General features: G+C 68.9%; 49 protein-coding genes (1 of these 49 running past the window's edge). 9 read left to right on the top strand and 40 right to left on the bottom strand.

The window, feature by feature from the left end:
* The 6 genes from ribD to Q9R39_RS17540 form a co-directional block, all read right to left on the bottom strand.
* On the bottom strand, nt 1–822 hold the 5' portion of the coding sequence (gene ribD / locus Q9R39_RS17565; protein WP_211539969.1) for a bifunctional diaminohydroxyphosphoribosylaminopyrimidine deaminase/5-amino-6-(5-phosphoribosylamino)uracil reductase RibD. 204 nt of this gene lie to the left of the window's left edge; only the first 822 of its 1,026 coding nucleotides appear in the window; the start codon lies at nt 820–822; the stop codon falls past the left edge of the window.
* A gap of 4 nt (nt 823–826) precedes the next feature.
* Nucleotides 827–1,531: a ribulose-phosphate 3-epimerase gene (rpe, locus tag Q9R39_RS17560; protein ID WP_058250359.1), complete on the bottom strand. Its 705-nt coding sequence runs from the start codon at nt 1,529–1,531 to the stop codon at nt 827–829.
* Nucleotides 1,532–1,584: 53 nt separating this feature from the next.
* On the bottom strand, nt 1,585–2,319 hold the full coding sequence (locus Q9R39_RS17555; RefSeq protein WP_249145886.1) for a hypothetical protein: 735 nt from the start codon (nt 2,317–2,319) through the stop codon (nt 1,585–1,587).
* Between the two features lie 52 nt (nt 2,320–2,371).
* Nucleotides 2,372–4,873, bottom strand: coding sequence for a hypothetical protein (locus Q9R39_RS17550; RefSeq protein ID WP_211539967.1), 2,502 nt, complete (start codon nt 4,871–4,873; stop codon nt 2,372–2,374).
* Nucleotides 4,873–5,181, bottom strand: coding sequence for a hypothetical protein (locus Q9R39_RS17545; RefSeq protein WP_211539965.1), 309 nt, complete (start codon nt 5,179–5,181; stop codon nt 4,873–4,875). The genes Q9R39_RS17550 and Q9R39_RS17545 overlap by 1 nt, the downstream gene beginning before the upstream one ends.
* A gap of 95 nt (nt 5,182–5,276) precedes the next feature.
* On the bottom strand, nt 5,277–6,536 hold the full coding sequence (locus tag Q9R39_RS17540; protein WP_249145919.1) for a DUF222 domain-containing protein: 1,260 nt from the start codon (nt 6,534–6,536) through the stop codon (nt 5,277–5,279).
* 190 nt (nt 6,537–6,726) lie between these two features.
* Here Q9R39_RS17540 and Q9R39_RS17535 point away from each other — a divergent pair, with 190 nt between their 5' ends.
* Entirely contained in the window at nt 6,727–7,062 is a 336-nt protein-coding gene (locus tag Q9R39_RS17535; RefSeq protein WP_211539963.1) for a helix-turn-helix transcriptional regulator, read from the top strand.
* Nucleotides 7,059–7,535, top strand: a complete 477-nt coding sequence (locus Q9R39_RS17530; protein WP_211539962.1) for an SRPBCC domain-containing protein — start codon at nt 7,059–7,061, stop codon at nt 7,533–7,535. Before Q9R39_RS17535 ends, Q9R39_RS17530 begins: the two co-directional genes overlap by 4 nt.
* A 7-nt stretch (nt 7,536–7,542) precedes the next feature.
* On the opposite strand, the gene Q9R39_RS17525 is transcribed toward Q9R39_RS17530, so the two are convergent.
* The 8 genes from Q9R39_RS17525 to mihF all read right to left on the bottom strand — a co-directional run bounded on the left by Q9R39_RS17525 (nt 7,543) and on the right by mihF (nt 15,806).
* The gene (locus tag Q9R39_RS17525) at nt 7,543–8,916 is read right to left on the bottom strand and encodes an RsmB/NOP family class I SAM-dependent RNA methyltransferase (protein WP_211539961.1); all 1,374 of its coding nucleotides are present in this window, start codon (nt 8,914–8,916) and stop codon (nt 7,543–7,545) included.
* On the bottom strand, nt 8,913–9,872 hold the full coding sequence (gene fmt / locus Q9R39_RS17520) for a methionyl-tRNA formyltransferase (RefSeq protein WP_211539960.1): 960 nt from the start codon (nt 9,870–9,872) through the stop codon (nt 8,913–8,915). The genes Q9R39_RS17525 and fmt overlap by 4 nt, the downstream gene beginning before the upstream one ends.
* On the bottom strand, nt 9,873–11,837 hold the full coding sequence (locus Q9R39_RS17515) for a primosomal protein N' (RefSeq protein WP_280361474.1): 1,965 nt from the start codon (nt 11,835–11,837) through the stop codon (nt 9,873–9,875).
* A 64-nt stretch (nt 11,838–11,901) separates the two neighbouring features.
* On the bottom strand, nt 11,902–13,110 hold the full coding sequence (gene metK / locus Q9R39_RS17510; protein ID WP_159370733.1) for a methionine adenosyltransferase: 1,209 nt from the start codon (nt 13,108–13,110) through the stop codon (nt 11,902–11,904).
* Nucleotides 13,111–13,196: 86 nt separating this feature from the next.
* On the bottom strand, nt 13,197–14,468 hold the full coding sequence (gene coaBC / locus Q9R39_RS17505) for a bifunctional phosphopantothenoylcysteine decarboxylase/phosphopantothenate--cysteine ligase CoaBC (protein WP_211539985.1): 1,272 nt from the start codon (nt 14,466–14,468) through the stop codon (nt 13,197–13,199).
* A 12-nt stretch (nt 14,469–14,480) separates the two neighbouring features.
* Nucleotides 14,481–14,780 carry a DNA-directed RNA polymerase subunit omega gene (gene rpoZ / locus Q9R39_RS17500; protein WP_004021987.1) on the bottom strand — a complete coding sequence of 100 codons (300 nt, stop codon included), beginning with the start codon at nt 14,778–14,780 and terminating at the stop codon, nt 14,481–14,483.
* A 41-nt stretch (nt 14,781–14,821) separates the two neighbouring features.
* Nucleotides 14,822–15,439, bottom strand: a complete 618-nt coding sequence (gene gmk, locus Q9R39_RS17495) for a guanylate kinase (RefSeq protein WP_396275679.1) — start codon at nt 15,437–15,439, stop codon at nt 14,822–14,824.
* A 52-nt stretch (nt 15,440–15,491) separates the two neighbouring features.
* On the bottom strand, nt 15,492–15,806 hold the full coding sequence (gene mihF, locus Q9R39_RS17490) for an integration host factor, actinobacterial type (protein ID WP_004021989.1): 315 nt from the start codon (nt 15,804–15,806) through the stop codon (nt 15,492–15,494).
* A 552-nt stretch (nt 15,807–16,358) separates the two neighbouring features.
* Here mihF and Q9R39_RS17485 point away from each other — a divergent pair.
* From Q9R39_RS17485 to Q9R39_RS17475, 3 genes are all read left to right on the top strand, one after another.
* A complete protein-coding gene (locus tag Q9R39_RS17485; protein WP_311277890.1) occupies nt 16,359–16,667 on the top strand; it encodes a type VII secretion target in 309 nt (102 codons plus the stop codon).
* Nucleotides 16,668–16,670: 3 nt separating this feature from the next.
* Nucleotides 16,671–17,888 carry a DUF6973 domain-containing protein gene (locus tag Q9R39_RS17480; protein ID WP_311277889.1) on the top strand — a complete coding sequence of 406 codons (1,218 nt, stop codon included), beginning with the start codon at nt 16,671–16,673 and terminating at the stop codon, nt 17,886–17,888.
* Nucleotides 17,889–17,959: 71 nt separating this feature from the next.
* The gene (locus tag Q9R39_RS17475; protein ID WP_311277888.1) at nt 17,960–18,457 is read left to right on the top strand and encodes a hypothetical protein; all 498 of its coding nucleotides are present in this window, start codon (nt 17,960–17,962) and stop codon (nt 18,455–18,457) included.
* Between the two features lie 63 nt (nt 18,458–18,520).
* On the opposite strand, the gene pyrF is transcribed toward Q9R39_RS17475, so the two are convergent.
* The 10 genes from pyrF to Q9R39_RS17425 form a co-directional block, all read right to left on the bottom strand.
* On the bottom strand, nt 18,521–19,351 hold the full coding sequence (gene pyrF, locus Q9R39_RS17470) for an orotidine-5'-phosphate decarboxylase (RefSeq protein ID WP_311277887.1): 831 nt from the start codon (nt 19,349–19,351) through the stop codon (nt 18,521–18,523).
* Complete coding sequence (gene carB / locus Q9R39_RS17465) at nt 19,348–22,683, bottom strand: carbamoyl-phosphate synthase large subunit (protein ID WP_311277886.1); 3,336 nt, start codon at nt 22,681–22,683, stop codon at nt 19,348–19,350. The genes pyrF and carB overlap by 4 nt, the downstream gene beginning before the upstream one ends.
* A complete protein-coding gene (carA, locus tag Q9R39_RS17460) occupies nt 22,683–23,852 on the bottom strand; it encodes a glutamine-hydrolyzing carbamoyl-phosphate synthase small subunit (RefSeq protein WP_311277885.1) in 1,170 nt (389 codons plus the stop codon). The genes carB and carA overlap by 1 nt, the downstream gene beginning before the upstream one ends.
* Nucleotides 23,849–24,484: a hypothetical protein gene (locus Q9R39_RS17455; protein ID WP_311277884.1), complete on the bottom strand. Its 636-nt coding sequence runs from the start codon at nt 24,482–24,484 to the stop codon at nt 23,849–23,851. Before Q9R39_RS17455 ends, carA begins: the two co-directional genes overlap by 4 nt.
* A complete protein-coding gene (locus Q9R39_RS17450) occupies nt 24,481–25,806 on the bottom strand; it encodes a dihydroorotase (RefSeq protein WP_311277883.1) in 1,326 nt (441 codons plus the stop codon). Before Q9R39_RS17450 ends, Q9R39_RS17455 begins: the two co-directional genes overlap by 4 nt.
* A gap of 31 nt (nt 25,807–25,837) precedes the next feature.
* Nucleotides 25,838–26,788 carry an aspartate carbamoyltransferase catalytic subunit gene (locus Q9R39_RS17445; protein WP_311277902.1) on the bottom strand — a complete coding sequence of 317 codons (951 nt, stop codon included), beginning with the start codon at nt 26,786–26,788 and terminating at the stop codon, nt 25,838–25,840.
* A complete protein-coding gene (gene pyrR / locus Q9R39_RS17440; protein WP_311277882.1) occupies nt 26,788–27,372 on the bottom strand; it encodes a bifunctional pyr operon transcriptional regulator/uracil phosphoribosyltransferase PyrR in 585 nt (194 codons plus the stop codon). Before pyrR ends, Q9R39_RS17445 begins: the two co-directional genes overlap by 1 nt.
* Nucleotides 27,373–27,490: 118 nt before the next feature.
* On the bottom strand, nt 27,491–27,976 hold the full coding sequence (nusB, locus tag Q9R39_RS17435) for a transcription antitermination factor NusB (protein ID WP_058250343.1): 486 nt from the start codon (nt 27,974–27,976) through the stop codon (nt 27,491–27,493).
* Between the two features lie 3 nt (nt 27,977–27,979).
* Nucleotides 27,980–28,543 (bottom strand): elongation factor P, encoded by a 564-nt coding sequence (gene efp / locus Q9R39_RS17430; protein WP_058250342.1) that lies wholly within the window; start codon nt 28,541–28,543, stop codon nt 27,980–27,982.
* Nucleotides 28,544–28,564: 21 nt separating this feature from the next.
* On the bottom strand, nt 28,565–29,674 hold the full coding sequence (locus Q9R39_RS17425; RefSeq protein ID WP_311277881.1) for an aminopeptidase P family protein: 1,110 nt from the start codon (nt 29,672–29,674) through the stop codon (nt 28,565–28,567).
* A 96-nt stretch (nt 29,675–29,770) separates the two neighbouring features.
* Here Q9R39_RS17425 and Q9R39_RS17420 point away from each other — a divergent pair, with 96 nt between their 5' ends.
* On the top strand, nt 29,771–30,277 hold the full coding sequence (locus Q9R39_RS17420; protein WP_058250561.1) for a B-4DMT family transporter: 507 nt from the start codon (nt 29,771–29,773) through the stop codon (nt 30,275–30,277).
* 108 nt (nt 30,278–30,385) lie between these two features.
* On the opposite strand, the gene aroB is transcribed toward Q9R39_RS17420, so the two are convergent.
* From aroB to aspS, 14 genes are all read right to left on the bottom strand, one after another.
* Complete coding sequence (aroB, locus tag Q9R39_RS17415) at nt 30,386–31,510, bottom strand: 3-dehydroquinate synthase (RefSeq protein WP_311277880.1); 1,125 nt, start codon at nt 31,508–31,510, stop codon at nt 30,386–30,388.
* A gap of 17 nt (nt 31,511–31,527) precedes the next feature.
* A complete protein-coding gene (locus Q9R39_RS17410) occupies nt 31,528–32,085 on the bottom strand; it encodes a shikimate kinase (protein ID WP_311277879.1) in 558 nt (185 codons plus the stop codon).
* A complete protein-coding gene (gene aroC / locus Q9R39_RS17405) occupies nt 32,082–33,290 on the bottom strand; it encodes a chorismate synthase (protein WP_311277878.1) in 1,209 nt (402 codons plus the stop codon). Before aroC ends, Q9R39_RS17410 begins: the two co-directional genes overlap by 4 nt.
* A gap of 51 nt (nt 33,291–33,341) precedes the next feature.
* On the bottom strand, nt 33,342–33,746 hold the full coding sequence (locus Q9R39_RS17400; RefSeq protein ID WP_058250338.1) for an A24 family peptidase: 405 nt from the start codon (nt 33,744–33,746) through the stop codon (nt 33,342–33,344).
* An 88-nt stretch (nt 33,747–33,834) separates the two neighbouring features.
* Entirely contained in the window at nt 33,835–34,704 is an 870-nt protein-coding gene (locus Q9R39_RS17395; protein ID WP_058250337.1) for a shikimate dehydrogenase, read from the bottom strand.
* Between the two features lie 14 nt (nt 34,705–34,718).
* The gene (mltG, locus tag Q9R39_RS17390) at nt 34,719–36,656 is read right to left on the bottom strand and encodes an endolytic transglycosylase MltG (protein ID WP_247452000.1); all 1,938 of its coding nucleotides are present in this window, start codon (nt 36,654–36,656) and stop codon (nt 34,719–34,721) included.
* The gene (ruvX, locus tag Q9R39_RS17385; protein ID WP_165630135.1) at nt 36,643–37,104 is read right to left on the bottom strand and encodes a Holliday junction resolvase RuvX; all 462 of its coding nucleotides are present in this window, start codon (nt 37,102–37,104) and stop codon (nt 36,643–36,645) included. The genes mltG and ruvX overlap by 14 nt, the downstream gene beginning before the upstream one ends.
* The gene (gene alaS, locus Q9R39_RS17380) at nt 37,104–39,779 is read right to left on the bottom strand and encodes an alanine--tRNA ligase (protein WP_165630136.1); all 2,676 of its coding nucleotides are present in this window, start codon (nt 39,777–39,779) and stop codon (nt 37,104–37,106) included. The genes ruvX and alaS overlap by 1 nt, the downstream gene beginning before the upstream one ends.
* A gap of 137 nt (nt 39,780–39,916) precedes the next feature.
* Nucleotides 39,917–41,302, bottom strand: coding sequence for a replication-associated recombination protein A (locus tag Q9R39_RS17375; protein ID WP_058250333.1), 1,386 nt, complete (start codon nt 41,300–41,302; stop codon nt 39,917–39,919).
* A 7-nt stretch (nt 41,303–41,309) separates the two neighbouring features.
* Entirely contained in the window at nt 41,310–42,503 is a 1,194-nt protein-coding gene (locus tag Q9R39_RS17370) for a hypothetical protein (protein ID WP_078112347.1), read from the bottom strand.
* A gap of 147 nt (nt 42,504–42,650) precedes the next feature.
* The gene (locus Q9R39_RS17365) at nt 42,651–43,556 is read right to left on the bottom strand and encodes a transglutaminase family protein (RefSeq protein WP_078112346.1); all 906 of its coding nucleotides are present in this window, start codon (nt 43,554–43,556) and stop codon (nt 42,651–42,653) included.
* Nucleotides 43,553–46,279 carry a circularly permuted type 2 ATP-grasp protein gene (locus Q9R39_RS17360; RefSeq protein ID WP_311277877.1) on the bottom strand — a complete coding sequence of 909 codons (2,727 nt, stop codon included), beginning with the start codon at nt 46,277–46,279 and terminating at the stop codon, nt 43,553–43,555. Before Q9R39_RS17360 ends, Q9R39_RS17365 begins: the two co-directional genes overlap by 4 nt.
* Nucleotides 46,276–49,776, bottom strand: a complete 3,501-nt coding sequence (locus Q9R39_RS17355; RefSeq protein ID WP_311277876.1) for a transglutaminase family protein — start codon at nt 49,774–49,776, stop codon at nt 46,276–46,278. The genes Q9R39_RS17360 and Q9R39_RS17355 overlap by 4 nt, the downstream gene beginning before the upstream one ends.
* Before the next feature lie 169 nt (nt 49,777–49,945).
* On the bottom strand, nt 49,946–51,778 hold the full coding sequence (gene aspS / locus Q9R39_RS17350; protein WP_311277875.1) for an aspartate--tRNA ligase: 1,833 nt from the start codon (nt 51,776–51,778) through the stop codon (nt 49,946–49,948).
* Between the two features lie 142 nt (nt 51,779–51,920).
* Between aspS and Q9R39_RS17345 the strand changes: the two genes are divergently transcribed.
* Both Q9R39_RS17345 and Q9R39_RS17340 read left to right on the top strand, forming a co-directional pair.
* Entirely contained in the window at nt 51,921–52,778 is an 858-nt protein-coding gene (locus tag Q9R39_RS17345; RefSeq protein ID WP_058250327.1) for a neutral zinc metallopeptidase, read from the top strand.
* Nucleotides 52,775–54,454 (top strand): DUF885 domain-containing protein, encoded by a 1,680-nt coding sequence (locus tag Q9R39_RS17340; RefSeq protein WP_311277874.1) that lies wholly within the window; start codon nt 52,775–52,777, stop codon nt 54,452–54,454. Before Q9R39_RS17345 ends, Q9R39_RS17340 begins: the two co-directional genes overlap by 4 nt.
* Before the next feature lie 111 nt (nt 54,455–54,565).
* On the opposite strand, the gene hisS is transcribed toward Q9R39_RS17340, so the two are convergent.
* Both hisS and Q9R39_RS17330 read right to left on the bottom strand, forming a co-directional pair.
* Nucleotides 54,566–55,831 carry a histidine--tRNA ligase gene (gene hisS / locus Q9R39_RS17335; protein ID WP_058250325.1) on the bottom strand — a complete coding sequence of 422 codons (1,266 nt, stop codon included), beginning with the start codon at nt 55,829–55,831 and terminating at the stop codon, nt 54,566–54,568.
* Entirely contained in the window at nt 55,828–56,568 is a 741-nt protein-coding gene (locus Q9R39_RS17330; protein WP_078112340.1) for an MBL fold metallo-hydrolase, read from the bottom strand. The genes hisS and Q9R39_RS17330 overlap by 4 nt, the downstream gene beginning before the upstream one ends.
* A gap of 186 nt (nt 56,569–56,754) precedes the next feature.
* On the opposite strand from Q9R39_RS17330, the gene Q9R39_RS17325 reads away from it, so the two are divergent.
* A partial coding sequence (locus Q9R39_RS17325; protein ID WP_311277873.1) for a peptidylprolyl isomerase occupies nt 56,755–57,671 on the top strand: 917 nt, incomplete at its 3' end.

Raw genomic sequence — 57,671 nt, 5'->3', positions numbered from 1 at the left:
CCCCAGGATGTGTGGCCCGCCTTCGACCAGCACCCACAGCGCGTCGGGCAGCGCGGCGAGGACGTCGGCGGGGTCGTGGGATTCGACGCGGACCAGCGGCCCGCCGGCCGGATCCCGGAGCCGGGCGTCGGCCGGGATGCCGCGATGACCGAGGACGACGCGAGCGGGTTGGTGCGGATGGAGCGCGCCGTCGGCGGTGCGCGCGGTGAGAGTGGGGTTGTCGGCCAGCGCGGTGCCGGTGCCGATCACCATGGCGTCGATCCGGGCACGCTGTGAGTGCGCGTGTTCGCGGGCCTGGGCACCGGTGATCCACTGACTGGTGCCGTCGGGCGCCGCGATCCGGCCGTCGATTCCCGACGCGATCTTCGCGGTGACATGCGGACGACCGAGACGCTGGCGGGTGAGCCATGGCCGCAGCGGCCCGTCCTCGACGGCGCCGGCGGATACTCCCCCGGTCACCCGGACCCCCGCGGCCCGAAGCGTCTCGGCACCGCCGGCGGCGACGGGATTCGGGTCGCTCACCGCGAACTGGACTTCGGCGATCCCGGCCTCGATGAGTGCCTGCGCGCACGGGCCGGTGCGGCCGGTGTGGTTGCACGGTTCGAGGGTGACGATCGCGGTGCCGCCTCGCGCGGCCTCGCCCGCGGCTCGGAGCGCCATGACCTCGGCGTGCGGCCCGCCGGGGGGTTGGGTCGCGCCGATGCCGGCGACGGTGCCGTCGGCGGCGAGGATGATCGCGCCGACGGGCGGGTTCGGTGAGCTGATCCCCATCGCCTCCCGGGACGCGCTGATGGCGCGTTCCATGGCGGCGGCGATGTCCACCGGGTCAGGCCTGGGTCTGTGCCCGTGCGGCGGCGGCCGACTCGCGGAGTGCGGCGACGGCCTGTCCGGGATCGTCCGCGCCGTAGACAGCAGATCCGGCGACGAAGCAGTCGATGCCGGCCTCGGCGGCCTCCTCGATGGTGTCGGCGTTGATGCCGCCGTCGATCTCGACGAGGAGCCGCAGGTCTTCGGCGTCGATGAACTTCCGGATGGCGCGGGCCTTGTCGAGGACCTCGGGGATGAACTTCTGACCGCCGAAGCCCGGTTCGACGCTCATGATCAGCAAGGTGTCGAAGTCGCGCAGGATCTCCAGGTACGGCTCGAGCGCCGTACCTGGTTTGATCGACAGCCCGGCCTTGGCCCCGGCGGCGCGGATGTCACGGGCGACGCCGATCGGGTTCTCGGTGGCCTCGGCATGGAAGGTGACGTTGTGTGCTCCGGCCTCGGCGTATGGCGGTGCCCACCGCTCCGGGTTCTCGATCATCAGATGGCAGTCGAGCGGGATGTCGGTGGCCTTCAACAGGCTCTCGACGATCGGGAGCCCCAGGGTCAGGTTCGGCACGAAGTGCGCGTCCATCACGTCGACGTGCAACCAGTCGGCGCGGGTCTCCCCCGGCTGCGCCACCGCAGCGGCCTCGGCCGCGAGGTTCGCGAAGTCCGCGGAGAGGATGGACGGGGCGATCATGGGCGCGGTACCGGCGGTGCACATGGTCGACAAGTGTAGGGCGCGGCTTCCGCTACGGACGAAAGCGTGCCGGAGTCTCAGAGACCGTTTGCCGGCCAGCCCGGAGACGGCGGCAATACCGGCCACGGCTCGGGTCCTGTCTCGACCCCGACTCTCGGAAGCTCGGGGTTCGGGGGTAATGCGTTGCACGCGACGATATCGGCGCGGTTCTCTGAACCGACCCCCAAGCGGTCAAAGTATGACACTTTCCAGCTGCCGAACATTGTGGTGGATGGTGTGACCTGAGCGCCGTGCTGATCTACGGGTGGCATCTGCCGTCCAGAGCGCACAAAATCGATCGTGATCGGGAATGACCAACGTTTTCCGATGTTGCGCCACTCAACGCCAGCATCCGATCGTTGTTCGATCGACAGTAGCTCGCTACGGCATATCGTCAACCGAGTTCGGTTAGCTGTGTCCTCGCGCCTAAGGGGAGATAGAAAGAGCGTATTGACTACTCTACTTGTCTGACTGTTGCTCGCCACCAGACGAATTCGCTCATCGGTGTCTGGTGGCGATGCCGCCGCAAAACCGGGATATCCCCATTCCATCGACTGCCCTTCAAAGGCAAGTTCGAATGACTCGGTGTACGCGCGAACAAATGTCCCGTCGGCACTGGCGAGGTTCAGCACATTCGTCGGAATCCAGCGGAACGACATATCCAAGTCAGGCGGTAGACCTTTTCCATGGCGGGCCGACGAACTGCTCGTTGGTTGCTCGGAAGGCGACGGTGTCACACCACAACCAGCAACAAGCAGTGCCGCAACAAGCATCGCCGCGACGGTGACAGCCGGGAGCCACTCCGGCGATCGTCCGACGCCGCCTCTAACGCTTGTAAGCATCTTCCAAGTTTTCGTTGTGGCGATCAGCGAAAAGACTGATGTCGACTTTCATCTTTTGTTGGATGAACGAAGCAGCTTCGCTCTCGTCAGTGACGTTCGCCATCACACCGGTGCGCTTCATCTCGGCGAAATCAGCGTCTTTGTTCCCCATGAACAGATCCCGAAAGCCAGGGTCATCGGCGAGTTCCGGGTGGGTCTCGAAGTATCCCGTGAGGATCTGCACGTACTTCGCGTTGGGATTGATCCCGTCGTCGAACATGTCGTTGCGTAGCTGCTGGATCTCTGGGTCGGTCTTGATCGTGTCCGGATCGGTCGGTAACCCGGACAGATCCAGCTTCACCTGTGGCGCCGCGGTGTCGATGAGCACTTTGACAGCTGGATCTAGACCCGGGACGGCCGTGAGAAGCGCTTTGGCGCTGTCGAACATGGCGCCGGCGACCGCCGCGTCGTGGGCGGCCAGGTGCCTGCCGTCGATTTTTGTTTCCTCGATGTGCGCGTCCAATCCGCCGATCATTGCTCCTTCGAGGCGTCCGGTGACTTCACCGAGCCCGTAGTCGTGCGGGTTCTTTCCGAACTCCTGTTGCATCACATCGACCTGCAAGGCGGTCAAGGAGTTGACGATTCTCCCAGCGGCGGCATCCGAATTCAGTACTTCGAAGGTCGACTTCAAGTCGCTTTCGTCAATTTTCGATACACCGTGCGTATGAAACAGCTCTGGATCTGCGCCTGCCAGGACAGCAGTATGTGAGCCGATCGCCGAGGCCAGCGAGCGAGTGAGCTCAGGGTTGAGTTCACCCAAGGCCATCTTCCGATCTCCGATGTCGATCAGCGCATCTTTGTTGTCGCCGAAGTACTGCGCGAGCGCCGTCGAGATGTTGCCGGCTCGTTCGCTTTCGAGCACTGCCTCCGGGGAGCTGCCTTCAGGGGCGTAGGCAGCACCCGGCATCCAGTCGAACAGCTTGTTGATCCCGTCAGCATGCTTACCCGCGCCGTCTGTCCAGTCGAAGGTCAGGAGGTGTTTGAGCGCTTCCGTGTCCTTGAATGATCGGTCGTTGCCGTCGAGGTCGAACGTCTTCGGCATCGAGTTGTCAGACGGATTGCCGGTTGCCGACATTACCGCGTCGTGGACAGCGATATGGTCCGACCCTGCAACTCCGAGCATTCGGTTCAACAGGGATTCCACGGACGAGTCGGCTATGGTGCCGTCCTGCTTCGAGACGAGACGCTCATTCTCGTCGCCCGCCGCGATTTCACCGGCGCGCGCGATGAGAGCCCTGTCGACATCGCTGCCCAGCTGAACAGATTGCAACCCGTACGAGGCGAGACCCGAGTCCTCTGACCGGTGTTCCAAGACGTCCATGAGGTCGTTGAAGTCGTCAACAGAGCCGAGCCGGGTGACCTCGATCATCCGGCTACCGTCTACGCCAGACGGATCGTTGGAGATGCTCGCCTTCGACGCTGCCGGACCGCTCAGAAGGTCCCGTATCGGCGCCGGGAGTTGGTTCAATCCTCCTGCCACGACTGGCGAATTTGTTCCCAAGACCTCGGCGATCGAATTCGAATCGGTCTGTCTGGTCCGCAAGTTCGGGTTCCCCAACAGATAGACGCCGTCGCCGAGACCTCGTTTCAGGTTCTCTCGCTCTGCGCCGATGTATCTGTCGCCGAACGACTTCAGGGCATCAAGAGATAGCGGCTGTCCTTCGGGTCCACCACCCCAACTCGGTGTGTAGATCGCTTTCAGGTAATCGAACTGCTCCTTCGAAATCTCCGCGAAGTCCCCTCGGGCCAACGCGGCCCGCTGTTCCGCGGTCAGGCTGGTGGCTCGGAAGAACCGATCCCGCTGCTCCTTCGTGGCACTACCACTCATGATGGCCTGGACATCGATGCTCGCCTGGCCCGGCGAGTAGCTCGACGCGAGTGGCGCATTACCTTCGGCATCGCCAAAGGCTGCCGCGAGAACTCTCGCCCCGTTGCGATCGTCCTCGCCCATCTGATCGGCCAGGGATTGCAACAAGAGGGTCGCCGTCTTGGCCTCCTCCGCCCGGGCGGCCTGAGCGTCGAGAATCGAGCGCTCGGTCGCACTTCCCGCCTCCACGCCCGTGAGCTCGGCCGCATAGTCTCGGGTGTCTCGTACCGTCCAATCGTCGCCGACGCTGAACTCGTCCCGTTCCAGTCCGAGCGCTCGGATCAGCGCGGTGGTGCGATTCGGACTGATTGCAGATGACGTATCCCGCAGGACAGTGGCGGCGCGGGTGAGGTCGGACCCCAGTTTGTTGATCTCGGTCCGATCGGAGTCGGTGCGAGTCTCGCAACCGCGTTGGGAGTCCCCCACCCACCCTTTGGAGTCACCCGCTTTCATCGGCGCTTCGGCCATCCTCTGGGTGAGATCCCTCAGGTCATCCACGGCCGCGTCGAGCGCAGTCGCGACCGCATCCAAAGACATCAGGTCCCAGCCGTTGACGACGGAACGCGACGGACGCGACATCAAAACTCGCTGATGGCACGGAAGCCGCTGGCCAGGGACTCCTCGGTATAAGCGACGTCGCCGGCGGCCTGGTAGCAGGTCTGCGACACCTGGTCCATCCTCGCCGCCGCGCGGCCCAGCAGTGAGCGGACGGTGTCGTCTTTCCCGGCGCACGCCGCACCGATGGCCGATGCCGGCATCGCCCCCGACGCATCGTCGAAGGCGGACTTTCCGGTCCACAGAGCCCGTGTCTCCGACGAGCATCGAGCGAGCGCATCGCCCACGCCGGTGATGACACCCAGCTCCTCGACACCGAACCGCTCAGCCATACAAACCCCCGAGTTTGCACCGACAACGACGTGGCGGACCGCCACGACGAACAACCTAGTACAGCATCACCGGACTGCGCGTTCGCCATCCACAATCACGACGCCGCGAGTATCTGGATCAGGCTGGTTTCGACGCCGCTGCGTCCTGGCGGTTGATGCCCGATAGCGGGTGGAGCGACACTGCGGTGTCGTCGCGCGGTCGGGGTGATCACGTCGATGACACGGACGCCGTCCACCATCTTCACGTCGTAGAACCAACCGCGGGCCTCCTTGGCGCGGTTGTGCAGGACGCAGGTTCCATCAGCGTTGACCGCGCTCGTCGGGCCGTGGCGCCGATGCGGTGTGGCGTGGTCGATCTCGACGATCGGTGCACCGCAGTAGGGAGTCCGGCACCGTTGGTCACGCATCCGGATGAACTGGGCGAGAGCGGTTGGGAAAGCTCGTGCCCGTGACTCCATCGCCACCAGCGCGCCATCGGACGGTCTCGCGTACAACTTCCGCATCGTCGAGGCGGTCTCCCCCTCGGGCGACACCGAATCGGCCACCAGCAGCCGCGCGACCGTCGCCGGGATCGGTCCGTATCCGTGGACGTCGGCGGCCGAATCGTCTAGGCCGAACAAGGACCGGTCGGACAGAACGACATTGAGCGCGATCGGTGTCGGCTCTGCGACAGCGCGTCCGGTGACACGTTCGACCAGGGTGTCGGTCATGACCTGTGCATGATTTCGGTCGTCCTGTCCGACCACTGAGTCGGCGTGCTTCTTCAACGCGGCGTACACCGCGATCCCGTCCGCCATCGGCAGCAGCACCGACAGTTGCGTCATCAGATCCGGCGCGGGTCGCACGCTGACGCGGCGGTCCTTCTCGGCCTTCGATTTACGTGCCACCACCGCTTCGGAATTCAGCTCGTACGCGTGGCGCTTGGCCGATGCCTCGATCTCGCGGTCGGACACCCCCACCAGCGCTGCGGGATCGGCGCAGATCCGGCGGTCGATCTCCTCACGCGCTTCACGTGTCAGATAAGCGGTTTCGCGTACCAGGATCGTGGCCCGCCACTCGGTGAGCACACCGGAAGTCAGTGCCGCCATCGTATGGGGCATCTCGTGCGCCAGGGCGCGGGCGAATCCGAGGCACTGGCTTCCCTTTCGGGGCGAGACCTTGCGCGCCAGACCGATCTCGGCGGCGAGTCCGCGACCGCGCCGGCGCTCCGGTACGTTCCGTGCGGCTTCGTCGGCTGCGCGCAACGCGTCGAGATTCGCGGTCTCACGCACCTGGGCCGCCGTGCATGCCGACTTGATCTCCTCGAGAAGAGTGAGCCGATCCACCGACTCCGCCTCCTCGAGACCCACCGGCATTGCCGACAGCCCACCCACGATGGACCGTAGATGCTCGGTAGCCAAGAGGCCAGTTGCGCCCGAAGAGTCCTCGTACATACATTCGATAGTATCTCAAAAGCAGCACTTGGCGATGTACTTTCCACAAGGCCGACGCCAGATTTTCACTTAGCCGTTGAGTTAAGCGATGGGACCTGCAACACTTAGCCTTATGGCACACAGTTCGGTCGCACTCGACGAGATCTTCGGCGCTCTGTCGGATCCGACGCGCCGCGCCGTCGTCGAACGCCTGGGGCGTGGGCCGGCCAGCGTCGGCGAACTCGCCGACCCCTTCCCCATCACCCTGCCGTCGTTCATGAAGCATCTCCGCGTGCTCGAGGACAGCGGGCTCGTCTTGACCAAGAAGGTCGGACGCACGCGGATGTGCACCCTCGACAGGCGCCGTATGCGCCGTCTGTCGACGTGGCTCGAACATCAGCGCACCGTGTGGACCGAACGCACCGACCGTCTCGAAGACTTCGTGACCGACACCGAGGAGACACCATGATCGACCCAGAACTCGACCTGACCCTGCACCGGGTGATCGGTGCTCCGCGACAGCGCATCTGGGAGGCGTGGACCCAGCCGGAGAAATTCGCCAAGTGGTGGACGCCGGCTCCGACCGTCACCCGCGTCGACCGCCTCGAACCCGAACCGGGCGGTGGGCTCGTGACCCGGATGAGCGACGACGGAACCACTTTCGTCCCACACATGGATGCCGTCTTCCTCGTCGTCGATCTCCACGAGCGCCTGGTGTTCACGAATGCCGTCGACAGTTCGTGGCGCCCTGCCGAGCCGGCTCCGGTCCCCATGACCGCCGAGATCTCTCTGGCCGAGCACGCAGACGGAACCGAGTACAGCGTCGTCGTGCGCCATCGGAGTCCGTCCGATCGTGACCGCCATGAGGAGCTCGGGTTCTACGACGGCTGGGGTTCGGTCACCGCTGCGCTCGCCACCCTCGTGCAAAGCAGAACGTCCTGACCCGGAACTAGTCCCGCGTCAACGCCGCCAGGAACATGGCGTCGGTGCCGTGGACATGCGGCCAGAGTTGAACGTGGGGTCCGTCGCCCAACAGGTCCGGGCCGAGCTTGCCCACCGTCACCAACGGGCGGGCGTCGAGTTGGCGCACACCGTCCGTCGACGCCAGGACGTCGGCCACCACCGCCGTCGTCTCGGCCGGGTGCGGCGAACATGTCGAATAGACCACGATGCCACCGGGTTTCACGAGACGCAGCGCTTCGGCGAGGAGCTCCTTCTGCAGGACGACGAGTTCGTCGACGTCGGCATTGGTCCGGCGCCAGCGGGATTCGGGTCGTCGGCGAAGCGAGCCCAGGCCCGAGCACGGAGCGTCGAGCAGGATGCGGTCGCAACCGGGGTCGAGCCCACTCGACCGGGCGTCGGCGACATGGATGCTGACCGGGAGGTCGGAGACGACCTTGCGGATCAGGCCGGCGCGATGCTCGGACACCTCGACCGCATCGAGTCGGGCACCGTCGATCTCGGCGAGCGAACCGATCAATGCGGCCTTCCCGCCGGGGCCGGCGCACATGTCGAGCCACCGCCCACCGTCGTCGGCGACCTCGGCCACGGTCACCGCACGGGCGATCAGCTGACTGCCCTCGTCCTGGACACCCGCGTACCCCTCACGGATCGCGGCGACGTCGCCGGGATCGCCGCCCGGGAGGTACACGCAGTACGGGGAGTAGTCGCCGACCTCGCCCTCGCTGGTGAGAGCGAGTTCTTCGGCGGTGATGAGCCCGGGACGCGCCACGAGGTGGACCGGCGGTCGCTCGTCATCGGCGGCCAGCGCCGCCTGCAGTTGTCCCGCCGAGCCTCCGAGCGCATCTCGGAACACCTCCGCGATCCACCGCGGATGCGCGTACTGGAAGGCGAGGTAGCCGACGAGATCGGCCGCGGGCGAGGGGGCGAGCTCCTCCACCCACATGTCCTCGTCCTTCTGCGACACTTTGCGCAGCACCGCATTCACGAAACCGGATGGTCCCATCCCGTTTTCGGCGCGCACCAGGTCGACCGACGTGGACACCGCCGCGTGCGCACCGACCCTGGTCCGCAACAACTGATAGGTGCCCAGGCGCAGGACGTCGAGAACCGTGCCGTCGATGTCGGCGACCGGCCGTTTCGCGGCGGAGGAGATCACCGCGTCGAGTAGACCCTGGGCCCGCGCGGCCCCGTAGGCCAGCTCGGTGGCGAAGGCAGCGTCTCGTCCCTCGATCTTCCTGTCGCGCAGCATCTTCGGCAGGACGAGGTTGGCATACGCGTCGCGTTCGCGCACCGCGCGGAGCGTGTCGCGGGCGGCCACGCGCGCGGGATCGAGGTCCTTCTGCCGGAACTTGCCGCTCATCCCAGGACCGTCCCGTCGGTCAGGCGCGCGCCACGAGCCCAGTCGGCGGCGGGCATGGGCTTCTTCCCCGGCGGCTGTACGGTGCCGAGTTTCACCGGCTGCGAACCGGTTCCAACGAACACCGCCTTCTTCGTGACGGCGAGTGCACCGGGCGCCAGGCCGCCGTCCCGCACCGCATCGGGCAGACCGGGAGCGTCGGTCGACGCGACCGACACCGGCCCGACCTTGATCCGCGCGTCGTCGAGGCTCGTCCACGGTCCGGGTGCGGGCGTGTAGGCGCGAATCAGGCGATCGATGATGTGTGCCGGCAGTTCCCAGCGGATCCGCGCGTCTTCGACCTCGACCTTAGGCGCGTGGCTCACCCCCGTGGTGGGCTGCGGTTCGGGGGCGAGTTCGCCGGCCTCGAGGCCGTCGAGCGTGGACAGCAACAGTCCCGACCCGGCATCGGCGAGACGCCCGAGTAGATCACCGCTGGTGTCGGTGGGTCGGATGGTCTCGGTCAGCACCCCGAAGACCGGACCGGTGTCAAGACCCTTCTCGAGCCGGAACGTGCTGGCCCCGGTCACCTCGTCGCCGGCGGCGATCGCGGCCTGGACCGGAGCGGCACCGCGCCAGGCGGGCAGCACCGAGAAGTGCAGATTGATCCAACCGTGGCGCGGCAGGTCCAGCAGTCCGGGCGGTACGAGCCCGCCGTAGGCCACGACGGCACCGCAGTCGGGAGCCCAGCGCCGGAGCACGTCGTCGACCTCCGGCTCCGACAACCGGCGCGGGGTGATCACCTCGAGCGCATGCTCGTCGGCGAGTTGCCCGACGGGTGACCGCATCACCTTGCGGCCGCGGCCTGACACGGCGTCGGGCCGGGTGATGACCCCGACCACCTCATGCGAGGGCGAGTCGATGAGGGCCTGCAACGACGGCACGGCGACCTCGGGGGTACCGGCGAAAACGATGCGCATTCATCCGATCGTAGGCGGGTCGATCTGCACCCGGATCGGCCCGGTCTGTCGATGTGTGTTGCGGCGCACCTGTCCCGCGACGAGCGCCTCGGCGAGGAGCCGTCCGTGCTTGCGCGGCAACCGCACCAGGATGCGATCCATCTCGTCGTCCGCGGCGGCCTCCCACTCGGCACTGCCGGCCGGGGGGCGGACGCCGGGCGGCAACGGCACCGGGCCGAGAACATCGGCATCGGAGGGTAACTCGAGGTGCTCGACGAAGTCGGTGATCACCCCGGTCGGCCCGTCGACCGACGCCATCGTCACCGCCGGGGGGAATCCGAGTTCCACGCGTTCCTGCAACTGGATCGACGCGAAACCCACCGGGTCCCAACGGATCAGGGCCTGCACGGGTGCGAGCGCCGAGTCGGCGACGATGACCACTCGCCCACCGTCACCGTGCGGGGTCACCATCGCGGCGAGCGCCATCCACCGCCGGACCGCATGCTCCTCGGCACGCAGGTCGGCCCGGTCGAGCTGGGCCCAGGTGTCGACGACGATCGCGGCGCCGTACCCGCCCGGGGCCACCGGCTCCGCGCCAGGCGTCGCGACGACGAGCCGTGCGCCGGGTTCGATCTCGTCGAGGATCGTGTTGCCGCCGCTGGTCAGCACCGGCACGCCGGCGAAAGCACGCCCCAGCTCCTCGGCGGTCCGGCGCGCACCGGTCACCGTCGCGCGCACCGAGGTGTTGCCGCACTCCGGGCAACGGAAGGACCGTTCGGGCCGTCCGCACCATCGGCAGCTCAACCGTTGGTCGGCATCGAGCTGCAGCGGTCCGTGACAGGCCCGGCACCGCGCGTGTTCGCGGCAGCGGGTGCATGCGAGCGACGGCACGTAACCCCGGCGCGGGACGCTGAAGATCACCGGACGATCGGCGGCGAACGCCGACCGCGCCGCGTCGAACGCGACTTCGGGGATGCGCGCCGACCGGGCCATGGGGTCGCGTGCGATCTGCCGGTCGTCGTCGGAGATCGCCTGGACACGGGGGCTGCGGGTGCGGACCGTCGTGCGGTCGGCGACGAGGTCGTGCGCCCAGCCCGAGACCACCAGCGCCTGCGCCTCGGCGGTCCGGGCGAACCCGCCGAGCAGCAGGCCGCACCGCTCGTGGTGCGACCGCAGCACCGCCACCTCGCGGGGATGCGGGTAGGGCGCCCGTGGGTCGGCCATGCTGTCGTCGCCGTCATCCCACACGACGACCAGGCCCAGGTCCTTGACCGGCGCGAACACCGCGCTTCGGGTACCGATCACCAGCTGCGCGGCACCGCGGCGCACGGCCAGCCATCGGCGGTAGCGCGCGGTGGGTCCGAGTCCGGCGGACAGCGCGACCCCACGGTCGCCGATCAACGGCTCACACTCGGCCCACACCCGATCGAGATCACGCTGATCGGGAACGACGAGGATGCACCCGCGTCCCCCTGCGAGGGTCGCCGCGGCGAGTTCGGCGAGACGGCGCGGCCAGTCCTCCCCCGGTAGGGCCTGCCAGACGGCCCGCGGATGACTGTCGGCCAGGTTCTCCACGTAGGAGTCGGCCAGGGCATACCGATGCCAGTCGGCGAGGTCGGGCGATTCGACGACAGCGGCCGGGTCGGGCGTCGTCTCCTTCTCGGTGCGCGCATGCCGCGGCGGTATGGCCAGGCGCACGACGTCGCCCATCGTGCCCGCGTACCGATCGGCCACCGCACGGCACAGCGTCGCCAGCTGCGGGGTCAGTACCGGCTCGGCGGACACGACCCGGTCGAGCCAGCCCAGCTTGCCGGGATGATCGCTCTTCTCGATGCGCTCGAGGAGGTAGCCGTCGACGAGCCGACCCGAGAATCGCACGCGGACACGAACACCGGGCTGCGCGTCCTCGTCCTGGTCGACGTCGATCAGGTAATCGAAGGGACGGTCGAGGTGAGCGAGCCCCAGAACAGGAAGAACACGGGCCACCGGCAGCTCGGCGGCCGGGACCCGTGCTCCTTTGGGTGTCAGTGAGAGTACTTCCGCAGAGGGTCTACAGACCCGCGGCGGCCCGCAGCTTCTCCGCGCGGTCGGTCCGCTCCCACGGCAGGTCGACGTCGGTGCGACCGAAGTGGCCGTACGCGGCGGTCGGTGCGTAGATCGGGCGCAGCAGGTCGAGGTCGCGGATGATCGCGAGCGGACGCAGGTCGAAGTTCTCGGTGATGACCCGCTCGATGACAGTCGGATCGACGTTCTCGGTGCCGAACGTCTCGACGAACAGGCCGACCGGTGCGGCCTTGCCGATCGCGTAGGCGACCTGGACCTCGATGCGGTTCGCCAGTCCCGCGGCCACGGCGTTCTTGGCCACCCAGCGCATCGCGTAGGCCGCGCTGCGGTCGACCTTCGACGGGTCCTTGCCGGAGAACGCGCCGCCGCCGTGACGGGCCATGCCGCCGTAGGTGTCGACGATGATCTTGCGGCCGGTCAGGCCGGCGTCACCCATCGGGCCGCCGAGGACGAACTTGCCGGTCGGGTTGACCAGCAGACGGTAGTCGGTGGTGTCGAGGGTCGGCAGATCGATCTCGGCGAGCACCGCGTCGACGACCTGCTTCTTGATGTCCGGCGCGAGGAGATTGTCGAGGTCGATGTCGGCGGCATGCTGCGTCGACAGGACCACGGTGTCGAGGCGGACCGGGGTGTCACCGTCGTATTCGATGGTGACCTGCGTCTTGCCGTCGGGGCGCAGGTACGGGAGCGTGCCGTTCTTGCGCACCTCGGTGAGGCGCCGCGACAGGCGGTGGGCCAGCGCGATGGGAACCGGCATGAGTTCCGGGGTCTCGTTTGTGGCGTAGCCGAACATGAGGCCCTGATCGCCGGCACCCTGGCTGTCGATCTCGTCCTCCGAGATGCCGCTGCGGCTCTCGTGCGAGTTGAAGACGCCACCCGCGATGTCCGGGGACTGCGCACCGATGGCGACGTTCACGCCGCACGATGCGCCGTCGAAGCCCTTCGTCGACGAGTCGTACCCGATCTCCAGGACCTTGTCGCGAACGATCTTGGGGATGTCGGCGTAGGCGGTGGTCGTGACCTCGCCAGCGACGTGCACCTGTCCGGTGGTCACGAGGGTCTCGACCGCGACACGCGCCTTCGGATCGTCGGTGAGGATGGCGTCGAGAATCGAGTCGCTGATCGCGTCACAGATCTTGTCGGGGTGTCCCTCGGTGACGGATTCGCTCGTGAACAGGCGTGACGAGGTGGTCATCAGATCCTCTCGAGATCTACGCGCGTCGATGGTCGCCGCGCCGCTGGCGGTGTCGGCCAGTCCGACTGGCCGGGGATGTTTCCAACCTAATCGGTCGGTCGAGCTCCTCGACCATCAGGCACCAGTTGCCGCACTTCGTCAAGTATCCGACTCGACATGAGTGTTTTCGACCCGAAGGGCAAGGCGGTCTCGTCGCCGTTGGCGGCGAGCAACCAGCCGGTGTTGTCCTCGGTCCCGAAGGCCTTGCCGTCGCCGACGGCGTTGACGACGAGGAGGTCGCAGCCCTTGCGGGCGAGCTTGGCGCGGCCGTGGTCGAGGACACCGCCGGTCTCGTCGCCGGTCTCGGCGGCGAACCCGACGATCACGGTGTCAGCGGGAATACGGCCCTCGTCGCGTGCGGTGACGAGTCCGCGCAGGATGTCGGGATTGGTGGTGAGCTGGATCGGCGCCGGCCCCTCGTCGCCCTTCTTGATCTTCGACTCGGCGACCGCGACCGGTCGGAAGTCGGCGACCGCGGCCGCCATGATCACGACGTCGGCGTCGGCGGCGCGCTTGGTCATCTCGTCGGCGAGTTGCTCGGCGGTCGAGATCCGCACGATGGTGACCCCGGCCGGGTCTCCCGGGTCGGCAGTGGACCCGGCGACGACGGTGACGCTCGCCCCGCGTTGGGCTGCGGCTCGGGCCAGTGCGAAGCCCTGCTTGCCGGAGCTGTGGTTGCCGAGATAACGGACCGGGTCGAGCGGCTCCCGGGTACCGCCGGCGCTGATCAGCACGCGGACACCGGTGAGGTCGTACGGCAGCGCGTCGGGCCGGTCGAGGAGCAGTTCGCCGACAAGGGCGATCTCCTGCGGGTCGGGTAGGCGGCCGCGGCCGGAGTCGGTACCCGTCAGACGGCCCGACGCCGGGGTCATGACGACCGAGCCATGGGACCGTAGCGTCGCCACATTGGCCTGGGTGGCGGGGTGCTCCCACATCTCGGTGTGCATCGCCGGGACGAAGAGCACGGGACATCGAACGGTCAGCAGCGACGCGGTCAGCAGATCATCGGCGCGTCCCTGGGCGGCACGGGCCATGAGATCGGCGGTGGCCGGGGCGATGACCACGAGGTCGGCACCCTGCCCGAGCCGAACATGCGCGACCTCGTCGACGTCGTCGAACACGGTCGTGGAGACGGGGTTACCGCTCAGCGCCTCGAAGGTCGCCTTGCCGACGAACTCCAGCGCCGCCAGGGTCGGCACGACGCGGACGTCGTGGCCGGACTCGGTGAAATGCCGGATCACCGAGCAGACCTTGTAGGCCGCGATCCCTCCGCCGACGCCGATCAGGACGCGGCGCCGTGTTCCGGTCGGGTTGGTCATCACCGACGACGACTATTCGCCCTCGGTGTGCTCGAGCAGGTCGGAGTGGATCTCGCGCATCGCGATCGACAGCGGCTTCTCCTGGAGGCCGGGCTCGACCAGCGGGCCGACGTACTCGAGGATGCCGTCGCCGAGCTGGTTGTAGTAGTCGTTGATCTGGCGCGCGCGCTTCGCTGCGTAGATGACGAGTGCGTACTTCGACGACGCGCGGTCGAGGAGATCATCGATCGGCGGATTGGTGATCCCCAGCGGCGTGTCGTAGGCCGGTGCGTCGGCGATCTCGGTGATGTCGAAATTGGTCGGGGTGCTCACACGAACTCCTGCGTCGAGGTCTGGGTGTCGGAAAGGGCCGGTCAGGTCGCGGATGCGGCCGGCTGTTCAGGTCCGACCAGCAAGGATACCAACTCATCGACGGCGCGGTCGACTTCGCTGTTCACGATGACGTGGTCGAACTCGTCCTGCGCGGCCATCTCGGTGCGCGCGGTGGCCAGTCGGCGCTCGATCGCCTCGGGCGTCTCGGTGGCCCGCCCGGTCAGGCGGGAGACAAGTTCGTCCCAGCTGGGCGGCGCGAGAAAGACGGTGATCGCCTCGGGGAGCCGGGCCACCACGTTGCGCGCACCGACCAGGTCGACCTCGACCAGAACCGGTTTACCGGCTTCCAGCGCGGCGAGCACGGGGGCGATGGGGGTGCCCGAACGCTGCAGCCCGCCGTGGATCTCGGCCCATTCCAGGAGTTCGTCGGCGGCGATCATCTTGTCGAAGTCGCCCGCGGACACGAAGTGGTAATCGCGGCCGTCGACCTCGCCGGGCCGTGGGTCCCGGGTCGTCGCCGAGACGCTGAAGTAGACATCGGGCACCGCGGCGCAGACCTTCGCGACCACGGTGGACTTGCCGACGGCCGAGGGGCCGACCAAAACGATCAGTCGACCCCTCGTGCGTCCGGTTCCCTCGTGGTCCGGGCGGTGGTTCACCGCCACGTCCACGGGTTCGTTCCGCTGCCGTATCCGGTTCGGTTGCTCACGCTCAGGAGCTGAACTTCTCGAGCAGAGCCTTGCGCTGACGGTCGCCGAGACCGCGCAGGCGGCGGGTCGGGGCGATCTCGAGCTCGGTCATGATCTCCTGCGCCTTGACCTTGCCGACCTTGGGCAGGGCCTCGAGCAGGGCCGAGACCTTCATCTTGCCCAGGATCTCGTCGTTCTCGGCATCCTTGAGCACCTGCTGGAGATCGGTGCCACCGCGCTTGAGGCGCTCCTTGAGCTCCGCGCGGACGCGACGAGCGGCAGCTGCCTTCTCCAACGCAGCGGCGCGCTGCTCATCGGTCAACTGGGGAAGGGCCACGGGGTTCCTCCGTCTTTCGTTCTCGAGTGGGACTGCATCGTTCGCCCGGGGGCGTCCGAGGCTCTGTTGCCGTGCGACCGCGGCTGGATCGCCATCGCCGGCCTGTCAGCCGGGTCTGCACCCGGCCGACGCCATCAAAATGTTGGCGGCGAATGCGACCGTACCCACGTGAGCAGGCATTTGCGAGTGCGACCCCCCGTTTTGGGGGCGTTTTCTCATGTTGTAGGGCCTCGTGTGCGTTCACGGGAGCACAGCACCGATTCAGTGCCTCCCCCATCACGCTGACTACGTATTTCTCGGAATTTTCGCAGGTCAGCGCTACATCAGGCGACAACCTGGTCGATAGCAAAGCGAACGACCTCCCGCCCGGACGTCCCTCGACTGAGACGCGTGTGACACCAGTGATGTGACCGGAAATTCTGGGATTGGACCGAGGCACCGCGCGTGTCGCGGGCGGCCTACCGACGTCCCTGGGGACAGCTGCCCGCCGTCGTCGGTGCACGCGGCTAGCATGATCTGACTTTCGGGGAAGTAGCTGATCGGGGGCGGTTGATGAAGGTGGTTCCGGCGCGGGTGCGCGAACTGGGCGAGAAGATGCGTGCGGCTGACGGGACGGTACGCAGACTCGCGCCGCTCGACGGCGGGGTCGACGCGTCCAGTGGTGCTGGGGGCAACAAGCTCGCCGCGAACCTGAGGGATGCGGCGAAAGCTCTGAACAAGGTGGTGGACCACCATGCCGACAGGTACCGGGGTTATGCCGACCTGTGCATGCGCGCCGCGGAGTCCTACGAGAACTCCGACCGCCATGGAGCAGCCGGGATCGAGTCCACTGCCGCCGTACCGGCGACGCCGGGAGGCTGAGCGGTGTCGGATGAATTCGCGTACACCGTCGAGAAGGTGCTGGCGTGGGACTTCGGCAGCGCGAAGACGGTCAGTGGCCGGTTGACGTCGAAGTCCGCCGACTTGAGGGGTACGGCCAGAGCAGCCGCCACGACCTTCGACGGCTCACTGGAGTACTGGCGCAGTGACGGCGGACGGGACGCCCGAGAGTCGTCGAACGCGCACGCGGACGCGGCCGATCGCAGTGCCACCGTGATCGAGTCGCTGGCAAGCAAGTTCGATTCCCTTCTGGCCTCGATGGAAGGCGAGATCGCGAACGTGAGGTCGAAGAAGGCCGAGGCACTCGGCTCGGAATTCGAACTCGCCGTCGCCGGTGACGGGGAGGTCTACTCGACGAAGTCGAACCTCGAATGGCTGAAGACCTGGAAGTTGGCCTACCAGGTCAAGATCGTGCAGAAGGAGTCGCTGGAGAGCTACCTCACCAAAGAGATCCGCGGTTCTCTGCGGCGCATCGAAGAGCTCGACAAGGTCGGGTCCGAAGGGCTGCGACGGATGCTCGAGAAACTCCCCGACTCCGTGAAAGCAGGAGCGGCGGGTCACCACGCCGATCCCCGGCTCGCCGAGATCCTCCGCGAGTATCAGGTCGACGCGTCCACGGGCGGAGCACGCCTATGGCCCTCGGGCGACCTGCTCGACACGATCCGCAAATTCGATCCCACGTTCAAGCCCACCCTCATGACGCCCGAGGAAGTCACCATGCTCGCCGAGATGGGGGCGGTACCGGTGACCGGCTGGCGAGCGGTCTACGACTTCTTCCAGATCCAGTCGAAGGCGGATGCCGTTGCCACCGCACGGCATCCGAACGCCAAGGGTGAGAAGAACTCGCTGGCGGATGGTCACGGCGACGCGTTCCGCCATGCGTACTGGAACGCGCTCATGACAGAGCGATTCGGCGAGGAATGGACCGAGAGATTCGCCACGGCTCACGAGGGTTTGGGCGGCAACCCTGCCCATCGAGAGGCGATGGATCTCTTCAACAACGAGGTCGGACGGAGGGTCGCCACCGAGCATGAGGGCGCCACTCCTGACGAACTCGCAGCCCTGGTGGACCAGGCCGTCACCGAGGGCCGCACCCTTGTCCTCGACAAAGACGGAGAAATCGAGTGGAGCGACGAAATCGCGAAGCACGGCACCGGAATCGCGATGAAGACCGACATCCCACTCCAGGCCCCCGGCCGATGAACGCGCCGGGCCCGCGCTCCTGCCGCCGCGTTCGTCAGGTCGCTGCGTGGACTGTCATCGGATTCTTGGCGATGTCGGTAGCCGGCTGCTTGCCGTTGCCGAGGCCTGACGACGAACCGGGCCAGGAGTGCACCCGCCAGTTCCATCTGTGGAGTGACGAACAACCACTCGGCCCGACTGCCGACTTCCTGGCAGTGGCCGAGAAATTGGCCGCAACCCCAGGCGCCACGACGAGTCTCGACGAGATCGCGCGGCAGGCGGGGTGGTCGGGGGGACCTTGGGACCGCGTTGTCGTTGTTGCCGGTGGTACCAGCAGTGCCGACCTGAACGAGCTGGCAGGTACGACCGGGGTTTGTTTTGACGGCTTCGGCAGCAGTGATCCGGATTCCGGTTTCGACGGTCACTACGTGTTCTTCGACGGACCACACCCAAGGCAGGCTGCCGGAGCAGGCTCGTGCCCTGTAATCGACACCGACGGGCACCCGTTGGTTCGGCGCGACGACCCGCTCGTCTCTGACACGACCCTGGAAATGCCTGTGCTCAGACCAGTTCCGGCCGAGACACCGTGAGTCCGGCTACCGGATCCGAGTTCGACCAGCGAAAGACTGGGCGCCGAGACGCTTCAGGACACCTCAGCCCAGCGCGGCCTCGACCTCGTCCCGGGTGCGGACGAAAGCGTCGCGCAGGGCGGTGGCATCGGGCCCGGCTCGGAGCACGCCGCGGGAACTGGCGGGCAGCACCCAGGCCGGGTCGGCCCCGTCGAACACGATCGGCAGGTCGGCGGCCGTCGCACCCTGGGCACCCAACCCGGGGGCCAGGATCGGGCCGCGGAGGCCGGCGAGATCGAGCCCGTGCTCACGTGTCGCCCCGACGACCAGACCGACGGTCGCGGTCCCGTCCGTGTTCTCGGCGGCCGCGGCGTCGACGATCGATTGCGCGACCGTCCGCTCCCCCACCTGTGCCCGCTGGAGCTCGCCACCCTCCGGGTTCGACGTCCGCGCCAGCACGAAGACACCGCGCTCCCCGGGCCGCGCGAGATCCACTGCGGGGCGCAGGGATTCGTACCCCAGGTAGGGAGACGCGGTGACCGAGTCGGCGCACAGCGGCGACGACTCGGACAACCAGGCCTGCGCGTAGGCGGCCATCGTCGAACCGATGTCACCGCGCTTGGCGTCGGCGATGACGAGGGCGCCCGCCTCGCGGCAGCCCGCGATGACGCGTTCCAGTACCGCGAACCCCGCGGACCCGAACGGCTCGAAGAAGGCGACCTGAGGCTTGATGACGGCTGCCACCGGACCCAGTGCCTCGACGCAGATGTCGGCGAACGCCGACAGCCCGTCGATGTCCACCGACAGGCCCCACTCCTCGAGCAATGCGGCGTGGGGATCGATCCCGGCGCACAGACGCCCGCGCTCGGCGACCGCCCGCGTGTAGCGGCCGCCGAACCCGGACGCGTCCGTCACGAGCGGCCGGCCAGGTCGGCGTGCCGGTTCTGTAGTGACCGCACCCCGATGTCGCCGGTCAACGCGGCCTCGATGCCCTGCACGGCGGCCGAGGCACCCTGCACCGTGGTGATACACGGGATGTTCACCGACACCGCGGCGCTCCGGATCTCGTAGCCGTCGACACGGGGCCCCGAGTTGCCGTACGGGGTGTTGATCACCATCGTCACCTCGCCGGCTCGGATGATGTCAACGATCGTGCGCTGCCCCTCGGCGGCCTCGAAGTGCTTGCGCACTGTCTCGCACCTGATCCCGTTACGGCGCAACACATCCGCGGTTCCCTCGGTGGCCAGGATGTCGAACCCCAGGTCGGCGAGGTGCTTCACCGGGAAGATCAGCGCCCGCTTGTCCTTGTTGGCCACCGACACGAAGATCTTGCCGCTGGTCGGGAGCGAGCCGTAGGCGGCGGTCTGCGACTTGGCGAATGCGCGACCGAAGTCGGCGTCGATGCCCATGACCTCACCGGTCGACTTCATTTCCGGGCTCAACAGGTTGTCGACCCCGCTGCCGTCATGGCGACGGAACCGGTTGAACGGCAGCACAGCTTCCTTCACCGAGATCGGCGCCGTCGCCGGAGCCTCGCCGCCGTCGCCGGTGGCGGGCAGGATGCCCTGCTCCCGCAGATCGGCGATCGACGCACCGAGCATGACGCGCGCACACGCCTTGGCGAGTGGCACCGCGGTGGCCTTGGAGACGAACGGGACCGTCCGGCTCGCACGCGGGTTGGCCTCGAGCACGTAGAGGATGTCGTCTTTGAGTGCGTACTGGACGTTGAGCAGACCCTTGACGCCGATGCCCTTGGCGAGCGCCTCGGTCGAGGTCCGCACCATCTCGAGGTCGGCTCGGCCGAGAGTGACCGGCGGCAACGCGCACGCCGAGTCACCGGAGTGGATTCCGGCCTCTTCGATGTGCTCCATCACGCCGCCGATGTAGACCTCGTCGCCGTCGCAGAGGGCGTCGACGTCGATCTCGACCGCGTCTTCGAGGAACCGGTCGACCAGTACCGGATGATCCGGGGTCAGCTCGGTCGCGCGAGAGATGTAGTCCTCCAGGGACTTCTCGTCGTAGACGATCTCCATGCCGCGTCCACCGAGGACATACGACGGCCGGACGAGCACCGGGTACCCGATCCGGGCGGCGGTGTCGCGGGCCTCGTCGAAGCTCGTCGCGGTACCGAACGCGGGGGCCGGGAGCCCCGCCTCGGTCAGCACCTTGCCGAACTCGCCGCGATCCTCCGCGAGGTCGATGGCCGCCGGGCTGGTGCCGACGATCGGCACCCCGGCCTCCTCCAGACGGTGCGCGAGACCGAGCGGCGTCTGGCCACCGAGCTGGACGATCACACCCTCGACGGTGCCCGACTGCGATTCGGCGTGGTAGACCTCGAGCACGTCCTCGAAGGTCAGCGGCTCGAAGTACAGGCGGTCGGCGGTGTCGTAGTCGGTGGACACCGTCTCCGGGTTGCAGTTGACCATGACGGTCTCGTACCCGGCGTCCGACAGGGTCAGCGCGGCGTGCACACACGAGTAGTCGAACTCGATGCCCTGACCGATGCGGTTGGGGCCCGAACCGAGGATCAGGACCTTCGGGCGCTCCGTCTGGGGCGCGATCTCACTGGTCGCCCCGGGGTCGAGTTCGTAGCTCGAGTAGTGGTACGGCGTCTTCGCCTCGAACTCGGCCGCGCAGGTGTCGACGGTCTTGTAGACCGGCCGTACGCCGAGCCCGATCCGGTGGGCGCGAACGGCTGCCTCGTCGGCGAAATCTGAACGCAGAGCGGCGATCTGACGGTCGGAGAAGCCGGTGGACTTGGCCTCGCGCAGCAACGGCTCGTCCAGTGTGTCGGCGTCGCGGATCTCCGCTCCGAGCGCGGCGATGCCGGCGATCTCGGCGAGGAACCAGGGATCGATCGCGGTGGCCTCGTAGAGGTCCTCGATCGTCGCGCCGGCCTCGAAGGCGAGCATCAGCTTGTACAACCGGCCGTCGCGCGGGGTCTTGATGTCCTCGAGCAGTGCGGGCAGGTCGACGGTCGCCGGGTCGGGACGGTTGGGCTCGGCCCAGAAGCCGCCGGCCTTCGTCTCCAGCGACCGCATGACCTTGCCGAGTGCTTCGGCGAAGCTGCGACCGAGGCTCATGGCCTCGCCCACCGACTTCATCGTGGTGGTGAGGGTGTCGTCAGCGCCCGGGAACTTCTCGAACGCGAACCGCGGAGCCTTCACCACGACGTAGTCGAGCGTCGGCTCGAAGCAGGCCGGCGTCTCCTTGGTGATGTCGTTGACGATCTCGTCGAGGCTGTACCCGATGGCGAGCTTCGCGGCGATCTTGGCGATCGGGAAGCCGGTGGCCTTCGACGCGAGCGCCGACGACCGCGACACCCGCGGGTTCATCTCGATGACGACGAGGCGGCCGTCGCGCGGGTCCTGGGCGAACTGGATGTTGCAGCCACCGGTGTCGACGCCGACCTCGCGCAGGATGTCGATGGAGAGGTCGCGCATGATCTGGTACTCGCGGTCGGTGAGCGTCATCGCCGGGGCGACGGTCACCGAGTCGCCGGTGTGGACACCGACCGGGTCGAGGTTCTCGATCGAGCAGACGACCACCACGTTGTCGCGGTTGTCGCGCATGAGCTCGAGCTCGTACTCCTTCCACCCGAGGATCGACTCCTCGATGAGGACGTTCGCCGTCGGGGAGGCGGCGAGACCGCCGCCGGCGATCCGGTCGAGGTCCTCGTCGTCGTAGGCCATGCCCGAGCCGAGACCGCCCATGGTGAACGACGGCCGGACGACGACCGGGAACCCGAGTTCGGCGACGGTGTCCCGCACCTCGTCCATGGTGTGGCAGACGCGGGACCGCGCGCTCTCCCCGCCGACCTTCTCGACGATGTCCTTGAACATCTGCCGGTCTTCGCCGCGCTGGATGGCATCGAAGTCGGCGCCGATCAGCTCGATGCCGTACTTCTCCAGCGAGCCGCGATCGTGCAGCGCGACCGCGGTGTTCAGCGCGGTCTGGCCGCCGAGGGTCGCCAGCACGGCATCGATGGGATGCCCGGCGTCGCGCTCGGCCTCGATGACCTTCTCCACGTACTCGGCCGTGATCGGCTCGATGTAGGTGGCGTCGGCGAACTCCGGATCGGTCATGATCGTGGCCGGGTTGGAGTTCACCAGGCTGACCCGCAGGCCCTCGGCCTTGAGGACCCGGCAGGCCTGCGTGCCGGAGTAGTCGAACTCGCAGGCCTGACCGATGACGATCGGCCCGGACCCGATGACCAGGACGTGGTTGATGTCTTCGCGGCGCGGCATCAGGCACTCGCTCCTTGGGACTTGTCCCCTTCGAGCAGGGTGACGAACTTGTCGAACAGGTAGGCGGCGTCGTGGGGACCGGCGGCCGCCTCGGGGTGGTACTGCACCGAGTAGGCGCGGCCGGAGAGCAGCTCGACGCCCTCCACGGTGCCGTCGTTGGCGCAGACATGGCTGACCCGGGCGCGGCCGAAGTCGGAGTCGAACTCTTCGCCCGCTTCGCCTTCGAGCGCGAAGCCGTGGTTCTGCGAGGTGATCGAGACCTTGCCGGTGGCGTGGTCGACGACCGGGATGTTGATGCCCCGGTGTCCGAACTTCATCTTGTAGGTCGACCGGCCGAGCGCGCGGCCCAGGATCTGGTTGCCGAAGCAGATGCCGAACATCGGGATGTCCTGGCCGAGCACCCCGCGCGTGAGTTCGACGATGTCGTCGGCCGTGGCCGGGTCGCCGGGACCGTTCGAGAGGAACACCCCGTCGGGCTTGAGGTCGGCGATGGCGTCGAGCGCGACGGTCGCGGGCAGCACGTGGGTGCGGACGCCGCGTTCGGCGAACATCCGCGGCGTGTTGGTCTTGATCCCCAGGTCGATGGCGGCCACCGTGAACCGGTGCTGGTCGAGGGGTTCGACCACGTAACCGCTGTCGGTGGTGACCTCATCGGCCAGCCGGGCACCCTTCATGTCCGGCTGGTTGCGCACGCGGGCGACCAGTTCGTCGGTGTCGGCGAGCGCCGGGCCGGAGAAGATACCGGCCTTCATCGACCCGTGGTCGCGGAGGATGCGCACCACGGTGCGGGTGTCGATACCGCCGATCCCGACGATGCCCTGACGGTCCAGTTCCTCGTCGAGGGAGGTCGTCGCACGCCAGTTGGACACTCGTCGGGTGGGGTTGCGAACCGCATACCCCGCGACCCAGATCTTGCCCGAGTCACCGTCGACCCCGGTGCTCCCGGCGCTGCCCGTGCTCTCGCCGTCCTCGGTGTTCCAGCCGGTGTTGCCGATCTGCGGCGCCGTGGCGACCACGATCTGCCGGTGGTAGCTCGGATCGGTCAGGGTTTCCTGATAGCCGGTCATCGCGGTGCAGAACACCGCCTCGCCAAGGGTCTCGCCGACTGCGCCGAAGCTCCGGCCGGTGAACACCTGGCCGTTCTCCAGCACCAAGACCGCTGTGTTCATTCCTGTGCCCCTTGTCCCTGTGGCCCGTGTCCACTGTCATGCGTCCCGGCGAAGGCGCTCACCCAGCCGGGGTAGATCGTTTTGTCGTCGGCGCGCACCCCGGAGTCGATCTCGGTGCCGCTGGGCAGGACCCAGCGGATGGCGAGGACGCCGTCGGCGGTCATCACCTTGCCCGCGATGCCGCGTTCGGTTCGGACCGCGGTGATCGATTCCCGGGGAATCCAGAGGTCACTGGCTCCCTGGCGCGCGATGAGGACACCCGTCTCGAACTCGGTCAGCACCGAGGACGCCCGGTCGCCGATGTCGCCGACGGTCACCCGGTTCTGCCAGCTCGGCGCGATGGTGCTGCCGAGGTAGAGGCCGGTATCTGGACCTCTGAGTACCGCGCCCGGCTCGGTGGGGATCGTCGGAAGCATGCCGATCACATCGGCCTGCGCCGCGGTCTTCTTCCGATTCCCGGTTGCCAGCAGGTAGAACACCGACGCCACCCCGAGGGCGAGCAGTGCGACCACGCCGATGAACCACGCGTTGAATACGATTTTGCCGTATCCGAGCAGTGAGGCGATCACCGAGGCGACCACCAGCACCGCGAGGACCGCCGGTACCAGTCCACGCCTGGGTCTCGCGGTCATCGGGTCACCTGCCCGTCGCGGGCCGTCACCACGCCGCGTAGCACCGTCGCGGTGACGGTGGCGGGCATGGTCATCGACTCGAACGGGGTGTTGGCCGACAGGCTCGCCAGCTCGGGACCGTGCACCACCCAGGACGTGTCCGGGTCGACGACGGCCAGGTTCGCCGGCTCGCCGACCTCGATCGGACGCCCCTGATCGGTGAGTTCGACGATCTGCGCGGGACGCTCGCTCATCACACGCGCGACGCCGCGCCAGTCGAGCAGGCCGGGCTCGACGAGGGTCTCGACGATGATCGGCAGTGCCGTCTGTAGGCCGAGCATGCCGGGCTTGGCCTGGGCGAACTCGCAGCACTTCTCCTGCGCGGCGTGCGGGGCGTGGTCGGTGGCCACACAGTCGACGATCCCCTCGGCCAGCGCCCGTCGCAACGCCTCTTTGTCGCGGACCTCGCGCAGCGGCGGATTCACCTTGTTGACCGGGTCGTACGTCTCGAGGCGGGAGTCGTCGAGCAGCAGGTGATGCGGGGTCACTTCGGCGGTGATCGCGATCCCCTGGTCCTTCGCCCAGCGCAGCAATTCGACGGTGCCCTCGGTCGAGGCGTGACAGATGTGGATGCGCGCCCCGGCGTCGCGCGCGAGCAGGGCGTCGCGGATGACGATCGACTCCTCGGCGGCACGCGGCCAGCCCGCCAGACCGAGGCGCGAGGCCGTCGGCCCCTCGTTGGCGACGGCACCGACGGTCAGCCGCGGCTCCTCGGCGTGCTGTGCGATGAGGACGCCGAGCCCGGTCGCGTACTCGAGCGCGCGGCGCATCAGGAGCGGATCGTCGACGCACTTGCCGTCGTCGCTGAACATCCGTACGCCGGCGGCACCGGCGGCCATCATGCCCATCTCGGCGAGTTGCTTGCCGGCCAGACCCACGGTCACGGCGCCGACCGGGTACACGTCGACGAGTCCGACCTCACGTCCGGACCGCCACACGTTGTCGGTGACGGTCGAGTTGTCGGCCACCGGGCTGGTGTTGGCCATCGCGAAGACCGCGGTGTAACCGCCGAGCGCGGCGGCTGCCGAACCCGACCGGATGGTCTCGGTGTCCTCGCGGCCCGGCTCCCGCAGGTGGGTGTGGAGGTCGACGAACCCCGGCAGCAGCACGCCGCCCTTGCCGTCGATCGTCTCGGTGCCGTCGGGTGCGGTGACCGCGGCACCCATCTCACTGATGACGCCGTCGACGACCAGGACGTCGATCGGCTCTCCCTCGCCGTACGGACGGACGGCCCTGAGGAGGACCGATCCGGTCGCTGGTACGGACCCGGTGGCGGCGGTCACTGCTCATCTCCTGACACGGTGTGGTGGGCGGTCACAGGTGCGCTCCCGCGGAATCGGACCCGACGAGCAGTCGGAACAGGACCGCCATCCGCACGTGCACGCCGTTGCGGACCTGTTCCAGCACGGTTGCCTTCGGCGAATCGGCCACCGAGTAGCCGATCTCCATGCCGCGCAACATCGGTCCGGGATGCAGGACCACGGCGTCGTCGGGCAGCAACGCCATTCGACGATCGTTGAGCCCGAAGCGGACCGAGTACTCGCGGGCACTCGGGAAGAACCCGCCGTTCATGCGTTCGGCCTGGACGCGGAGCATCATGACGGCGTCGACGGCCGGCAGTTCGGCGTCCAGACTTCCCGAGACGCTCACCGGCCACTGGTCCACCCCGACCGGCAGCAGCGTCGGGGGCGCCACCAGGACGACCTCGGCGCCGAGCGTCGAGAGCAGGTGGGCGTTCGACCGAGCGACGCGGGAGTGGATGATGTCGCCGACGATCGCGATCCGCCTGCCCTCGAGCGAACCGAGCCGCTGTCGCAGGGTCAACGCGTCGAGGAGCGCCTGCGTGGGATGCTCGTGCGTTCCGTCGCCGGCGTTGATCACCGCGGGACCGTCGCCGTCGGGCGTGGTCGTCCAGTCGGCGATCTGGGCCGGCGCACCCGAGGCCGGATGCCGGACGATCAGCGCGTCGGCGCCCGCCGCGTGCAGGGTCTTGGCCGTGTCGCGCAACGACTCCCCTTTGCCCGCAGAGGAACTCGAAGCACTGACGTTGATGACGTCGGCACTCATCCACTTGCCCGCGACTTCGAAGGAGACCCGGGTGCGGGTGGAGTTCTCGTAGAACACGGTCATCACCGTGCGACCGCGCAGCGTCGGCAGTTTACGAACCTCACGCCCGGTCAGGGCCTGCTCGAAACGTTCGGCGTCGTCGAGGAGGGCGGTGGCATCGTCACGGCTGAGGTCTTGCGTCGACAGCAGATGCCGCATCATGAATCACTCTCCGCGGCAATCGAACTCGACGCCGAGGCGAGGACGACCTCGTCGATGCCGTCGTGTTCGACGAGGTGGACCGAGACCTGTTCGTCGCGGGCCGTCGGGATGTTCTTGCCGACATAGTCTGCGCGCAAAGGTAGTTCGCGATGGCCACGGTCGACGAGGACCGCGAGCTGCACGGCCGCGGGACGACCGAGATCGCGCAGTGCGTCGAGCGCGGCACGGACCGTCCGTCCGGAGTAGAGGACATCGTCGACGAGGATCACGACGGCGCTGTCGACGCCACCGGCCGGCACCATCGTCCGCTCGAGCGGGCGGTGGGGCTTACCGCGCAGATCATCGCGGTAGAGCGTGATGTCGAGATAACCCACCGGCACGTCCACACCCGCGAACTCGCTGATCTTGGCACCCAGCCGGGTGGCGAGAGAGGTTCCGCGAGTAGGGATTCCGATGAGGACGACGCGAGGTGCGTCGGGCGAGTCCAGAGCAGTCTTCTCGATCACCTGGTGTGCGACACGGGCGATCGTGCGCGACACGTCAGCGGCATCGAGCAGCACCCTGGGAGCGGGGCTGGCCAAGGCCGACCTCCTTCTCCGCCTCGCAGGACGGATCGTTAAAGGATGTCTGTCTCGCGACACTCTACACCGGGCGGCGACGCCGACGAATTCCCGCGACGTACGCCACACCCGGTGCGGATCAGTTCGGCTCCGGCCGTCCGGGTGCGGCCCCGCCGGGTTCGGCGGAGGCGGCTGCGCGGACCTGCGGCGCGAGCTCGGCGATCTTGGCCAGCACGCCGTTCACGAAGGCCGGTGAGTCGTCGGTCGAGAGTTCTTTGGCGAGTTCGACCGCCTCGTCGACGACCACGATCGTGTCGACGTCGAGGGAATTGAACAGCTCCCACGTCGCCAGTCGCATGATGGCGCGGTCGACGGCCGGGAGGCGTTCGAGGGTCCAGTCGCGCAGATACGACGAGATGACCGCGTCGACCTGACCCTGGTCCTCGGCGAGTCCCTGGATCACGGTCGCGGTGTAGTCGTGGATCGAGCCGACGCTCTCGTCCGAGCGGACGTATTCACGACGTTCGGCGACGAGCTGCGCGGGACTGACCTTCTTGGCCTCGGCCTCGAAGAGCAGGTCCACCGCGCGCCGCCGCGCCTTGTGTCGGGTTCCGGGTTGTTTCACAGGTCAGGAGTTGACGCGGCCGAGATAGCTGCCGTCGCGCGAATCGACCTTGAGCTTGTCACCGGTGTTGATGAACAGCGGAACCTGGATCTCGGCGCCGGTCTCGAGCGTGGCGGGCTTGGTGCCGCCGGTGGAACGGTCGCCCTGGAGTCCGGGATCGGTCTGGGCGACGATCAGCTCCACCGTGACCGGCAGTTCGACGAACAACGGGTTGCCCTCGTTCAGCGAGACCTGCACGGTCATGTTCTCCAGCAGGAAACGGGCGCCGTCACCGACGGTGGCCGGCGGCAGGGAGAACTGCTCGTAATCCTGCGCGTCCATGAACACGTAGTCGGTGCCGTCGTTGTAGAGGAAGGTCATGTCGCGACGGTCGACGGTCGCGGTCTCGACCTTGACGCCCGCGTTGAAGGTCTTGTCGACCGTCTTGCCGCTCAGCACGTTCTTGATCTTGGTGCGCACGAACGCGGGGCCCTTGCCCGGCTTGACGTGCTGGAACTCCATGATCTGCCAGAGCTGGTCGTCCATGCGCAGCACGAGGCCGTTCTTGAAGTCGGCGGTGGATGCCATGTGGTTTTCGTTCCCTTGCAGTCAGATGACGGTGAATGTCTTGTCGGTGGCGGTCAGCAGGTCGGGGTCGCCGTCGGTGACCACCAATGTGTCCTCGATCCGGACCCCACCCCATCCGGGTAGGTAGACACCGGGCTCCACGGTGACCGCAGCACCGCATGGCAGTGTACCCGCCGCGAGTTTGCCGATTCCCGGCGCTTCGTGGATCTCGAGTCCCACTCCGTGACCGAGACCGTGCACGTAGTTCTCGCCGTGGCCGGCGTCGGCGATCACGTCGCGGGCCGCGGCGTCGACCGCCCGCAGGTCGGCGCCGGGCGTGAGGGCCCGGCAGCCCGCGGCCTGTGCGGTGGCGACGAGTTCGTAGAGGTCCCGCTGCCACGACGCCGCGCGCCTCAGGACGAAGGTCCTGGTCATGTCGGAGTGATACCCGCCGACCACCGAGCCGAAGTCGATCTTGACCAGATCGCCGTCCGCCAGAGCCGTGTGGGTGGGCCGGTGATGCGGGATCGCCGAGTGCGCGCCGGCGGCCACGATCGTCTCGAACGCGATCCCGTCGGCCCCGAGGCGATACATCTCCCACTCGAGCGCCCGGGCGACCTGCCGCTCGGTCGTCCCGGCCCGCAGGACGCCGTCGGCGATGATCTGCGCCAGGGCCGCATCCCCGATCGCGCACGCCGCCCGGAGCAGCTCGATCTCTCCCGGTTCCTTGACCGCGCGCAGGTTCTGCACGACACCGGTCGTGCTGACGAGTTCGATCCCGGAGTCCCCGACAGCCGCGGACAGCGCTCGGTGCCCGGCCACGGTCTCGGTGTCGGCCTCGAAGCCGACGCGACCCGCCCCGGCGGCCCGGGCGTGGTCGACGAGGGCGCGCGCCGCCGAGCGTTCGATGATCGGCTCGACGTCGGGCACCTGTTCGGCGACCTGGGTGAGATACCGGCCGTCGGTGGCGATCCGATCACCGGCCGGATCGTCGACGTCGATCAGCACGGCGGCGTTGGAGCCGGTGAACCCGGTCAGGTAGCGGACGTTGACGAGGTCGGAGACGACGAGGAACGAGACCGGGTCGTCCGCGGTACGCAGCTCGGCACGCAACCGGGCGCGGCGGCCTGCGGTGTCATGGTTGATCGGCACCCCCGCCACGCTACGGCGGGGTCTCGAACGGCGCGAACCCGACCACTTCGACCAGGTGTGTCCGCGGTCACCAGACCCGTGAGTAAGATGACGCGCATGTCTTCGTGGTTGGTGCGCGGTCTGACGATGACCGCAGTTCACGTCCTCGCCCGCGTCTTGCTGGGATTCGCCGTGGTGCAGGCGCCGCTGAACTCGACGATCTGGCGCACCATCGCGATCGCGGTCGTCGTGCTCATCGCCCTGGTGTGGGGTGGTTACGACGGCATCCGCGACGCCCGCGCCAACCCGGATCCCGATGACTACGAGGATCTGACCGTGCGCTGGCTGCAGGCCGGTGTCCTCGCCGGCGTTCTCGCCGGGTTGATCTCCTGGATCCTCGGCACGGTCGTCCTGGCCGGCATCGGGCAGGCCAGCCTGTTCATCGAGCTCATCGCCGGGGCGTCGTTTACCGCACTCCTCGTCTTCGTCCCGGCCTTCGTCGGCGCGGCGATCGGCCGGTTCCTCGTCCGGCGCGACCAGAACAAGGGCGCAGCCGACGACGACTGGTCGGTGCACGAAAATCGTCACGCCGACACAGATGCCCCGACTCGGGAGATCCGCTGACGTTGTCTTGACCGGCCCTCTACCCGCAAATCCACCCCTTTTCCACAAACCCACCACGCTCGGACGGGCTGGGTTTGCGGAAAAGGGGTGGGTTTGTGCAGCGCTGGACTAGAGCAGTATCGAGGTGCGCTTCGACGCCGGGCCGCCGGCCACCGCTGAATAGGCCGCGGCGATCAAGCCGGGGTCGGGCCCCTCGAGCCGGCCCGGCTTGGCGAGTCCGTCGAGCACGACGAAACGCAGTACGCCGGAACGGTTCTTCTTGTCCCCCGCCATCCCCTGCAGGAGATCGGCGAACGCATCCGGGTCATAGGTCGTCGGCAACCCCACGAGATCAAGGATCGCCTTGTGCCGGTCCGCCGTGGCGTCGTCGAGGCGGCCCGCCAGGCGCGAGAGTTCGGCAGCGAACACCAGGCCCACCGACACCGCCGCGCCGTGACGCCAGCGGTAACGCTCGCGGCGCTCGATCGCGTGGCCGAGAGTGTGGCCGTAGTTGAGGATCTCGCGCAGCGACGACTCCTTGAGGTCGGCCGACACCACGTCGGCCTTGACCTGCACCGAGCGCCGGATGAGATCGGGCAGTACCGGCGACGTCGGGTCGAGTGCGGCTGCGGGGTCGGCCTCGATGATGTCGAGGATCGTCGGATCGGCGATGAACCCGGTCTTGATGACCTCGGCGAGTCCGGCGACGATCTCGTTGCGCGGGACGGTCTCGAGCGTGCCGGTGTCGATCAGGACGGCGTCGGGTTCGTGGAACGAGCCGACGAGGTTCTTGCCCGCCTCGGTGTTGATGCCGGTCTTGCCGCCCACAGCGGCGTCGACCATCGCCAGCAGGGTCGTCGGGATGTGGATGACCCCGATGCCGCGCATCCAGGTCGCCGCGACGAACCCGGCGAGGTCGGTGGCGGCTCCCCCGCCGAGGCTGATGACCTTGTCGTTGCGTTTCAGGCCGATCCGGCCGAACACCTCCCAGCAGAACGACGCGACCGACAGGTCCTTGCCGGCCTCGGCGTCGGGGATCTCGACGCGATGGGCGTCGAACCCCTTATCCGCCAGATACTCTCGGATCTGTTCGGCGGTCTTGGCCAGCGGCGGCTGATACAGGATCGCGATGCGGTCGGCGCCCTGCGCGGCCGCGGCCACCTCACCGAGGAGTCCCCGGCCGATGGTCACGTCGTACGGTGCGCCGGCGTTGACCCGGATGGCGATGGGTTCGTTCGCTGCCTGTTCGTTCACGGTGATACTCGGCTTCCTCACATCAGTTCACGGGCGAGTTGGACGACCACGGCGTCGGCCACCGCGTCGGGGTCGGGGTCGGCGTCGACGTCGAAGGTGCACACCGCCTCGTAGACGGGCGTCCGCTCGGCGAGCAGTTCGGCGTACCGAGCGGCGGGGTCGGCCGTCGCCAAGAGAGGACGATCGGTACCCGACACGCGCTCGTACCCGCGCTCGGGCGACACCCGCAGGTACACGACGCGCTGGTCGGCCAGTGCCTCGCGGATCCCGGCGGTCGTCACCGCGCCGCCGCCGAGCGACACCACCCCGCCGTGGTTGTCCAGGACATCGGTGACGACGTTGGCCTCGATAGTCCGGAACCCCTCGAGACCGTCGGACTCGAAGATCTCCGGGATACTGCGGCCGGTGCGCCGGACGAGTTCGATGTCGGTGTCGATGAAGTCGACGCCGAGCCGGTCGGCGAGCATGCGACCGACGGTGGACTTCCCGGCTCCCATGAAACCGATCAGTACGGCCGCCGGGCGGCGACCGGTCGTCGGACGCGTCGGGGTCGGGGGTGCCGGGGGCTGGGTCATGCCCGGGGCGGACGCGCGTCGACGGCAGCCCGGTAGGCGGCGAGATTCGCGCCGGTCTCGGTCACCGAGTCGCCGCCGAACTTCTCGAGAGCGGCCTGGGCCACGACGAGCGCGACCATCGCCTCGGCGACGACGCCCGCCGCGGGCACGGCACAGACGTCGGAACGCTGATGGATGGCGCTGGCCGTCTCCCCGGTCGACATGTCGATCGTGGACAGCGCACGCGGCACCGTCGAGATCGGCTTCATCGCGATCCGGACGCGCAGGTCCTCGCCGTTGGTCATGCCGCCCTCGAGTCCGCCCGCGCGGTTGGTCGATCGCAGGACGCCGTCGGCACCGGGCACCATCTCGTCGTGGGCCTCACTGCCACGCCGGCGGGCGGTGGTGAAACCGTCGCCGACCTCCACACCCTTGATCGCCTGGATGCCCATCAGGGCGGCCGCCAGCTTGGCGTCCAAGCGGGTGTCGCCGCTCACGTGCGAGCCGAGGCCCACGGGCACCCCCGTGGCGACGATCTCGACCACGCCGCCGAGGGTGTCGCCGTCCTTCTTCGCCGCCTCGATTTCGGCGATCATGGACTTCTCGGCATCGGCGTCGAACGCCCGGACCGGACTGGCGTCGATGGCCTCGAGGTTGGCGATGCGCGGCGGCGGACCGACGTAGGGATCGCTCGCGCCGATGGAAATGACATGGGAGATGACGTCGACGCCCAGTACCTGGCGGAGGAAGTTGCGGGCGACCGTGCCCGCGGCGACACGCGCGGCGGTCTCGCGGGCGCTCGCGCGCTCCAGCACCGGACGGGCGTCGTCGAAGCCGTACTTGAGCATGCCGGAGTAGTCCGCGTGCCCGGGGCGGGGACGCGTCAGCGGTGCGTTGCGGGCGCTTCCCTCGAGTTCGGCCGCGTCCACCGGGTCGGCGGCCATCACCGTCTCCCACTTGGGCCACTCGGTGTTGCCGATCTCGATCGCGACCGGGCCGCCCATGGTCTGGCCGTGGCGAACCCCGCCGAGCACGGTGACCTGGTCGGCCTCGAACTTCATCCGCGCACCGCGGCCGTAGCCGAGCCGGCGGCGTGCCAGTTGCCCGGCGATGTCGGACGAGGTGACCTCGACACCGGCCACCATGCCCTCGACGATGGCGACCAGGGCGGGACCGTGGGATTCTCCGGCAGTTATCCAGCGCAACACAGTGATCGATTGTTCCATGCTGCCGAGCCCGGTCCGACGGCGGCGCCGCCGAACCACGCGTAGCACGCGTCACAACAGACCGGCGACCACGATGGTGGCGGCGACGAGCGCGGGTCCGTGCGGATGCGACCCGCGGCCGGCGGGGGCGCGGCGACCCACGCGATCGCCGACCACCGTGCCCACCGCGATGACCGAGGCGAGCGCCACCACGAGCAGGGCGGCGTCCCACCGTACGGTGAGCGCACCGCACGCGATGGCGAGCTTGACGTCCCCACCGCCGCACCATCGCATCCCGAAGGCGAGCGCGTACGGGGCCGCGGCGACCAGCGCGGCCACCGCCGCGCCGGGGTGGACTGCGCACGCGCCCACCGCACCGCAGATACCGGGCCAGACGAGCACGTTCGGGATCCGGCGGGTGTCGGCGTCGGTCACCGCGATGACCGACAGCCAGATCAGGATCACGCACTCGGCCATCGGTCGAGCATGTCGGGGTGATCGACCGGCACCGCTCGCCCGTCCACAACCGGCACGTCCTGTGGACGGAGTCGGAGCTCCCCCGGAATCAGTGGGCGGTGAGTGCCGCGACCATCACGTCGCGGGGTGCGGGCAGCCCGGTGAACTGCTCGACCTGTCGGAATGCCTGGTTGACGAGCATGACCAGACCGCCGACCACGGTTCCACCGGCCGCGTCGACCGCGGACGCGAGCGGAGTCGGCCAGGGGTCGTAGATCACGTCCACGACCTTGCGTGCCCGCGCCACGGCGGGCGTCAGGACCGCGGCCGCGTCGGCCGGCACCGTCGACACGACGACCGCGGACTCGCGACACCTTCGGGCCAGCGCCTCGGCGGGTTCGAAGGGCACGACATCTCCGTTCATCCCCAACCGCTCACACAGTTCGAGGACGGGCGCGGCCCGGCCGGCGTCGCGGGCGACCACCGTGACGTCGGTGATGCCCGTCTCGGCGAGCGCCATGATGGTCGGAAGTGCCGTGCCACCCGCTCCGACGACCACGGCGACCGGCGAGGTCCCGGCGGCGAGGTCCGCGTCGACCGCGAGGTCGGTGAGCGCTCCCGACACGCCGTCGATGTCGGTGCAGTCCGCGCGCCAACCGGTCGCCACGCGCACCAGGGTGTTCGCCGACCCGACCAGTTCGGCGCGTTCGGTGCGTTCGGTGGCGAACTCGAGGGCAGCGCGTTTGTTGGGCATGGTGACCGAGAACCCGATGAAGTCGGCGTCGGCTCCCGAGACGATCTCGGGCAGACGGTCGGCGGTGCACTCGATCCGGTCGTACCGCCAGTCGACCAGCCCGAGTGCCCGGTAGGCGGCCAGATGGACACGCGGCGAGCGCGAGTGCGTGATCGGCGACCCCAGAACCGCGGCCCGACGGTGGTCACCGTGCGGTGAGCGGACGTCGGCGGGCACGGTGTTCATGGCGGGTCCGCTGCTCACTGGCTGCAGCCGGTGGCCACCAGCTTGTTGCGGCAGGCGACCTGGCGGTTGCGGATGTGATCTTCGAAGGTGTTCGCGAACAACGTGGTCCCGGCGGTGTCGACGGTGACGAAGTACAGCCATCCGCCGGGCGCCGGGTCGAGCATCGCCTCCAGGGCGGGCACGCCGACCGCCGCGATGGGCGTGGGCGGCAACCCCTTGTACCGGTAGGTGTTCCACTCGTTGTCGTTCTTGTACGCCTCGCCGTGGACATCGATGTTCGTGATGTCGGCCGTGTAGTTCTGCGTCGAATCCATCTGCAGCAGCTGGTCGCGGTCGAGGCGGTTACGGATGACCCGCGCCACCTTCGGCGCATCCTCGACATGCCGGACCTCGCGCTCGACGATCGACGCCGCGATCAGGGTGTCGTACGGCTCGAGTCCGGAGTTGTTGCGGTCGAGCAGTCCCCATTGTTCGAACATCGTCGCGCTGCTGGAGATCATCTCCCGCAGGATCTGCGTGGCGGTGTGATCGGGTTCGATGCGCTCCCAGGTGGTCGGCGCGATGAGCCCCTCGATCCGGCGGTGATCGCCCGTCATCTCGGCGACGTTCTGTTCGGCCCACGCGGGCACACCGAGCTCGGCCGGGGTGGTTTCGGCGGCGGCCTTCTCGAGGTCGGCAACCGTCACCCCCTCCTGCTGCCCGTTGAACGAGAACGACGTGGCGTTCTCGATGAGCTGGAAGATGCCCGGGGTGACCTTGCCGTCGATACCGGTCTTCGAATCGAGCTGCAGCCCTGGCGGGATCACCACCCGCCCGACGCGGTGCACGGCGCCGTCGGCGGTCAGCATCTCCACGGCCGTGGTGGCCGGGATCTGGGTGCGCATCTTGTAGAGGCCGCCGGACATCGGCTGTCCACCGGCGGCGTCGACGAACGCCCGCACGCTGCCCACCACGTCGGCGTCGACGAGGATGCGGCCGAAGTCGGCGAGCGTGGAGTTGTCCGGGATGTCGACGACGACATCGCCGGAACCGGCGGCGTTGGTGTAGTCCTTGCGCGACTCGAGCAGGCCGGTGGCGCGCACACCGTAGTAGCCGACCCCGGTGATCAGCGCGAGCATGAAGACGATCGCGACGGCGAGGACCGCACGACGCTTGCCCCGGCTGCGCTTGCGGCGCGGCGTACGGCGCTGTTGCTGGTCGGGTTCGGTGTCGTCGGCGCCGGGCCACCAGTCGTCGTGCTCGTCGTGCTCGTCGAAGCGCCGGTCTCGTCGGGCGACGCGATCGTCGTCACGGATCGGGCGTGCGGTGCCCGGCGTCTCGAAACGCCCGGTCTCGAAACGCCCGGCGTCGTGGCCACCGGTGTCGTAGCGCCCGGTGTCGTACAGCTCGGCGTCATGGCGTTCTGCCCCGTGACCCGCCGGCTCGTAGTCGGCAGCGGTGAACTCCTCCGCGGCGTGATCGTCCGGGAAAGAACGAGATTCGTCGGGGCGAGGACCCCGGGCCGGAGGCGCCGGAGCGGCCGGACGGGCCATGGTGAAGTCGGTGTCGACGTCGTCTTCGACAGGACCCCCGGCAGCCGTTGATGGACCGGGCTGCGGCGGACCGGGCTGCGGCGGACCGGGCCGCGGTGGTGCCACCGGCGGCGGGGTGGGCGGCTGCCCCGGCGGGATGCGGACCGGCGTCGCGCGGGGGCCGGGCGTGCCGGATACCGGCCGCGCCTGTTCGGCGGGCGGGACATTCGGCGGGGCCGGGCGCCGGGGAGCCGGTTCGGCATTCTCGCCACCGGCGCGCCGGCGGCGGTGCCGCGTGTGGGGCGACCCGTCGGCCGACTGCGTGAAGTACCGCAGACGCTCGGGATCCATGCCCTCGGCACGGCGTCCCTGGCCGTCTCGGTGCCGGGTGCGACGCCGATCATCGGTCACCGGAGGCTCCCCTGACTCACCGTCGCGCATCCAACCACCCCTGCAGAATAGCGACCGCCGCGGCCTGGTCGATCACCGCGCGCGAGGACTTCACCGTCCGGCCGCTGGCGTGCAGTGCCTGCTGTGCGGTCACCGTCGTGAAACGTTCGTCGTGCCAATGCACGGCCACCGGGTCGATCCGGGTCGCGAGACGGTCCCCGAATTCCTGTGCGGTCTCGGCCGCCGCCCCCGCGGTGTTCTTGAGCGTCTTCGGTAGCCCCACCACCACGCCGACGGCCTCGTACTCCGTGACCAGCGCCGCGATGCGGTCGAGATCGTCTGTGCGCGAAGGGGTTCGACGCACCGTTTCGACCGGTGTGGCGAGGATGCCGTCGGGATCGCACACGGCGACGCCGATCCGGACGCTTCCGACGTCAATCCCGAGGAGTCGCCCGCGGGTCCGCTGGTGACCGTCGGCCCGGGTGTGCGGATCCGGCATCAGGCGACGAACTCGCGGATTCGCGTCAGTGCCGCGTCGATCCCCGCGGGATCGGTGCCCGCGCCCTGGGCCAGATCCGGCTTGCCACCGCCACGACCGCCCACCAACGGCGCGACCTCCTTGACGAGGTCACCGGCCTTGATCCCGGCGTCGCGGGCGGCCGCCGTGGTGGCGATCACGAACGGCACCTTGGCATCCGGTCCGTCACCGCTCGGCGAGAACAGCGCGATCACCGCCTGGCGGTCGGCGACTCGGCCGCGGAGGTCGGTCACCACCGAGCGCAACCCGTTGGCGTCGAGGCCCGGCACCCGTCCCTCGACGACGAGGGTGGCACCGACGGTCGTCGCCGTGTCGAGGAGACCGGACACCGCGGCCCGGGCCGCCTCGGCACGTACCCGCTCGAGTTCCTTCTCCGCGTCACGCAGCTTGGTGACGAGCTGCTCGACCCGGCCGGGCACCTCTTCCGACGGGACCTTGAGCGACGACGCCAGGCCGGCCAGCAACGCACGCTCCTTCGACAGGAACCGGAACGAGTCCATGCCGACGTAGGCCTCGACGCGCCGGACACCCGACCCGACCGAGGACTCCCCGATCAGCGTGATGGGTCCGATCTGCGATGACGACGCCACGTGCGTGCCGCCGCACAGCTCCATGGAGAACGGCCCGCCGATCTCCACCACGCGGACGACGTCACCGTAGTTCTCGCCGAAGAGCGCCATCGCGCCCATTGCCTTGGCCTCGGACAGACCCGTCTCGAACGTGTTGACCTGATAGTTCGCCTCGACCGCGGCGTTGCTGATCTCCTCGATCTCGCGTCGCTGGGCCTCGGTCACCGGGCCGCTGGCGTTGAAGTCGAAGCGCAGGTAACCGGGCCGGTTCAGCGAACCGGCCTGCGTCGCGCCGGGGCCGAGGACCTCGCGCAGCGCGGCGTGGACCATGTGGGTGCCGGAATGGCCCTGCGTGGCGCCGTGACGCCACGCGGTGTCGACCGCTGCGAGGACCTCGTCGCCTTCCTCGATCTCCCCCTCGTCGATGCGGACCTTGTGCAGCCACACCGACTTGCCGACCTTCTGCACGTCGGTCACCGACATGCGCACTCCCGACCCGGTCGTGATGGTGCCGACGTCGGCCATCTGGCCACCGCTTTCGGCGTAGAGCGGGGTGCGGTCGAGGACGACCGTCAGTTCCTGGCCGGCCGACGCCGCCGGCAGCCGTGCGCCGTCGGCGACGAGGCCGAGCACCCGCGCCTCCGACACCAGCTCGTCGAAGCCGGTGAACTCGGTCGGCCCGCGATCGAGGAAGTCCCGGTAGACGCTCAGGTCGGCGTGCCCGGTCTTGCGGGCGGTCGCGTCGGCCTTGGCGCGTTGCTTCTGCTCGGCCATCAGGGCGGTGAAGCCCTCCTGATCCACCGAGAGACCGGCCTCGGCGGCCATCTCCAGGGTGAGGTCGATCGGGAAGCCGTAGGTGTCGTGCAGCGTGAAGGCGTCGGAACCGGTGATGGTCGTACGCGACGCACTCTTGGTGGCGGTCGCCGCGTCGGCGAACAGCTTCGACCCCGCGGCCAGGGTCTTGGAGAAGGAGGTCTCCTCGCCCACGGCCACGTCGACGATGTGCCGGCGCTGCGTCTCCAGCTCGGGGTATGACGGTGACATCAGGTCGATGACCTTGCCGATGATCGTGCCCATGGTCGGCTGATTGTCACCGGCGCCGAGCAACCGCATCGACCGGACGACCCGACGCAGCAGGCGGCGCAGGACGTACCCGCGGCCGTCATTGCCGGGCAGCACGCCGTCGCCGATCAGCATCGCCGAGGTCCGCGCGTGGTCGGCGACGACCCGGAACCGGACGTCGTCGGCATGCGAACCGGCGGCGTATGCACGTCCGGACAATTCCGCGGCGAGGTCGATGATCGGCTTGCACAGGTCGGTCTCGTACACGTTGTCGACGCCCTGCAGGATGCAGGCCACGCGCTCGACGCCCATACCGGTGTCGATGTTCTGCTTGGGCAGCGGGCCCAGGATCTCGTAGTTGTCCTTGCCGCCCCCGGGACCGCGGACGTTTTGCATGAAGACGAGATTCCAGATCTCGATGTAGCGGTCCTCGTCGGCCTCCGGCCCACCCTCGACGCCGTACTCGGGTCCGCGGTCGTAGAAGATCTCCGAGCACGGCCCGCAGGGACCCGGGACGCCCATCGACCAGTAGTTGTCCTTCATGCCCCGTCGCTGGATGCGCTCGGCCGGCACGCCGATCTCGTCGCGCCAGATGGCCTCGGCCTCGTCGTCGTCGAGATAGACCGTCGGCCACAGCTTCTGCGGGTCGATACCGAAACCGCCGTCGTCGACGCTGTTGGTCAGCAGCGTCCAGGCGAAGGTGATGGCCTCGCGCTTGAAGTAGTCGCCGAAGGAGAAGTTGCCCGCCATCTGGAAGAAGGTGTTGTGGCGGGTGGTGATGCCGACCTCGTCGATGTCGAGGGTGCGGACGCACTTCTGCACGCTGGTCGCCCGCGAGTACGGGGGCGTCTGCTCACCCAGGAAGAACGGCTTGAACGGGACCATGCCGGCATTGACGAACAACAGATTGGGGTCGTCGAGGAGCAGCGAAGCGCTCGGCACCTCGGTGTGCCCGGCTTTGATGAAGTGGTCCAGAAAGCGCTTCCGGATGTCATGCGTCTGCACTGTGGGTTTCGTCCTAGCCGTTGGTGGTCCCAGCCGTTCGGTGGTAGCGGCCGTTGTTTGTCGCGACATCCCAGCCTACCGTCGGCGAGTCGCCGGGGGCGCAGGGACTCTGCACTGGGGAAACGCCCCACGGACGGTCAGCGCGACCGGCGCCGCGACACCGCGCCACGCACGATCGATCGCAACTTCGCGACCCGCGGCCCGATTTCGCGTTCCAGCCCATGGTCGGTGGGCTCGTAGTAGTCCCGGCCGACCAGGTCGTCGGGCGGATACTGTTGCGGCACAACCCCGTCGGGATCATCGTGCGGATATCGGTATGCGACACCGCTACCGAGCTTCTTGGCCCCCGGATAGTGACTGTCACGCAGATGGGCCGGAACCGCGCCGGCCTTGCCCGACCCGACATCGGCGAGGGCCGCGCCGATCGCCGACACCACGCCCGCCGACTTCGGTGCCGTCGCGAGGTGGATGGTGGCCTGTGTGAGCGCGAGTTTGGCCTCCGGCATCCCGACGAGGTTCACGACCTGAGCGGCCGCGACCGCGGTCTGCAGGGCCGTCGGGTCGGCCATGCCGATGTCCTCGCTGGCGTGGATCATGAGGCGCCGCGCGATGAACCGCGGGTCCTCCCCGGCCGCGATCATGCGGGCGAGATAGTGGACGGCGGCGTCGACGTCGGAACCCCGGATGGACTTGATGAACGCACTCGTCACGTCGTAGTGCTGGTCGCCGTCCCGGTCGTACCGGACGGCGGCGCGGTCGATCGCGGTCTCCACATCGGCGAGGTCGATCCGGTCGGTGGCGTCGGCGCTGGCCTCCAGCGCGGTCAGCGCCCGGCGCGCGTCCCCACCGGACACCGCGACGAGGTGGTCGTAGGCGGCGTCGGTCACCTCGACCTTGCCGTCGAGCCCACGCGGGTCGGCGACCGCACGAGTCAGCACCTCCCGGATGTCGGCATCGGTCAGCGACCGCAGCTGCAGGACCAGCGACCGGGACAGCAGCGGCGCGACCACCGAGAACGACGGGTTCTCGGTCGTGGCCGCGACGAGCAGCACGATCCGGTTCTCCACGGCGTCGAGCAACGCGTCCTGCTGGGTCTTCGAGAACCGATGGACCTCGTCGATGAACAGGACCGTCTGCTGACCGCCGTTCTTGCCGTCACCGATGAGCCGGCGCCGGGCCACGTCGATGACCGCGCGCACCTCCTTGACCCCCGCCGACAGCGCGGACAGGGCCTCGAAGCGGCCGCCGGTGGCGCGCGCGATGAGCGAGGCCATGGTGGTCTTGCCGGTTCCGGGCGGCCCGTAGAGCAGCACCGACGCCGCGCCCGAGCCACTGATCAGCCTGCGCAGCGGCGAACCGGTGCCGAGCAGGTGCTGCTGTCCGACGATCTCGTCGAGGGTCTGCGGCCGCATGCGGACCGCCAGGGGTGCGGTCGGGGCCGGTGGTGCGGTGAGACCACCGGCGTTGCCATGCCCGTCGGAGCCGGCCCGAGGATCGTCGGGTGGGTCGAACAGTCCGTCCACGAGCGTGTCAGGCCAGCCAGATGCGCTGCAGCGCGACGCCCATCGCGGTCGCGAACACCGCGATCTCCTCGTCGCCCGCGCGTCCCGCGGCGGCGGCGAGGTCGGTCCAGCGGCTGACGATCACGCGGGGGTCGTTCGTGTGCAGCGCCCAGTCATGCGTGAAGCCGGCGGCAGTGACGTCGGCCGGCTCGAAGTCGGGCGCCTCGACGTCCGCGTCCGGGCGGGTGGGAGCCAGCGGGTCGCTCGGCAGCATCCACACCGTCGACAGCCACACCCACAGCTGACGGGCGAGCAGCACCTTGCGCTGCATCTCCCGCTCATGGGCGAGCGCCGGCCAGATCGAGTGCACCTCCGAGCGCCATGCGTCGACCATCGAGACCTCGAGGTCGGTGGCCCGAGCAGTGGTCCGGGGCGGAAGCTGCGCGGTGATGGTCACGAGGGCGTAGGCGATGTCGAGGGTGGCGTCGCGGAAGCCGCCCCACTCGTAGTCCATGAACTGCACGCCGTCGTCGTTGAGCAGGATGTTCTCGGGCCCGACATCCGACGGACTGAATGCGCGGTGATCGCCCTCGTCGAACAGCGTCGCCGCGGTACGCAGCGACTCCACCACCTGCTCGGGGACCTCGACGTCGAGCGCGGCCGCGTGCCCCACCACCGAGTCGATCGACCGCAACGCCTCGTCGCGCAGGATGTCGCGTCCCTGCATCCCCGACGGTCCGCGCCGCAGCAGCGCGAGGAAGTCGCCCTCGCCGCCGACCGTCGCCGCGTGCATCCGGCCGAGTGCCTGGCCCCAGGCACTGACAGCACGTGAGGTCTCGACCGGGTCGACGCCGGCCAGGTACTCGAGCATCGTCCGGCCGTGGCCGAGGTCGGAGAGCACCATGATGCGGAGATCGGTGTCGGAGGCGATCAGTTGCGGCCCCGGGCGCGATTCGTTCGGGAGGGCGGTCGCGTACTTGTACGACGCGATCTCCCGGTGGAAGGCCTGTGGGTCCTCGTGTTCGGGAAGGGCCTTGATCACCAGTGAGCGGTCCAGGCTGAGGGGGTTCTGGGCGACGCGGACCCGCACGACCGTGGTGCGTCCGCTGCCGCCGAGGTCCTCGGGATCGTCGAGAACCACTGCTGATCCGGCGCGGTGTGACAGCAGCGCCTCTGCCGCCCGCACCACGCTGGTGATGCGGCTTTCCGTAATGACCGTCATGTCGCCAACCAACCTACCCGTTGCAACGTTGTCGCAACAGCGCGTTCGTCCATCTGTACCACGTCGTTACCGGTATAGCCCGAAAACGTGCGCCGAAAACACTGTGGCACAGCGACTTACCGAGCAAGCGAGTCCGATGTGCCTGGTTCAACCCGCGGCGAGGTCATCTGTCGGCCGGACGTCGACCGACACGTCGATCCGGCTCTTCGTGGAATCGGTGTAGATGACCCCTCGGAGAGGCGGCACGTCGTCGTAATCCCGCCCCCACGCCAGCGTGACGTGGCGTTCGTCGACCAGCTTGTCGTTGGTCGGATCGAACGACAGCCAGCGGCCGTCGGGCATCCAGACGGCCGCCCAGGCGTGACTGGCGTCGGCACCGAAGACCTTTTCCTTGCCGGGCGGCGGCTCGGTCGCGAGATACCCCGACTCGTACCGCGCGGCGAGACCCTGTGACCGCAGACAGGCGATCGCGATCCGGGCGAAGTCCTGGCAGACGCCCTCGCGACGCTGCAGGACGGTGTCGACCCGCGTGGAGATGGCCGTCGACCCGGACCGGTAGGTGAAGTCGGTGAAGATCCGCGACGTCAGATCGATGACCGCCTCCGCCAGCGGCCGACCGGGGGTGAAGATGCCGGCGGCGTAGTCGCGCACCGCGGGGGTGATCTCCGGCGGGTCGAGATCGAGGACGAACTCGGCGGCCAGGGCGCTGTCCCGCCCGTCGACCACGCACGGTCGCGCCTGTTCCCACGGACCCCGGGCCGCCGGACTGAGGAGGACGCCCGGGTCCACGGGATCCACCTCGACCACCGACCGCGCGGTCACGGTCAGCTCGCGGTGCGCGGTCCGGACATGGAAATAGCTGTCGTGGTTGCCGTAGACGTCGAGCCCCGTCGACCGGTCGTCGGGTTCGGGGTCGATCTCGATCGACGTCGAGTGCACGCGCTGGCCGGGCAGGTCGCGCGGGGTCAGATGGCAGCGCCCGTACGAGGACGACACGTCGTCGTCGTAGGTGTAGCTGGTCCGGTGCAGCACACGGTAGACGCGCGTGCTCACGATTCCCCACCGGCCCAGATCGGTCGCGCCTGGCGCGGGGTGGCGAAGCGGGTCCGGGTGAGCAGATCGGAGAGTTCACGCGCCCCGTTGCGCAGGGTCGTCATCAGTTCGACGAGTTCCGGACGCCTCCGGTCGGCGTCGACCCGCACGAGGTCGGCGGGGTCGCCGCGGCGCAGTTCGGCGATCATGTCCTGCACGGCCCGTTCGGCGCCCGCCGACCGCAGGGTCTCCGGTACGGACGACAGGTCGGCGTTCATCTTGTCGAGACAGAAGATCATCGACCGGGGATTGGTCGGGTCGAACAGCAGCAGCTCGGCGACACTGGCCGCCTGATACAGCCCGCGGTTGCGGCGACGGTAGATCACCGACGATTCGTTGGCCACCAGGTACGACTCCAGCAGCGCCTGCTCGACGTCGGTGTCCTGCGCGTCGGCGAACATCGCGAGCGTGAGGTCGGCGAGGGTGACGGCCCGTTCGATGCGTCGGCCGACGTCCATGAACATCCAGGCCGGATCGTGCACCATCGACTCGGCCTGCAGCCCGGTCAGCGCCAGGACGCCGTGCAGGATCTCGTCGTGCGCGCGGGCCAGATCGGGTCCTAGGTCCAGCGCGGCGTCGCCCGCCCCGGCGTCCGCGCGCGACCGGAGGACCAGCCGGGTCGTGCTCGCCATGATCCGTTCGACCGGCGCGAGCACCATCCAGGTGCTCGTGGACATCTGGTCCCGGACCGCCCGGACCGTGCTGATCAGCCGGTCGATCGAGTAGGCGATGGTCCCGGGCACCGATCGCGACACGGTCAGGTCGGCGATCTTCTCGATCGCCTCGTTGACCTGATCGGGTGACCGCGGCCGGTCCGAACCCGGCAACAGCAGGTCGGCGGTGTCCAGATAGCGCGCGGTGCCCGTCACCGTGGCGACCGCGTGCAACAGCAGCGGTACCGCCGGCGTACCCGACATCCACGGCCGATACTGGAAGTCCTGATAACGCTCGCGGGACACCTTGGCCAGGCGGGTCACGAGCTCGGTCCGCTCCCCGTAGCGGCCCAGCCAGAACAGGTCCGCCAGGACGCGCGGACTGGCCGCGGCCGCGACGTCGGAGTACTCCCGGGTCACCGGGCGACCCGCCGACGTGCCCGCGACGACCTCCCCGGCCGGCTCACCGCGGGTCTCCGACCGCCGCGACACGTGCCCGCCCACCTCGGTACTGGTGACCCACACGTCCTTGGCGGCCACCACGTGGTGGGCGGCGCCGGCGACCCCGTCGGCGAGAACGGCCCCCAGGCCGCCCGGCATGACCGCGTACCCGGGACCCTGCGCCACGCTGAACGCGCGCACCGACACCGGCGCCGCCCGTAGCGCCGCGATCGGTCCACCGGAACCGCTGCCGGGGGTGACCGTCGGGGCCACCGAGAACGCCTCGAGCTCGCGGGCCACCCACTGCCAGGTCTGGGCCTCGATCCGGGCGGCGAGGTCGGCGCGATCGGTCGCTGCGAGCAACGGGCCGTTGAACTCCTCCCCCGTACTCGTGTTCGTCAGGACCAGGGTGGCAAGTCGATCACGAATCAGGCTGCGTTGCAACGGATCTCCGGCCCAGTACGTGGTGACCGAGCCCAGCCGCAGGTCCTCGTCGAGCAGGACGGGCGCGAGACGTTCCAGCACGGTGTGCAGCGCCGGGTTCTCCAGCACCCCCGAGCCGAGGGTGTTGAGGACCGTCACCGTGCCGCGCGAGATCGCCTCGACCAGCCCGGCGACGCCGAGCTGGGAGTCCGTCCGCAGGTCCAGCGGATCGGAGTAGGCGGCGTCGACCCGTCGCAGCAGCACGTCCACCCGCTTGTAGCGACCCAGCGAGCGCATGTAGACCGCGCCGTCCCGAACGGTGAGGTCGGCGCCCTCGACGAGGGGGAAGCCGAGTACCGACGCGAGATAGGCCTGGTCGAAGGCGGTCTCGGACATGCTGCCGGGGCTGAGGACCGCCACCGTCGGGTCGTCGACCCCGGGCGGCGCGTACTCGGTGAGTGCCAGCCGCATCGTGCCGGCGAAGGTGGTCATCGGCCGCGGTGCGCACGCCTGGAACAGCTGCGGGAAGGTCTTCGACATCAGCCGCCGCCCGACGATCGCGTATCCGATCCCCGACGGCGCCTGGGTGCGGTCCCGGTAGGCGACGAACCGGCCGTCAGCAGTACGCGAGATGTCGACCGCGTGCAGGAACAGCGCGTGCGGCCCGGCGACCTCGAGTCGGGCGGCCTTGCGGATGTAACCGGGATGGCCGAAGACCATCTCGGGCGCGACGAGTCCGGCCGCGATCGTCTTCTGGTCGCGGTAGAGGTCACGCAGGAGCAGGTCGAGCAGCATCGACCGCTGCGTGATGGCCTTCTCGAGTTCGGCCCATTCGACGCCGTCGATCACCAGCGGCACCGCGTCGACATCCCAGTCGCGGGTCACGGTGTGCTGACCGTCGAACTCGTTGTAGACCACGCCGTCGTCGCTGACCGCTGCGGCCAGCCGGGCCGCGGAGTCGCGGAGGCGGTCCGGACCGCGCAACTGGTAGATGCGGGCCAGGTCGGCCCACGCCGGACGGATCGCGCCGTCGGCTTCCAGGAGCTCGTCGTAGGAGTTGGCCGGCCGGTCCGCGGATGCGGCCAGACGGGCGGGATCGAAGAGAGTGTGGCCCTCGGCGCGGTAGCGGTCGAACACCGCGGAAGCGTTGCCCGGCGAAGAGGTCACCGAAGAACTGTACGTGCCCGCCGGAGGTCGAGGATCCCGGGCACCCCGAAGTCGGTGGCCTGCCGGGACTGTCGTTCGCGCAACAGCCCGACGTCGACGGTGCCGGTCGTGTGACCGGCCGCCTCGAACCGCCCGTTGCGCCGGGACTCGGCCTCGACCGCGTTCACCGGCGGCCGATCGTAGGCACGTCCTCCGGGATGCACGACGTGGTAGGTGGCACCGCCCACCGACCGGCCGTTGACCGTGTCGATCAGGTCGAAGGTGAGCGGGGTGTCGATGGTGATCGTCGGGTGCAGCGAGCTCGGCGGCTGCCAGGCCCGGAACCGGATGCCGGCGACGCGTTCACCGGTGCGACCGGTGGCGCGCAGTGGAATCGGGAAACCGTTGCAGGTCAACAGGTAACGATCGTCCTCACCACCCAGGACGCGCACCTGCACGCGCTCGACAGAGGAGTCGACGTACCGGGCCGTTCCCGTTCCGGTTGCCTCCTCCCCCAACGTGTTCCACGGCTCGATGGCACCGCGCAGCTCGATCTCCTGGTCCCGGATCTGCACGGTCCCCAGACGCGGGAAGCGGAATTCGGTGAACGGGTCCAGCCAGGCGGTCTCGAACGGATAGCCGGCCTCGCGGAGTTCCTCGGCGACCAGCGCGATGTCGGCGATGACGTAGTGCGGCAACAGGTGTTTGCCGTGGAGGTCGCCGCCGTGGCGGATCAACCGGGCCCGGTAGGGCTTCTCCCAGAACCACGACACAAGGCTCCGCACCAGCAGCGACTGCACCATAGCCATCCGGTGGTGGGGCGGCATCTCGAAAGCCCGCAGCTCCAGCAGGCCCAGCCGGCCGCGCACCGAGTCGGGACTGTAGAGCTTGTCGATGCAGAACTCGGCCCGGTGCGTGTTGCCGGTGATGTCGGTGAGCAGATGCCGCAGCGCCCGGTCGGTGACCCAGGGGTTCGGGGGCGCGCCGTCGAAGCGTCCGCCGGCCCGGGCACCGTCGCCAGAATTCTTGACCGCGAGCCGGTCGATCTCGGCGAAGGCGATCTCCAGCTCGTAGAGCGAGGACTCCCGACCCTCGTCGACACGCGGCGCCTGCGAGGTGGTGCCGATGAACCGGCCGGAGAACAGGTACGACAGCGCGGGATGCCGTTGCCAGTAGGTCAGCATCGACACCAGCAGGTCGGGGCGGCGCAGCATCGGCGAATCGGCGGGCGTGACGCCGCCGAGGGTGATGTGGTTGCCGCCGCCCGTGCCACCGTGGCTCCCGTCGAGGTCGAAGCTCTCGGTGCCCAGCCGCACCTGTCGGGCGTGGTCGTAGAGCGATTCGAGCAGCTCGGACTGCTCGGCGAAACTCCCGGTCGGCTGGATGTTGACCTCGACAACCCCCGGGTCCGGGGTCACCGACAACGAGACGAGTCGCGGGTCGGCGGGCGGTCCGTACCCCTCGACGACGACCGGCGTCGACACCGTGGCGGCGGCGTCCTCGACGAGTTCGACGATCGCGAGATACTCCTCCAGGGTCGAGGTCGGCGGCATGAACACGTGGAGCACGCCGCCGCGGACCTCGGCGACGAGGGCGGTCCGGGGCAGGAACTGCGCGGGGCCCACCTCGCGGACGGTGTGCCCCAGCGCCGCCGACGGGTCGGTCGGCAGGTCGTCGTGGCGTGCGGACGGATCGGCTTCGAACAGCGTCGGGGCCGGACCCCACGACAGCGAGTTGAGCGGCAGCCGCAAGCCGGCCGGCGAGGTGCCGGGGGTCAGCACGATCCGTCCCCGCCGGGTCGTCCACACCGCGCTCTGCCACGCGGTTCGGTCCTCCGAGCGGCTCAGCGGCAACACGTGCGCACTCGGCTGGGTGACGGCGGCGTCGAGCCGCTCGATCAGTGCTCGTCTGCGTCGGACGGAATCCGTTGTCGGCGCGAGGCTCTCGTCGTCGTCGCCGTCCGCCGAATCGGCGTCGACGGAGATCTCGGCCTGCGCGAACGACCGTGCGGCGGGCAGGGTGGGGTCGGTTCCGGGGTCACCGGGCGGCATCGCGGCGAGTTCCCGCATCCGGACCAGCGGGTCCTCGTAGGCCGGCACGACCTGGGCGATCGGAAGTCCCAGTCGCGTCGCGAAGGCGGTGAGCAGTTCCCGTGCCGGGCCGGGGTCGCCGAGGTCGTCGGGGTTCGGGCCGTGGGTCTCGCGGTCGATCGCCGCGGCACAATCGTCGGGCGTCGCCCACGGGTCGGCGAGCAAATTCGGATTCCGCCAGATCGGCAGACCGTCGGCGCGCCACATCAGTTCGAGCTGCCACCGCGGCAGCGGTTCACCGGGATACCACTTGCCCTGGCTGCGCCGCATCAGGCCGCCCGGCGCGTACGCCGTCATGAGGCGGTCGGCCAGCCGCCCGGCCAGCAACCGTTTGTGCGGACCGTCCGCGGCGGTGCGCCACTCCGGGTCCGTCTGGTTGTCGATGGACACGAATGTCGGCTCGCCGCCCATCGTCAGGCGTACGTCGTTGCGTTCCATCCGTTCGTCGACCAGCGCGCCGAGATCGGTGACCCGGCCCCACTGCTCCGCGGTGTAGGGCAGCGTGACGCGTGGGTCCTCGTGGAACCGCGTGACCGTGTTGGTGAAATCCAGAGTGGCGTGGCACGGGCCGGTCGAACCGGTGATCGGTGCGGCGCCGACCGGATGCGGGGTGGCCGCCAAGGGGATGTGCCCCTCGCCGGCGAACAGACCCGACGTCGGATCCAGTCCAACCCAACCGGCCCCGGGGAGGTACACCTCGGTCCACGCGTGCAGGTCGGTGAAATCGGCGTCGGGACCCGACGGACCGTCGAGCGACTTCACGTCCGAGGTCAGCTGGACGAGGTATCCGGACACGAAGCGTGCCGCGAACCCGAGTTCGCGCAGGAGGGCGACCAGCAACCAGGCCGAGTCCCGGCAGGAACCGATGGCACTGGAGAGCGTGTACTCCGGCGACTGCACGCCGGCCTCGAGGCGGACGGTGTAGCCGACGGCGTCGCGCACCGCGGCGTTGAGGCGCACCAGGAAGTCGATGACCCGCGTGCGGCCGGCCGGCCGATGCTTCGCCGCGAACCTCGCGATCTCCGGATGCACCGGCGCACCGGCGAATTCACCGTCGGTGACCCCGGCCGGCCGGAGGAAGATCTCGAGGTCGCGCCGCAGCTCGGCCGGATAGTCGAACCCGTAGAACTCGGCCCACTCCTCGATGAAGAAGTCGAACGGATTGATCGCGGTGAGGTCCGCGACCAGACTGACGGTGATCCCGAGGGTGGTCGAGGGTTTCGGGAACACCAGGCGCGCCAGATAGTTGCTGAACGCGTCCTGCTGCCAGTTCAGGAAGTGCTCACCGGGGTCGACGGTGAGCGAGTACGCCTCGATCGGTGTGCGCGAGTGCGGCGCCGGACGCAGGCGGACGACGTGGGGGTAGATCTTGGTCGGCCGGTCGAACGAGTACACCGTCCGATGCTCGAGGGCAACCTTGATCGTCACCGGCGGAACTCCCCGCCCGGGCCCGTCACCACTATTCCGGCAGCCGACTCGATCCCACCGCTGTGCGCCATGGTGGAGATCTCATCACAGATGACCTCCAGGCGCCGGGTGACGAGCACCGCGCCGGGAACACGGTGGCCGAACTCACGTCGGCCCACCGCTTTTCGGCTCAGGCAGTGCTCCCGGCGTCCTTCTGGTCGGCGCCCTTCTGCTCGGCGTCCTTCTGGTCGGCGCCGCCCCGCGGTGCGGGCTTGGCGTCGATCCCCGATTCCTTGCGCTGCTGCGGGGTGATCGCCGCGGGGGCGTCGGTCAGCGGGTCGACGCCGCCACCCGACTTCGGGAACGCGATCACCTCGCGGATGGACGACTCGCCGGCGAGCAGTGCGGTGATGCGGTCCCATCCGAAGGCGATGCCGCCGTGCGGCGGAGCGCCGTAGGCGAAGGCGTCGAGCAGGAAGCCGAACTTCTCCTGCGCCTCGTCGTGGCCGATGCCCATGATCTCGAAGACGCGCTCCTGCACGTCCCGCCGATGGATACGGATCGATCCGCCGCCGATCTCGTTGCCGTTGCACACGATGTCGTAGGCGTAGGCCAGGGCCGAACCCGGATCGGACTCCAAGGCGTCGATCGACTCCGGCTTGGGCGAGGTGAACGCATGGTGCACCGCGGTCCAGGCCGAATGTCCCAGTGCGACATCGCCGGACGCCGTCGCGTCGGCAACCGGCTCGAACATCGGCGCGTCCACCACCCAGGTGAACGCCCAGTCCCCGTCCTTGATGAGCCCGAGCTTCGAAGCGATCTCACCGCGCGCGGCACCGAGCAGGGCGCGGGTCGACTTCACCTCTCCCGCACCGAAGAACACGCAGTCACCCGGCTCCGCGCCGACATGGGCGGCCAGACCGGAGCGCTCCTCCTCGGAGAGGTTCTTGGCGACCGGCCCGCTGAGGGTCCCGTCTTCGGCGATGAGGACGTACGCCAGACCGCGTGCCCCGCGCTGCTTCGCCCATTCCTGCCATGCGTCGAGCTGGCGGCGTGGCTGCGACGCACCGCCGGGCATGACGACCGCTCCGACGTACGGTGCCTGGAACACGCGGAACGGGGTGTCCTTGAAGTACTCGGCACACTCGACGAGTTCGAGACCGAAGCGCAGATCCGGCTTGTCCGAACCGAATCGGCGCATCGCATCGGCGTAGGTCATCCGCGGGATCGGGGTGGTGATGTCGACGCCGATGAGCTTCCACAGCGCGACGAGGATCTCCTCGGCGACGGCGATGACGTCGTCCTGGTCGACGAAGCTCATCTCGATGTCGAGCTGGGTGAACTCCGGCTGCCGGTCGGCGCGGAAGTCCTCGTCGCGGTAGCAGCGCGCGATCTGGTAGTACCGCTCCATGCCCGCGACCATCAGCAGCTGCTTGAACAGCTGCGGGCTCTGCGGCAAGGCGTAGAAGGTGCCGGGCTGCAGGCGCGCCGGAACCAGGAAGTCACGTGCCCCTTCCGGCGTCGACCGGGTCAGCGTGGGCGTCTCGATCTCGGTGAAGTCGTGGGCGGCGAGCACGCCGCGCGCCGCCGCGTTCGCCTTGGACCGCAGGCGGAGCGCCGCGCTGGGCCCCGCACGCCGCAGGTCGAGGTAGCGGTGACGCAGGCGCGCCTCCTCGCCCGGCGACTCGTCGAGCTGGAACGGCAGCGGCGCGGACTCGTTGAGGACCTCGAGCTCGACGGCGTTGATCTCGATCTCGCCGGAGCTCAGGTTGGGGTTCTCGCTGCCCTCGGGACGCACCTCGACGACGCCGGTCACGGTGACGCAGTACTCGGCGCGCAGACGGTGGGCGGCCGGCGCGACCGACTCGTCGCGGAAGACCACCTGGACCAATCCGGTGGCGTCGCGCAGGTCGATGAAGACCACGCCACCGTGGTCGCGTCGGCGTGCGACCCACCCGGCGACGGTGACGGTCTGCGACGCGTCGGCGCGGCGCAGCGAACCTGCGGAATGCGTGCGGAGCACTGAGGATCCTTCCAGGAGTCGAAATCGGTCGGCGGAAACGCAGACCAGGTGTCCATGGTGCCGTATCCGCGCCCCCGGCCGTCAATCGCATACCTTCGCCGAGGCAGCGAGGGGCGGGTGCCGATCGTGCCAGAATGGCCGCGTGACCTTCCAAGGCAGCGGATCGATCGACACCGGCAGCGTCTCCGGCGGCGGTGGAGGCGGTGGGGGCCGGATCGCGCTGGGCGGCGGCGCGGGACTCCTCATCACGATCGTCGCGCTGTTCTTCGGGGTGAACCCCGGCGATCTGCTCGGCGCCGGCGGCCCCGCTCCCGGCACCTCGTCGGACGCCGCGCAGATCCAGCAGCAACTGGACGAGTGCACCTATGAGATGGCCAACGAGAACACGATCTGCCGGATCAAGGCGACCACCGTCAGCGTCGACACGGTGTGGTCGGATCTGTGGCCCGAGTACGAGCCACCGCAGACGGTCATCTTCTCCGACGCGGTGAACACCGGGTGCGGCGCGGCGAGTTCGGCGACCGGCCCGTTCTACTGTCCCGCCGATTCGACGGCGTACTTCGATCCGACGTTCTTCGCCCAGCTGCGTCGCATGGGCGGCAGCGACGGGCCCCTCGCGCAGGAGTACGTCGTGGCCCACGAGTACGGACACCACGTGCAGAACCTCACCGGCGCCCTCGCCAAGGGTCAGCGGATGGGTTCGCAGGGACCGCGATCGGGTTCGGTGCGGGTCGAATTGCAGGCCGACTGCCTCGCCGGGGTGTGGGCCCATCACGCCGACGACGGCCCAGACGCCCTCCTCGCGCCCATCACCGAGGAGCAGATAGCGACGGTCATCCAGACCGCGAAGGCCATCGGCGACGACACCATCCAGGGCGCGGGCTCCAATCCCGAGGGCTGGACTCATGGTTCGGCCGCCCAACGCACGCGGTGGTTCACCGTCGGCTACCAGTCGGGCGATCCGGATCGCTGCGACACCTTCGCCACCGACGACCTGTGAACGCCACCGACCCGGGCGGGACCGGACCCCGCAGGCCCACCGCCGTCGACGCGATCGCCGAGGCGCACCTGGACCGGTTGTGCGCGCTCGATCCGCTGTTCGCCACCGAGATCGGGCGCGGTGGGCACGACGACCGGCTGACCGACTTCTCCGCGCAGGGGTGCGCCGAACGCGCCGAGGTCGCCGCCGGCACCCTCTCCGCACTGGGCGGCGCCGACGTCGTCGATGCCATCGACCGCGTCACCGTCGCGACCATGAGCGCCTCGCTGCGTCGCGAGCTCGCACTCGCCGACGCGGGCGAGCACATCGGCGACTGCAATGTCATCGCGTCACCGTTGCAGGCGCTGCGCGACGTCTTCGACCTCATGCCCACCGACACCCGCGAGCAGCGGGAGACCTTCTTGTCCCGCCTCACCGCGATCCCGGCGTCGCTCACCGACGTCGTCGACGGCCTCGCCCACCGGCTTCGTCACGGTCCGCCGCCGGCCCGTCGACAGGTGGCGGCGGTCGCCCGGCAGGCCGACACCGCGGCCGATGCCATCGCCGGCAACACCGCACCGATCGCGGCCGACCCGGCGCTCGCCGGCACCCTCGCCACCGCGCTCGACGCGGCCCGGACCTCGTTCGGGACCTTCGCCCACTACCTGCGCACCGGCGTTCTCGCTCAGGCCGTCGACGACGACGCGGTCGGCCGCGACCGCTACCTGCTGCACCTGCCGGCCTACCTGGGCGCCGACGCCGATCCCGACGACGCCTATGCCTGGGCGATGACCCGGTTGCGGCAGATCGTCGCCGAGCAGCAGGAGATCGCGGAGGGTCTGCTCCCCGGACAGGGGGTCGCGGCGACGCTCGCCTGGCTGGATCGTCAGCCGCAGTACCAGATCCACGATCGCGCGGAATTCGTCGACTGGATGCAGGCGACGTCCGACGCGGCGGTCGCCGGTCTGGCGGGCACGCACTTCGACCTCCCGGCCCGGCTGTCCCGGCTGGAGTGCCGGCTCGCCCTGTCGTCGACCGGGATCATCTACTACACCCAGCCCAGCGAGGATCTGTCCCGCCCGGGCCGGATGTGGTGGGCGGTGCCCGACGACCAGACCGTCTTCCACACCTGGCAGGAGAAGACGACGGTCTACCACGAGGGCGTGCCCGGGCATCATCTCCAGCTCGGATCGGCGATCGTCGACCCCGACCTCAACGCCTGGCGCAAGCTCGCGTCGTTCACCTCCGGACACGGCGAGGGCTGGGCGCTCTACGCCGAACGCCTGATGGACGAGCTCGGCTGGCTCGAGGACCCGGGCGACCGCATGGGGATGCTCGACTCGCAGCGGCTGCGGGCCGCGCGGGTCGTGGTCGACATCGGCGTCCACTGCCGCCTGCCCGCGCCGGAGTCCCTCGGCGGCGGGATCTGGGACGCCGACAAGGCCTGGACGTTCCTGACCTCGTCGGTCGCGATGGACCACGCCGTGTTGCGTTTCGAACTCGACCGCTATCTGGGCTGGCCCGGCCAGGCGCCCTCGTATGCGCTCGGCCAGCGCGTGTGGGAGCAGACGCGCACCGCCGCCCTCCGCCGGCACCCGGACTGGACGCTCAAGGACTTCCATTCGCGCGCACTGGCTCTCGGCGGTGTCTCGCTGGACGTCCTCGTGGCCGAGGTCGCCGGCCCGCCCTCCGGGTGAGATCTCCCCGAGGGCGGGCGCCGAAAACCGCCCATCACAGGTCCGCCGGCCGCACATCGTCGTCGGTCGAGCTGTGCGGGGCGGTTCTCAGCGGCGGAATGTGCGGCGGGCTCAGCCCAGGAGGCGACGGACCTCGGCGACCACGTCGTCCAGGGCGACCCGGTGCTGTTCGCCGTTGCTCAGGTCCTTGATCTCCAGCCGGCGCTCGGCGAGTTCGTTCTCCCCGAGCACCAGCGCCAGCCGCGCCCCCGAACGGTCGGCTGCCTTCATCGCACCCTTGAGGCCACGATCGCCGTAGGCCAGGTCGACATTGATCCCGGCGGCGCGCAGAGCGCCTGCGACACCGACGAGTTCGGCTTTGGCCGCCGAGCCCAGCGGCACTCCGAAGACCTGGCAGCGGGCCGCCTCGGTGCCCGCGACGCCCTCGGCCTCCAGCGCCAGCATCGTCCGGTCGACGCCGATCCCGAACCCGATGCCCGACAGATCCTGCTTGGCGCCCAGCTGCCGCATCAGACCGTCGTAGCGCCCGCCGCCGCCGATGCCCGACTGCGCACCGAGACCGTCGTGGACGAATTCGAACGTGGTCTTCGTGTAGTAGTCCAGGCCGCGCACCAGACGCGGGTTGATCTCGTAGACGACACCCAGCCGGTCCAGGTGCGCCAGGACGAGGTCGAAGTGCGCCTTCGCGTCGTCGGACAGATAGTCGATGAGCAGCGGTGCGCCTGCGGTCGCCGCCTTGATCTCCGGCCGCTTGTCGTCGAGGACACGCAGCGGGTTGATCTCGGCGCGCATCCGGGTGGCCTCGTCGAGGTCGAGCCCGAACAGGAACTCCTGCAAGGCCTCTCGATAGCGCGGCCGGCTCTCGTCGTCACCCAGCGAGGTGATCTCCAGCCGGAACCCAGTCAGCCCGAGTCGGCGATAGCCCTCGTCGGCGATCGCGATGACCTCGGCGTCGAGCGCCGGGTCGTCGACACCGATCGCCTCGACGCCGACCTGCTGCAGCTGGCGGTACCGGCCGGTCTGCGGCTTCTCGTAGCGGAAGAACGGCCCGGCGTAGCAGACCTTCACCGGTAGCTGGCCGCGGTCGAGACCGTGCTGGATCACCGCGCGCACCACGCCCGCGGTGCCCTCGGGACGCAGCGTCACCGAGCGGTCGCCGCGGTCGGCGAACGTGTACATCTCCTTGCTCACGACATCGGTCGACTCCCCGACCCCGCGTGCGAACAGCGCGGTGTCCTCGAACACCGGCAGTTCGATGTGGCCGTAGCCGGCACGACGCGCTGCGTCGGTGAGCGTGTCCCGGACCCTCCGGAAGTCCGCCGAGTTCGGCGGGAAGTAGTCCGGGATGCCCCGGGGGGCCTGAAATGCTCCGCTCACAGTCCGTGTCGTCCCTTCGGTCGCGTGCTCTGGTGCTCGAGGCCGGCCAGGAAGGGATTGCTCGCACTCTCCTGGCCGATGGTGGTCTGGGGTCCGTGGCCGGGCAGGACCAGCGTCTCCGCGGGCAGCGGCAGGAGTTTCGCCGCTATCGAGTCGAGCAACTGCTGATGGTTGCCCCCGGGGAGATCCGTCCGGCCGATCGAACCGGCAAACAATACGTCACCGGAGAAGCAGACCCCGACCACCGACGGCGTGTCGGGCCCGGCCTGATCCCGGGTCTCGTCCGGCACGTCGACGTCGACCCCGAGCAGCACGGAGCCCTGTGTGTGTCCGGGCGCGAGATCGACCGAGAAGGAGACCCCGGCGAGTTCCACCGACTCGCCGTCGGCGAACTCGACCACCTTCTCCGGCTCGGTGAACACCTGGTCGCCGATCATCGCGCCCAACGCCCGTCCGATACCGAGACCGGGATCGGCGAGCATCGGACGATCCGCGGGATGGATGTAGGCCGGGATCGAGTACTCGTCGCAGAGTTCCGTCGCGTTCCAGGTGTGGTCGAGATGACCGTGCGTGAGCAGCACCGCCACCGGGGTGAGGTCGTGTTCGGCGAGCAGTTCCCGGACCCGCGGCGCCGCATCCTGGCCCGGATCGATGATCACCGCCTCCGATCCCGCCTCGGCGGCGACGATGTAGCAGTTCGTCTGGAACATCCCGGCGGGGAATCCGGTGATGAGCATGCTGCTCCTCGGGTCGGCGCGGACAGGACGACGCACACACGTCGGTGTCCATTGTTGCGTAGGCGGCATGGCTCGCGACCCGCCGCACCCCGTTCTCAGGTACAACTGGCACACTTGCCCCCGAGTAAGTGACATCCACGACGATGTCGGCACAGCCATGCCGAGGTTTCAGGAGGATCCACCCGCGTGTCCACCAATGAGGAGCGCCGCGAGGCGGCGAAGCGGAAGCTCGAAGAACGCCTCGAGACCGAGCGCCTCGCCCGGCGCAAGCGGAAGATCGTCATCGCCTCCGTCTCGACCGCCGTCGTGGTCGCCGTGGTCGCGGGCGTGACCGCCGTCGTGGTGAAGAAGATCATGGACGACCGCGAGGCCGCACGCTGGACGACCTGCGCCTACGAGGACTCCCCGAGCCGCTTCGACCAGCTGCCCGATCAGGTGCCCGACAACGTCCCGGCCGATCAGCGAGCGCAGTACCAAGCCGAACTCGACGAGCTGAAGGCGGCCGCGGAGAACGAGCGCACCTCGCCCAAGCCCGACGAGCGCGTCCTCAAGTCGGGCACCGAGAAGGCCACGTTCGTCACCTCCCAGGGCACCCTGCCGATCACGCTCGAACGCGATGGCGCGCCGTGCAACACGGCTGCGGTGACCTCGTTGATCGAGAACAAGTTCTACGACGACTCCACCTGCCACCGCATGACCACCAGCGAGACGCTGAAGATCCTGCAGTGCGGCGACCCCACCGGCACCGGCATGAGCGGGCCCGGTTGGACCAGCCCCGACGAGCCGCCGACCGACCTGCAGACGGTCGGGCAGCCGGATCCGACGACCGGTTCGCAGCCCGTCATCTACCCGCGCGGCACCATCGCGATCGCCAACAGCAGCCAGGGCGGACAGAACCCGAACACCGGGTCCAGCCAGCTCTTCATCGTGATCAACGACAGCCAGTTGGGCCCGGACTACTCGATCGTCGGCAAGGTCGACGAACCCGGACTCGCGGTGCTCGACAAGGTCTACGCCGGCGGCATCAACCCCGGCCCGATCGGCAGCCAGCCCGGGGACGGTGAGCCGAAGCTCCCGGTGACCATCGAGACGGCCACGATCAA

The sequence above is a fragment of the Gordonia sp. AC31 genome (assembly GCF_031844505.1).
Lineage (GTDB): Bacteria > Actinomycetota > Actinomycetes > Mycobacteriales > Mycobacteriaceae > Gordonia > Gordonia hongkongensis.
Note: the sequence above shows the minus strand (reverse complement) of the source record. Positions and strands in the feature narration are given on the sequence as shown.

Bases quoted from the DNA above. Each gene is read 5' to 3' on its own strand.
- rpe (WP_058250359.1), bottom strand. From the start codon at position 1,531: ATGTGCACCGCCGGTACCGCGCCCATGATCGCCCCGTCCATCCTCTCC.
- Q9R39_RS17555 (WP_249145886.1), bottom strand. From the start codon at position 2,319: ATGCTTGTTGCGGCACTGCTTGTTGCTGGTTGTGGTGTGACACCGTCG.
- Q9R39_RS17550 (WP_211539967.1), bottom strand. From the start codon at position 4,873: ATGTCGCGTCCGTCGCGTTCCGTCGTCAACGGCTGGGACCTGATGTCT.
- Q9R39_RS17545 (WP_211539965.1), bottom strand. From the start codon at position 5,181: ATGGCTGAGCGGTTCGGTGTCGAGGAGCTGGGTGTCATCACCGGCGTG.
- Q9R39_RS17540 (WP_249145919.1), bottom strand. From the start codon at position 6,536: ATGCCGGTGGGTCTCGAGGAGGCGGAGTCGGTGGATCGGCTCACTCTT.
- Q9R39_RS17535 (WP_211539963.1), top strand. From the start codon at position 6,727: ATGGCACACAGTTCGGTCGCACTCGACGAGATCTTCGGCGCTCTGTCG.
- Q9R39_RS17530 (WP_211539962.1), top strand. From the start codon at position 7,059: ATGATCGACCCAGAACTCGACCTGACCCTGCACCGGGTGATCGGTGCT.
- Q9R39_RS17525 (WP_211539961.1), bottom strand. From the start codon at position 8,916: ATGAGCGGCAAGTTCCGGCAGAAGGACCTCGATCCCGCGCGCGTGGCC.
- fmt (WP_211539960.1), bottom strand. From the start codon at position 9,872: ATGCGCATCGTTTTCGCCGGTACCCCCGAGGTCGCCGTGCCGTCGTTG.
- metK (WP_159370733.1), bottom strand. From the start codon at position 13,110: ATGACCACCTCGTCACGCCTGTTCACGAGCGAATCCGTCACCGAGGGA.
- coaBC (WP_211539985.1), bottom strand. From the start codon at position 14,468: ATGACCAACCCGACCGGAACACGGCGCCGCGTCCTGATCGGCGTCGGC.
- Q9R39_RS17485 (WP_311277890.1), top strand. From the start codon at position 16,359: ATGAAGGTGGTTCCGGCGCGGGTGCGCGAACTGGGCGAGAAGATGCGT.
- Q9R39_RS17475 (WP_311277888.1), top strand. From the start codon at position 17,960: ATGTCGGTAGCCGGCTGCTTGCCGTTGCCGAGGCCTGACGACGAACCG.
- carB (WP_311277886.1), bottom strand. From the start codon at position 22,683: ATGCCGCGCCGCGAAGACATCAACCACGTCCTGGTCATCGGGTCCGGG.
- carA (WP_311277885.1), bottom strand. From the start codon at position 23,852: ATGAACACAGCGGTCTTGGTGCTGGAGAACGGCCAGGTGTTCACCGGC.
- Q9R39_RS17455 (WP_311277884.1), bottom strand. From the start codon at position 24,484: ATGACCGCGAGACCCAGGCGTGGACTGGTACCGGCGGTCCTCGCGGTG.
- Q9R39_RS17445 (WP_311277902.1), bottom strand. From the start codon at position 26,788: ATGCGGCATCTGCTGTCGACGCAAGACCTCAGCCGTGACGATGCCACC.
- efp (WP_058250342.1), bottom strand. From the start codon at position 28,543: ATGGCATCCACCGCCGACTTCAAGAACGGCCTCGTGCTGCGCATGGAC.
- Q9R39_RS17420 (WP_058250561.1), top strand. From the start codon at position 29,771: ATGTCTTCGTGGTTGGTGCGCGGTCTGACGATGACCGCAGTTCACGTC.
- Q9R39_RS17410 (WP_311277879.1), bottom strand. From the start codon at position 32,085: ATGACCCAGCCCCCGGCACCCCCGACCCCGACGCGTCCGACGACCGGT.
- aroC (WP_311277878.1), bottom strand. From the start codon at position 33,290: ATGGAACAATCGATCACTGTGTTGCGCTGGATAACTGCCGGAGAATCC.
- Q9R39_RS17400 (WP_058250338.1), bottom strand. From the start codon at position 33,746: ATGGCCGAGTGCGTGATCCTGATCTGGCTGTCGGTCATCGCGGTGACC.
- Q9R39_RS17395 (WP_058250337.1), bottom strand. From the start codon at position 34,704: ATGAACACCGTGCCCGCCGACGTCCGCTCACCGCACGGTGACCACCGT.
- mltG (WP_247452000.1), bottom strand. From the start codon at position 36,656: ATGCGCGACGGTGAGTCAGGGGAGCCTCCGGTGACCGATGATCGGCGT.
- ruvX (WP_165630135.1), bottom strand. From the start codon at position 37,104: ATGCCGGATCCGCACACCCGGGCCGACGGTCACCAGCGGACCCGCGGG.
- Q9R39_RS17370 (WP_078112347.1), bottom strand. From the start codon at position 42,503: ATGACGGTCATTACGGAAAGCCGCATCACCAGCGTGGTGCGGGCGGCA.
- Q9R39_RS17330 (WP_078112340.1), bottom strand. From the start codon at position 56,568: ATGCTCATCACCGGATTCCCCGCCGGGATGTTCCAGACGAACTGCTAC.